The organism is Microbacterium memoriense (assembly GCF_025398275.1).
In the GTDB taxonomy this organism is placed as follows: Bacteria; Actinomycetota; Actinomycetes; order Actinomycetales; family Microbacteriaceae; genus Microbacterium; species Microbacterium memoriense.
In genome coordinates this window covers 170842-226060 of record NZ_JAODOR010000004.1, presented here as the reverse complement: position 1 = coordinate 226060, position 55219 = coordinate 170842, and the positions used below count along the sequence as shown (strand labels likewise).

Here is a 55219-nt window from a genome sequence, read left to right as displayed (position 1 = left end):
TCGAGAGCGGCGACCAGACCGCCCGGCGACCGCCGCCACGGCTCGTTCTCATCGTCGGAACGGTCGACCGGAAGTCGATTGGACACCACCACGAAATCGGCGGCGAGAGTGGCGCTCACGGGGCTCCTTCGGCAGACCTGTGTATCGGCAGACCTGACCCCAGGCTAACAAGGGCGCACAGACGACGAAGCCCGGGTACCGTTGTCCCCATGCGCAAGTACCTCTTCGGCACTGGGATCATCACGGCTCTGTCCACCGGCATGGCGCTGCTGCGCGGGATCCGCGGTGATGCACCGTTCACCTGGCGCCAAGGCCTGGCGTGGCTCAGCTGGGGGATCACACTCGCGCTGTCGATCGGGACGATCGTCGACACCTATCGCGCGGGCCGCGGCAAGCTGATCGCACCCGACTCGCCGGTGTCCGGCAAGGAGCAGAAGCTGCTCAAGCGCCGTCTCGGCGCCTGAGCGTCACCTCAGCGGGCGCAGGTGCACCGGCCCTCGGCCGGAACGCCTTCGAGCGCACTCTCGATGTGGAGACCGCATCCGGTCCACGTCGTCTTGCCACAGGTCGTGCAGGTGATCGGCGAACACATGGGATCCTCCTCGGGTCGAGCGGTCAACGAGTAAGGATAATCGCTTCTCCCTGGCCCCCGCCTCCGCACAGACCCACCGCGGCCGTGCCGCTGCCGCGACGGACGAGCTCGTGGACGGCGTGGACGACGAGCCGACACCCCGACGCACCGATCGGGTGCCCCACCGCAATGCCCCCGCCGTGGACGTTCACGACATCGTCCGAGAGCCCCAGCTCGCGCTGCGACACGGCCACGACGGCCCCGAACGCTTCGTTGATCTCGACGAGATCGAGATCCGTGGTGGCGATCCCCTGCTTCGCGAGCGCGCGCTCGATCGCCCGGGCGGGCTGAGCGTGCAGCGAGTTGTCGGGGCCGGCGACCTGTCCGTTGGCGCCGATGAGTGCGAGCACCGGCCACCCGTTCTCGTCGGCGTGGGCACGCGTGGTCACCACGACCGCCGCGGCACCGTCGGAGATCGGGGATGAGTTGCCCGCCGTGATCGTGCCGTCCTTCGCGAAGGCAGGACGCAGGGCCGCGAGGCTCTCGACGGTCGACTCCGGACGGATCCCCTCATCGGTCGTCACGATCACCGCGGGGCCGCGCCGCTGCGGCACCTCGACGGCGACGATCTCCGCATCGAAGAGTCCTCCGTCGCGGGCCGCCGCGGCACGCTGATGCGATCGCGCAGCCACGGCATCCTGAAGGGTGCGGTCGATGTCATATCCCGGGTTCAGCCGCTCGGTCGACGCGCCCATGCTTTCACGGTCGTAGGCGTCGGTGAGTCCGTCGTGCGCCATGTGGTCCAACACCTCGACCGAGCCGTACGCCCACCCCTCGCGGGATCCCATCAGGAGGTGCGGTGCGCGCGACATGGACTCCATGCCTCCGGCGACGACGACGGTCGCGTCGCCGGACGCGATCATGCGCCCCGCGTCGATGATGGCCGTCAACCCTGACAGACACACCTTGTTGACGGAGGATGCCGGCACGTCCCACCCGATACCGGCGGCGATCGCGGCCTGCCGAGCGGGATTCTGCCCAGACCCCGCGGGGAGGACCTGGCCCATGATCACGGCATCCACCGCGTGCGCCGGGAGGGCACCCTGCGCGAGGGCACCGGCGATCGCGAAGCCGCCGAGCTGGGGCGCGGTGAACGAGGACAACTGACCTTTCAGGCGACCCTGCGGGGTGCGGGCGGCCGCGACGATGACGATGTCGTGGGTGCTCATGCTGTCTCCTTGAGTGCGGTGGCATCGTGTTTCTGGGCGAGGTGCTCGGGCACGTGCAGCGCGGGCTGCGTCGCGGCGACCACCTCGGCCACCGTGACCCCCGGAGCTGTTTCGACGAGGACCAGGCCGTTCGCCGTGACGTCGATCACGGCGAGGTCGGTGATGATCCGATCGACGACACCGCGGCCCGTCAGCGGCAGCGAACACGCGTCGACGATCTTCGGAGAGCCGTCCTTCGCGACGTGCTCCATCAGGACGATGACCTTCGCGGCACCGTGGACCAGATCCATGGCCCCACCCGGTCCCTTGACCATTTTTCCCGGGATCATCCAGTTCGCGAGGTCGCCGCTCTGGGACACCTGCATCGCGCCCAGGATGGCCGCGTCGATCTTGCCGCCGCGGATCATCCCGAAGCTCAGCGCGGAATCGAAGAACGCCGACCCGGCAAGGACCGTCACGGTCTCCTTGCCGGCGTTGATCAGGTCAGGGTCGACGTTCTCTTCCGTCGGATAGGGCCCGACGCCCAGAATGCCGTTCTCGGACTGCAGGACGACCGTGACACCCGCGGGCACGTAATTCGGCACGAGCGTCGGAAGCCCGATGCCGAGATTGACATACGACCCGTCGGTGAGCTCGGCGGCCGCGCGCGCGGCCATCTCGTTGCGGGACAGTGGCATTGTTCAGGCTCCTTCGGGGATGTCGTGGGACAGAGCATCGGCGACCGTCACGGTGCGTCGTTCAATGCGCTTCTCGATGTCGGGCCCGACCTCGACGATGCGGTGGACATACACCCCCGGGAGATGGATGTGATCCGGATCGAGGTCGCCCGGTGCCACCAGCTCTTCGACCTGGGCGATGCAGATCTTCCCGGCCATCGCCGCGAGCGGATTGAAGTTGCGCGCCGACTTCGCGAAGACGAGATTGCCGTGCGTGTCCCCCCGGACGGCGTGTACGAGCGCGAAGTCGGTGACGATCGCTTCCTCGAGCACGTAGTCGTTGTGAACCCCACCGGGAGCGAATCGGCGCACGTCCTTTTCGGGGGATGCCACCGCAATGCCGCCTTGCCCGTCGTACTTGCGCGGCAGCCCGCCCTCCGCCACTTGCGTGCCGACACCGGTCTGGGTGTAGAAGGCGGCGATACCCGCGCCCCCGGCACGCATCTTTTCGGCGAGCGTGCCCTGAGGCGTCAGCTCGAGTTCCAGCTCGCCGGAGAGGAACTGACGCTCGAACTCCTTGTTCTCCCCCACGTAGGAGGAGGTCATCTTGCGGATCCGCTTCGCGTTCAAGAGCACACCGAGGCCCCAGTCATCGACCCCGCAATTGTTCGAGACGATCGACAGATCACGCGTGCCCTGCTCCAGGAGCGCGGTGATGAGAGCGATCGGATTGCCCGAGAGGCCGAAACCCCCGACAGCGAGCGAGGCGCCATCGGGGATGTCTGCCACGGCCGCAGCCGCCGAGGGCGAGGTCTTGTCGATCACGTGGGACTCCTTCGTTCCTGATCCGTCCTTCCATCCTCCGCGCGCCCGACCGGACGCGCACGTCACCGCTTGCGATGTGGATGCACACGCCCGTATCGTCCATATGGTGGACATCCGCACAGCGAAGAGCATCCCCGGCGCACAGTCGATCGCCCGGGCGGCCTCCCTCCTCCGACTCGTGACGAGCGCCGGCGACGCCGGCGTCGGCACGCAGGACCTCGCGCAGCGCGCAGACCTCACCCGCCCGACGACCCACCGGTTGATGACCGCACTCCGGCACGAGGGCCTCGTCGACCACGATGAATCCACCGGGCGGTGGATGCCGGGACCCGAGCTCTATTTGATGGGAACCGTGGCGGCATCCCGGTACGACATCACCGCGATCGCCCGTGACATCGTTCGTTCGCTCGCCGTGCGCACGGAAGAGAGTGCGTTCCTGTCGGTGCGCCGCGGAGACGAGACGGTCTGCCTCCTCCGCGAAGACGGGAGCTTTCCCATCCGGTCATTCGTCCTGTCGGAAGGTGTGCGTTTCCCGCTCGGCGTCGCCTCGGCGGGTCTCGCGATCTTGGCATTCCTCCCCTCCCACGATGTGGACGCGTACTTCGCACGGCACCCGGACCTCACAGCCGAGTGGGGATCCGCCCATGCGGAGTCTCGCTTGCGCGGTCGGCTTCGCGATACCCAGTCGCGGGGCTTCTCGGTCAACGCCGGCCTCATCGTGGAGGGGAGCTACGGGCTGGGAGCAGCGGTGTTCACTCGTTCCGGGCACCCGCAGTGGGCGCTCAGCCTCACGGGGGTGGAGTTCCGGTTCGGTCCGGAGCGGATCGCCGAGCTCGGACGGACTCTGCTCGCGCACGCGCACGAACTCTCCACCCGCATCGCTGCCAGCGCGCGCTGACGATCAGTGCGCCGGCGCCGCGAGATGCCCGGCGATGACGCCCGCGAGTGCGACGGCTCCGGCTTCCGCGAGCACGACGGTGTAGTGGTTGAACTCCTCCCACCGCTGATGCTGCATCTCCGGGTGCTCCGCTAGTAGCGCAGCGAGATGATCGCGGGGGTAGAGGCCCGGTGACTCGTTCTGCAGGCCGCGCGGCACCGTGATCAGCGTCGTCGGCCGATGGATGCCTCGGACGGCATCGAGGATCGTGGTGCCCGTGTGGAGATCGACCGTGTCTTCGACTGTCATCGCGTAACTCGTGGCGGGTCGAAGAGTGTCTCCGTCGGGCACGAGATCGTATGCCAGGTAGCGCTCCAGCGCGGGAGTCCACTCCCCCACGAACGCGGGGTGTCCGCGCCAGAAGTCGAGGTAGGCGTCGGTATCGGCGAACCGCATCGACAGCCGCGCCGCGGTCGGCCCCAAAATGGCCGCCACCAGCTCGTCCGGGCTGAGTCCGGTGGGAGCGGCGAGCGGGAGACCACCGTCGACGAGCAGGAGATGGGTGACGAGCTCGGGATGCAGGTACGTGAAGACGACGCTGACGAATCCGCCCATCGAGTGGCCGACGACGACCGTGGGCGCAAGATCGAGGTCCTCGAACACGGCGGCGAGGTCGGCGGCATGTGCGCGCATGCCGGCCGGCCCCTGCAGAGCGTTGCTGTGCCCGCGGCCGCGGAGGTCCGGCGCGATGATCCGAACGCCGGGAAGCGCCTCGGCGAGAAGCTCCCAGGCGAGGTGGGAGGAGGTGACACCGTGGACGGCGACGACCGTCGGCGCGTCCGGGTCCTCGGTATCCCAGACGCCTACCGCCAGTTCGCCTCCGGGGACCGGCACCGATACGACGCGATGGACGCGGGGGCTCATCGGGCCGACCAACCGCCGTCGAGCGTGTAGCTCGCCCCGGTGACCATGCCGGCGCGGTCCGAGACGAGCCAACCCACGAGTGAGGCCACTTCGTCGGCTTCGACGAGACGCTTGATGACGGTCTCGGTGAGCATGATCTTCTCGACGACGTCGCTTTCGGCGATGCCGTGGACCTTCGCTTGGTCGACGATCTGCTTCTCGACCAGCGGCGTGCGGACATACGCCGGATTGATGCAGTTGCTCGTGACGCCGTGTGGTCCGCCTTCGAGCGCCGTGACCTTCGACAGCCCTTCCAGCGCGTGTTTGGCGGCGACGTACGCCGATTTGAACGCGCTCGCACGCAGTCCGTGCACGCTTGAGACGTTGATGATCCGCCCCCACCCGCGCTCGTACATCGTCGGCAGCGCGGCTCGAATGAGGAGGAACGGGGACTCGACCATCAGCCGATGCATGAACCGCCAGCGCTCCGGATCGAACTCCTGGATCGGAGCCACGGTCTGGATGCCGGCATTGTTCACCAGGATGTCGACGTCGAGCTGCAGATCCTCTTGCGCCGCCGTGTCGGAGAGGTCGACCACCCAGGACTCGCCCCCGATCTCCGCGGCCGCCGCTGCGGCGGCATCGGCGTTGAAGTCTGCGACGACCACGTGCGCACCACGGGCAGCGAACTCGCGCGCACACGCCAACCCGATCCCGCTCGCACCCCCGGTCACGATCGCGCGCTTTCCCATCAGGTCTTGCTCAGTCATCGCTGCTCCCCGGTGTCCGCGCCGCGAGGGCGTTGCGGATGAACCGCATCATGTGGTCGATGATCTCCCCCGGCATGGCCGCGGGCGGGTTGCCCTGGTCATCGCGCTCCCACAACAAGAAGCGCATACCGATCAGTTCGCCGGCCCCCATCAGCGCCCAGGCGGTGACCTCGGGGTCGAGCGCGTCATCGACGTCTCCGGCGTGCTGGGCGGCCTTGAGTCCCGCTTCGTAGCCCTCGACGATGCGGGTGTAGTGCAGACGAAGCGTTTCCGGCGAAACGAATTCGGCTTCGCGGACCACGCGGTACAGCGCGGGATGCGCAGCGGTGAAGCGGAAGAATCCCTCGAACCCCGCACGCTCGGCCGCGATCCGATTCTCCGCCCCGGCCATCGCCTCGGTCATCGAGTGGCGCACGCGCCGGTTGAGGTCGATGACGAGCTCTTCGAAGATCTGCTTCTTGCTGTCGAAGTACAGGTAGAAGGTCCCGAGGCCAATGCCCGCACGCTCGGTGATCTTCACGATGGATGCCTCGTGGTAGCCGAGGGACGCGAAGACTTCTTCGGCCGCCTCCAACAATTTCCGGCGCGTCGTCTCGCCGCGTTTGGTGAGCGGCTTTCCTGTGGCCGACAGCGACGGCTCGTGCGCCGCGTCGCCCTCTGCGTGCTCAGTGATGCTCATGAGCGGTTCCCTTCACCAGGTCGATGGCCCGTTCGTGCAATCGAGAGCGGGCCAGCTTCTCGATCGTGGACCGCGGGAGTTCATCGAGGAACGCGACCCGCGCGGGAACTTTGAATCCGGCGAGTTCGGCGCGCGCGTGCGCGAGCACTTCGTCCTCGCTCAGTCGCGCACCCGGGACAGCCACCACGAAGGCGACCCCGCGCTCACCCCACACGGCATCCGGTACACCGACCACGGCTGCTTCGGCGATCGCGGGGTGCAGGCACAGCGCACGTTCGACTTCGGCGGGCGCGACGTTCTCGCCACCTGAGATGTAGATGTCCTTCAGCCGGTCGACGATGCGGATGACGCCCTCAGCGTCACGGTGGACGATGTCGCCGGTGCGGAGCCAGACACCGTCCGGCGTCTGCACGAGGGCTCGCGCCGTCGCCTCCGGGTCCCCCAGGTATCCCGCGAATACACTGGGTCCGCGTACCCAGAGCTCGCCGCTCGTGACCCCCTCCAGCGGAAGGTGCGCCGCCTCATCGACGATGCAGACGTCCACGTGGGGATAGGGGCGCCCGGCGCACAAGACGTTGGGCGCCGCTTCGGTCAGGCCATAGCCCTGCGTCAGGGGACGACCGGCATCCGCCCAACGTGTGGCGAGATCGTCCGGCATCGTCGCGCCGCCGACCAACGCCACCCGGAGGGTCGATGCGACGAGATCGGCGAAGCCGGGATCGTCCGCCAGCAGCCGGTACTGCGTGGGCACGCCCATCATCGCCGTGACTCCCCGGTCGGCAAGCAACTGCAGAATCCGACGCGGTTGGAACGACCTCTCCAGGACAACGGTCGCGCCCACCCACCATGCCAACAGCGGCTGGCAGTTCCACGCCGCCACATGGAACTGCGGCAGCATCGCCAGCACGACGTCGTCGGAGGTCAGCTGACTCGCGCCCGCCAACGCCAGGTTGTTCCAGAAGCAGTTCGCGTGCGTGAGGACAACCCCCTTCGGCGCTGCTTCGCTGCCCGAGGTATAGATCACCAGGAGCGGGTCGTCGTCGCGGACCCCGCGGTGCTCCCCCGGGCCGCCCGCGCGGAGCGGCACCGTGGCTTCGATCCCGGTCGTCCCGAGCGCGGCGACGACGGGTCGCTGCGCAGCCCGCCGGAACGCGTCGTCGGCGATGCCGATGTACTCGTCTTCGACGAGCACCAACGCCGGCTCCGACCGCTCGATGACCTCGCTGAGTTCGCGTGCGGAGAGCCGCCACGACAGCGGCACGAAAGCGATGCCCGCTTTCGCACACGCGAAGAACGCGACGACGTGATCGATCGAGTTGCCCGAGACCGTTGCGATGCGGTCGCCCGGGCCATACCCGGCACGCCGCAATCGGAGCGACAGCTCCCGGGCTCGGGTCTCGAGGTCGGCGTAACCGATACGCACCCCGCGGTCATCGATCGCGACATGATCGGGCGCGGAGGCAGCACGATCCGTGAGCCAACGGCCCACCGTGTGCGGACCGTCCGCGAACGTGGGCGCGCCCGGAACGATGTCGCTCACCCGCGCACCTCCGACGGTTCGGCGATCGTGTCGTCGACCTCGCTCCACTGCCGCAGCTGCGACCGCGTGCGCTCGCCTCGCCGCCGACGCACCCACGCGTCCAGCGTTCCGGCGATGCCGCCGGGAAGGAACATCACCACGAGGATGAACAGCGTGCCGAGCAGGAACAGCGGCTCCGACAGCGGGATGCGCAGCACATCGGGAAGGGACTGGATCCACTCCGACCGCGCGAGCACGGTCAGCCGCTGATCGAGGATCGTGTAGAGCACACCCCCCACGATGGCACCCCACCGGAACCCGACGCCACCGAGGACGACCATGACGAGCACCGTGATCGTGAGATCGGCGCCCACGGCACCCGGCTGAGTGCCGGACTGGAGCAACATGTAGGCGATGCCGGCGAGTGCCGCGCACAGTGCCGCGACGACGAAGACGATGAGCTTCGCCGTGTAAGGACGCAGCCCCAGCACCTGCACGCGAAGCTCGTTCTCGCGGGTGGCTTCGGCCAGGTGTCCGAGTCGCGAGCGGTCGACCCACAGCACGACGGCATAGACGATCACCAGGACCACGAGTGTGAACCAGTACAGATTGCGGGTGTTGACGACACCGACCAGCCACTCCGGAACGTACTCGGTCGGCAGGCGCAGCCCTTCCTCGCCGCCGGTGACGCTCTGATTCCGGCGCACGAGGACGGAACCGGCCTGTGCGAAGGCGAGAGTGACCATGGCGAACGGGATGCCGGAGACCCGCATCGAGATTGCTCCGGTGAACAGGGCGATCACGAGTCCGCCGAGAAGAGCGATCAGCACACCCGGCCAGAGCGGCACGCCGAAGAAGTTCAGCGCGAGTCCGAGCCCGTAGGCACCCGCACCGAAATACAGCGCGTGACCGAAGGACAGCATCCCCGCTGTGCCGAGCAGCAGGTTGTACGAGAGCGCGAGCGCCGCGAAGACCATACACAGCGACAGCAGCGCCAGGCTGCCGGGCGTGTACGTCGGACCGGGGAGGATGCCGGGGAGGGAGATGTTCACCAGCGGCAGGATCGCCATCACGACGACGAGCGCGGCGCCGACGAGGAACGGTAAGAAGGCGCCCTTCCGCCCGGGGACGAGGGTCGGCACTCCAGTGGTGACGGTCATGCTTTCCTCCCCATGAGGCCCCGTGGTCGCACCAGCAGCACGACCGCGAGCAGCGCGACGACGATGAAGTCCCCCGTGCCGCTCAGGTAGATGTTCGCGAACTGCTGCAGCACCGCGACGATGACCGAGGCGATCGCCGCGCCCGTCAGCGACCCGAGGCCACCGATGACCGTCACGATGAACGCGAAGATCAGCAGAGACGCACCCAGGTGCGCCGAGACGAAGGTCGTGTAGTGCATCGCCAACACACCGCCGATGCCGGCCGCGGCGCCACCGATCGCGAAGACGAGCGTGAAGCTCTTGCGCACGTCGATGCCGAGTGCCGTCACCATCGACCGATTCTCGACGCCCGCGCGGATGATCATGCCATACCGGGTTTTCTGCAAGAAGAGCACGAGTGCGATCAACACGATCGCGGCGGCCACCATCAGCACCCAGTAGGTGTTGGGGATGCGGGCGCCCAAGACCTCCGTCGTGCCCTTGAGCCACGGGGGTCCGGCGATAGTGACGGCATCTGTTCCCCAGATCCCTTCGAACAGCGCGACGGCGGCGAACGAGAGCCCGACCGTCACGAGCACTTGTTCGATGTGCCGCTCGTACAGCGGCCGGATCAAGATCAGTTCGGTCAGGGTCGCGAAGACGGCACCGACGACGGCGCCGACGAGGATCGACACGAGAAAGGATCCCCACGATGCCGTGCCGAGCGCTTGCGCAACCTGCCAGCCGACGAATGCGCTCAGCGTGAGGAAGGCTCCATGCGCGAAGTTCAGCACGTGCATGAGCCCATAGATGAGGCTGAGACCAGACGCCACGAGGAAGTACAGCGCGCCGAGGCCGATGCCGGTCACGAGGATGAGGACGATGCTGCTCACGTGTGCACCTCCGCGCTGACCCCGAGGAGACGTGTGGTGAGGGCCGGGTCGTCGAGGATCCCGCGTGCGGGACCGGTGTGGATGACGCGGCCACCGGCGATCACCACGGCGTCGTCGGCGAGCTGGCGCACGACTTCGAGGTTCTGCTCGACGAGGAGGATGGGGACGATCTTCGCCGCTTCTTGGAGAGCCCTGGCGACTTCGGCCACGATCTTGGGAGCCAATCCCTTCGTCGGCTCATCGACGAGAAGTATCTGGTTCTCGTTCAGCAGCGCGCGGGCCACCGAGACCATCTGCTGCTGACCGCCCGAGAGCGTGCCCGCAAGTTGCGCGCGGCGCGCGACGAGGTCGGGGAAGAGCGCGTCGACGAAGTCGCGCCGAGGGTTCTTCGTCCGGACGGCCAGCGCGAGGTTCTCGGCGACGGTGAGGCCGGCGAAGACCTCGCGGTCCTCCGGCACATAGCCCACGCCGCGCTGGACGATTCGGTAGGTCGGAAGCGTGTCGATCCGTTCGCCTGCGAGCGTCACCGCGCCCTGCCTGCTGATGAGGCCCAGGATGCCGCGGAGGGTCGACGTCTTCCCGACCCCGTTGCGGCCGAGGACGGCGGTGATGCCCGTCGCCGGCACGGAGAAGGTGACGTCCTCGACGACCTGCTGTCCGGCAATGGATGCCTTCAGATGCTCCACGGTGAGGATCGACTCGCTCATGCGGCGGTCTCCGTCGCCGCGATGCCGAGATAGGCGCTTTGCACCAGCGGATTGGCCATGATGTTCTGCGGAGTGTCGAAGGCGATGATCGATCCGGAGTACATGACCGCGACGCGGTCGACCAGCCCCATCAGGACGTCGATGTGATGCTCGACCATGAGCACCGTGCATCCGCTGATGCGCTGCATCTCACGGATGTTGTCGACGAGGCCCGGCACATCGCCCGAGGCGACCCCGGCCATCGGTTCGTCCAGCAGCACGGTCTTCGCGTCGGTCGCGAGCAGCACCGCGATTTCGAGCTTGCGTTTGTCGCCGTGGGAGATGTCGCCGGCCGCCGTGTCGAGCTTGTGGGTGAGGCCCACCTTGATCAACTCCTGCAGCGCGCGTTCCGTCGCCGCATCCGCCCGCCGCGGAAAGCGCAGCAGTGAGTAGTTGCCGCCGAGACCGACCTGCGCGGCCAGGCGCACGTTCTCCCAGACGCTCAGCCTCGGGAAGAGGCTCGAGGTCTGGAATGTGCGGCCCAGTCCCGCCCGCGCCCGTTGGGGCACGGACCGACCGGTGATGTCGTCACCGTCCATCAGGATGCTGCCGGCCGTCGGCCGTGTGACACCGGAGATCACGTTGAACAACGTGGTCTTTCCGGCGCCATTGGGCCCGATCACGCCGACGAGCGTGCCGGGTGCGATCTCGAGGTCGACGTCCTTGAGGATGGTCGCCCCGCCGATCTGCAGGCCGAGACCGCGGATCGACAGCGCGGACGGGACAGGGTCGCTCATCAGGTCTCTGTCTCTTTCGTGCTTACGGGGCTTCGGCGGGCGCGACGTCCTCGGCGGCGACGGTGTCGACCAACTCGGGGACGAAAGAGTCGCCGCCTGCGACGAGCTTGACCTGGTACATCTCCTGGATCAGCGCGTGATCTCCGGCGCGCACCGTGAGGCTGCCCTTGGGCCCGTCGAACGTGAAGCCTTCGAGCGCCGACACCATCGCGTCGACATCGCCTCGACCCTCAGCGATGGCGTGGACGAGCATGATCGCGGCGTTGAAGCCATCCGGCGTGAACAGGTCGGGCGTACCGCCGGCAGCCTCGACGAGCTCGATCATCGCGTCGTTCACGTCGCTCTCCGGGCCGCCGGGGAAGTAATAGTTCAGGAAGCTGATCTTCTCGGACGCTTCGCCGTACGCGCCGAACGTCGCCGCGTCGCCGAGACCCGTGACGACCGGGACGGCATCCAGCACACCCTGCTGGCTCATCGCCTGCCACATGGCGCCGGACGTGGCACCGGCCCAGGCGACGAAAACGAGGTCGGGGCTGCCGGTGAGGATCTGCTGGGCGAACGGAGTGAACTCGGTCACGTCTTCCGCGACCAGCACGCTGTTGACGGTCGCTCCCTTGGCACCGAGGATCGCCTTGACGGCGGCTTCGTTGCCCTGGCCGAAAGCGGTGTTCTGGGCGAAGACCGTGACGGTCTTGCCGCTCAGGTCGCCCAGGAACGTTCCGGCAGTGGCCACGTCCTGCGCGGACTGGCGACCGCTGCGGAACGTGTATTCGTTGATGCCGGTGAGCGCATCGGCGGCGGCGGGACCGGAGACGAACAGCACCCGGTTCTGACCCGCCTGCTCGGCGACAGCCGCGGCGACACCGGATGCTGCACTGCCGGCGAGGATCGTGACGCCCTCACCGATGAGCTCCTTCGCGGCTCCGACGGCGGTGTCGACGTCGCCCGCGTCGTCGCGGTAGTCGACGGTGATCTTCGTGCCATTGACCTCGTTCGAACCGTCGGTGGCATAGTCGAGGCCGGCCTTGAACCCATCGAGGTACTGTTTGCCGTAGCTGGCCAGAGCGCCGGTCTCGCTCGTGATCACTCCGATGGTGATCTCTGCCGGGCCGGCGTCGCCGGTCTCGCTCGTCGCGGTCGTGCCGACGGACGGCGCGCAGGCCGCCAGGGCGAGGGCTACCGTTGTGGCCACGGTCCCCAGGAGCAACTTCTTCGTAACCCGCATGTGCGTGCCTTTCACCATTGGAAGGAACCTGAGAACTGATTCAGGTACTGCAATCATGTTCAGGTTCGCCCGCCGTGTCAAACACCAGCGCGGTCACGATCTCATAACCGCGCGGCCCAGCGCCGCCGATTGCGCTGGTTGCGGACGAGAGCGCCCGCGGCGCGCGGTGCGGATCCGGCGCGCTCGAGACGAACCAGCGCAGTCGGCGGCGTACCCCGCACACGCGAAAGGCCCCGGATTTCTCCGGGGCCTTTCGGTGGTGCACCCCCTCGGACTTGAACCGAGAACCCATTGATTAAGAGTCAATTGCTCTGCCGATTGAGCTAGAGGTGCGCTCTGTTCGCTGCGAGGCGAACGAGGACCAACGTTACCATCCCGATGCCCAGGATCGCCAATCGAGGCACCAGCGGCACCGTATCCTGGAGGAGTGAGCTCCCCCTCCCCCCGGCCCTCGTGGAACGCGCCCTTCGACGGCGACCTGTCCGGCGAACTGGAGCTCGCTCTCCGACTGGCCGACGCTGCTGACGCAGTCTCGATGGCACGCTTCGACGCCCCCGATCTGGACGTACAGACCAAGGCCGACGCCTCGTACGTCACCGAGGCCGACCTGGCGACAGAACGCGCGATCCGCGGCATCCTCGCCGATGAACGAGCGTCCGACGGCATTTTCGGGGAGGAGTTCGGCACAAGCGGCGATGCTGCGCGGCAGTGGATCATCGACCCGATCGACGGCACCGCCAACTACCTCAAGGGCATCCCGATGTGGACCACCCTGATCGCACTGGCGATCGACGGGGTTCCCCGGGTCGGCGTCGCAAGCCAGCCCGCGCTCGGCCGCCGCTGGTGGGCCGCGACCGGACTCGGCGCGTGGACCAACACCCCCGCCGGGCCACCGCGACGACTGTCCGTGTCGACGGTGTCGGATGTCGCGGCGTCGAGTGCCAGCTTCCAGAGCATCGCGCAGTGGGATGAAGCGGGCCACACCGATGCCCTGCTCCGCCTCAGCCGCGCGGTCTGGCGTGATCGCGGTTACGGCGACACGTGGCCGTACATGCTGCTGGCCGAAGGGCGCCTCGAGTTCGTGGCCGAGTTCGGCGTCAAGGAATACGACATCGCCGCCCTCGTCCCGATCATCCGCGAAGCCGGCGGCACGTTCACCGACTTCGCCGGCGCCGAATCGGTGTCGTCTCGTTCCTCGCTGGCGACGAACGGCATCCTGCACGAGTCCTTCCTGTCCCTCCTCCACTCCCCCGCCTGAACGATCCGGACCCCTCCATGGCATCTGCCCGCGTCATCCCCACCGCCGTCCTCGCCAGTCTCGGCGCGCTGTCCCTGCTGTTGACCGGGTGCGCCACATCGGCACAACCGTCGCCGACGGAGACGACCGTGACCACCGCACCGAACCCGGACCCTAGCGACGGCGCAGCAGAGCCGATGCCGACCACGACCGCCACGGCCGGAGCGTCGGAGGCCACGTGCGACAACCTCGTGTCGGAGGAGATCCTCACCGACCTCACGGTGCAGGGATGGACCTACCGACAAGATCCGTTCACGGTCGGAGACCTCACCCTCGAAGAGGGGATGCAGTGCATGTGGGCCGATTTCACGACCGCGAGCGGCAACCTGCTCCTCTTCGGCTGGGCGCCCATCACGGAGGACGAAGCCGTGGTCGCACAAGACCAGCTCGTGGCGCAAGGCTGGACGATCGAGGAGGCTTCCGACGGGGTCTATGTCACGGAGGACGGCATGCAGGCTCCCACCGTGGACGAGAACGGCTACGGCATGACCTACGAGTTCGGCGATGGCTGGGTCACCGTCTCCGACACGAAGCAGAATCTGTTGCTGATCGAGAGGCCGCTGGGCTGACCGCAGACAGACAAAGACCCCGGCCCGCGTGCGCACACGCAGACCGGGGTCTTCCACTGGTGACAGTGACATCGTGGAGCTGGGGGGAATCGAACCCCCGTCCAACGCTGAGATACTGCGTTTTCTCCGGGCGCAGTCTGTGAAAACGTTCTGCTCGGCTCCGACCTTTGTCACAGACACCTAAGTCGACAAGCCCAGTCCCAGAAGAGTCCCGTGTGACGTCGAGACCCCGTCACACAGCAAGATCCCTAGATGACGCCAGGATCCGTAGCGGGATCGCCTACGGTCTGACGGAGTTCAGGCTCGCTTATGCAGCGAGGGCGAACTCAGTGCGCTTGGTTTCGGCACTTATAGTTTTGCAGAGATCGTTAACGAGATAACCCTGCATCCTCGGCCCGCTTCTCGCAGATTCGCAGGCGCTGTCGAAACCGATCAGCCCCGTGAGCCTTTCGACCTTTCGGCCGTGCGGCGAATGAGCCACTGTCACGCTGTGGAGTTGTGCTCGGATGCCGGGGCGCCCGAGCATCCCAGCCTATCACCGCGCGGCGTAGAGTCGCTCGTATGAGCGAGGTCATCATCACGGTCCGGGGTTCCGACGAAGCGCGTGTGGCTCCCGAACGCGCCGTCGCACACATTTCCGCGGCGGTCGACGGTCCGCAGCGCGGCGGTGTGGTGGAACGCATCGCGGCGCTCGCCGCGCCGGTGCGCGAAGACCTCGCAGCACGCAAGGCCGCGGGCACGATCGAAGACTGGTCGGCAGAGCGCGTCTCGATCTGGTCCGACCGCCCCTGGAACAACGAGGGTCATCAGCTCGACCTCGTCCATCACGCATCCGTGGACATCATCGCGACCTTCGCGGACTTCGTCGCCCTGTCTGATTGGCTCAACGGGATCGCCACGCAAGAGGGCCTGCACATCGGCGCGGTCAACTGGCAGCTCACCCCCGACACCCGCGCGCGCACCGAACGCGCGGTCGCCACGGCGGCTGTCGCGGTCGCCGTCGAACGCGCCACCTCGTACGCCGCCGCGATCGACTGCACCACGGTCACGCCGCTCGAGATCGCTGATCTCGGGCTGCTCACGCAAGGTCAGGAGACGGCGCCGAGCCCGCGGATGTTCGCTAGGACGGCGATCTCGATGGATGTCGGCGCCGCACCGGCGATCGACTTCCACCCCGAGGAAATCGTCATCACGGCCGCTGTCGAGGCGCGGTTCGCCGCGAGCTGACCGTCGATCCCGGCGCCTCGCCCGGCATCCGCCCGACTGCGGGTCACGAACTTCGCAGAATGTCGACATCTCCGCACCGGATGCCGCATCCCCCTGCGGAGATCGCGACATTCTGCGGTCATAGCGCCTGCCGGCGCGCGGACCGCGGTCAGTCGCCGAGGCGGTTGCGGGCGCGCATCGCCCGCTCGGCCTCGCGCTTGTCTTCGCGCTCGCGGATCGTCTGACGCTTCTCAAACTCGCGCATGCCCTTGGCGACGGCGATTTCGACTTTGGCCCGGCCATCGGAGAAGTAGAGCTTTAGGGGAATCAGCGTGTAGCCACCGGCCGACACCGCGTGCGACAGCTTGATGATCTCTTCCTTGTGCAGCAAGAGCTTGCGCGTGCGCTTGGACGCGTGGTTCGTCCAGTGCCCCTGCGCATACTCCGGGATGTGCACGGCATCGAGGTACGCCTGGCCACCGTCGATGTACGCGTACCCGTCGCTCAGGTTGGCGCGTCCCTCACGGAGCGACTTCACTTCGGTACCGGTGAGGACGAGCCCCGCCTCGTACGTCTTCTCGATCGCGTACTCGTGGCGCGCGCGACGATTGGTCGCGACGACCTTCTCTCCGCGTTCCTTGGGCATGTCCTCCCCCTCTCGATCCGGATGGCAGCCTGTCAGTCTACCCGGACCGCTGCCTCAGGTGCGCAACCATCGGCGGATCGCGAATCCGGCCGACAGTGCTGCGAGCAGGAGTCCGATCAGGATGATGATCGGGATGACGACAGCCGCATCCGATATGTCGACCCATTTGGTGATGAAGTCGATCCGGTCCTTCAGATAGCCGTTGACCCCGAAGTGGATGCCGGCGACGATCGCGCCGCCGGCCAACAGCGATCCGATGAAGGCGGCGAAGACACCTTCGAGGATGAACGGCGTCTGGATGAACCGGTTCGAGGCTCCCACCAATCGCATGATCCCGAGCTCTTTTCGCCGCGCAAAAGCGGACAGGCGGATCGTCGTCGAGATGAGCAGGACGGCAGCGATCAGCATGAGCCCCGCGATGCCGACCGCGATATAGGTCGCCACGGTCAGCGCCGAGAACAACGGCTCCAGGTATTGCAGTTGATTGCGGACGTTGTCGACACCCGGAGTGCCGTTGAAGGCCTCCGTGATGACGTCGGATTGGGCCGGGTCCACGAGATTGACCCAGTAGGTTTCCCCCAGTTGTTCGGGCGTGACGTAGTCGGCGTATTCCTGCCCGTAGAGGTCGAGGAGGTTCTGGTACGCCTCGTCCGATGACTCGAACCGAACATCGCGCACGACAGCGCCGAGCGCGGGGCTGTCGAGCTGGGCGGCGACGGCGTCGAGTTGCTCCTGCGTCGCGGCTCCGTCGACACAGGTCGTGACGGTCGAATCGGCGCGGCACATGAAGACGGCGACCTGGGCCCGATCGGCCCAATAGTCCTGCATCTTGCCGATCTGGATCTGCATGAGCATCGCCGCGCCGACGAAAGTCAGCGAGACGAACGTCACGAGCACGACGGAGATCACCATCGACGCGTTTCGGCGGAGTCCGGTGAGCGCCTCACCGAGGATCAGCTGCATCCTCATGTCGTGGGCCCCACTTCGTCCTCTTCCTGGCCGAGGCCCAATCGGTCGGCGACGCCGCGTCCGTCGGCATCGAGGCCGCCGATCCCCAGGCCGTCCAGGTCCACCGCCGGTGCGGCGATCTTGATGGGCCGGGTCCCGGGCGCGGGATCGACTTCCGGTTCTGTCGTCGTGGCGGGTGCGGGATCGGATGCCGGGACGACCGCGGCATCCGGAGCCGCCGGAGCCGGCTGTGCGGCGATCTCCCGCTGAAGCTGCAGGACGGCGGTCAAGGCTGCCGTGGCGGCCGCGCCCTTCTCCGCCTGCGGAGTCAGGCTCGGGATCGCGGAGGTGTCGCCGTATCCCCCGTGGCGATCGTCGCGCACCATGACTCCGCCGCGGAGCTCGATCACACGGCGCTTCATCTGGTCGACGAAGCCGGCCTCGTGGGTCGCCATCACGACGGTGGTCCCTCCGGCGTTGATCCGCGCGAGCAGCTGCATGATGTCGACCGATGTGGCCGGGTCGAGGTTGCCCGTGGGCTCATCGGCGAGGAGGATCTGCGGCCGGTTCACGAGAGCGCGCGCGATCGCGACGCGCTGCTGCTCACCGCCGGACAACTCGTGCGGCAATCGCTTGTCTTTGCCTTCGAGTCCGACGAGGGCGAGCACCTCGGGCACCGCTTGCTGGATGAACGCGCGCGAGGACCCGATCACCTGGAGCGTGAAGGCGACGTTTTGGAACACCGTCTTGTTCGGCAAAAGCCGGAAGTCCTGGAACACCGACCCGATGTGCCGACGGAAGTACGGAACCTTGCGGCTCGACAGGGAGTGCAGATCACGGCCGAGGACGACGACGCGACCCTCGCTCGGCTGGTCTTCGCGCAGGATCAGCCGCAGACACGAGGACTTGCCCGAGCCGGAAGCCCCGACGAGGAAGACGAACTCACCGCGCTGGACCTCGAAGTCGACGTCGTTCAACGCCGGCTTGCTGGTCCCACGGAATCTCTTGGTGACGTGCTCGAACCGGATCATGACCTGACGAGCCTAAGCGGGTCACGGAAGGATGCCGGATGCGACACCCCGCGGGTCACGACCTGGTGAGCTGACCCCGCACGATCGAATCGCCCGAGTGCTCGGCACCGCCGTCGGTCGGTTCCTGCGAGACATCGACGACCGAAAACCGACTCGTGTCGACGTCGCCCGGCACGGTGAAGGATCCGGCGCTGCCGTCGAGGACCCCGAGACTGACCAACGCCGAACCGTCCTCGGCGAGAAGCCACACTTCTCGGAATCCGTCGTCCGGCACGTCCGCATCGAGTTCGACGCGCACGTGCTCGGTGCCATCCGGCTCCCGCTCGAGCTCGGCGGTACCCCGCGCACCGGGATGGTCGGGGAATGCGTCGAGTGTCGCGGTGGCGATGCCGACGGGGCGTGGGATCAGGATCACGAGGGCGATCGCGACTGCGGCCGCGGCGGCCGTCAGCGCGCTCACAACCAGCGCGAGCCGAGGACCTCGACGGCGACGGGGCGCGTGGTGTCGCCGCGAGGATGTCTCGGCCGGCGGGATCACGGAAGCCACGGCCGGGCTGTCGGCCGCCACCTCCACCGCGATCGCCTCCCAGACGTGTTCGCCGGGCGTGGACAGCCCATCGGGCGCGCTCGAACGCCCGGCGCGGACGGCGCGGCGGAGGGCGCGAAGGTCATCCTGGCACTGGTCGCACTGCGCGAGGTGCCCACTGTCGTCATGAGCGAGGGCGTCACCTTCGAGGGCCTCGATCGCGAGATGGTCGGGATCAATATGCGACACGGTTGCCCTCCAATCTGGTCCGCATCCGCTGCAAACTCCGCCGCAGATGACTCTTCACCGTGCCGAGCGGCATGCCCAGCCGTTCCGAGATCTGCGCGTGTGTCAGGTCATCGTAGAACGCCAGACGCACGACGCTGCGGGCATCCGGTTCGAGAAGCTCGAGTTCCTGTGCCACCAGGATCGCGTCGGCGACATCGGGCTCTTGCTGCACCGCGGGCTCCGCCTGCTGTTGCAGGGCGCCCAGCACCCGGGCGCTGTGCGCGCGCACACGGTGGGCATCGGCGATCCGTCTGCGCGCGATGGTGATGAGCCAGGTGGACAGCGACGCGCGCGCCTCGTCGTAGCTCTCGCGCGCTTTCCACGCCGAGACGAAGGTCCCCTGGGTGACGTCCTCGGCTTCGCTCTGATCGCCCAGCGATCGCAGGGCCAGCGTGTAGACCAGGCGGGACCACCGATCGTAGATCTGCTTGAGGGCCGCAGCGTCGCCGTCGGCGAATGCCCGCGCGATCTGGCGGTCTTCATCGTCGTCGATGACGTCTCCCTCCGGGCCGCCGCACACGGCCGCCATAGCCATCATGCATCCAGAGGACGGGCGACGGCCACCACATTGTCGCTATAGGACCGGGTGGCCTCGTCGAAAGAGCCGCCACAGGTGATGATCACCAGCATCCGCTCGCCTGTACGGGCGAAATACTGTGCGACGGGAAGTTCCGCCCGAGGAATGTAGGTCACCGACGTGACCTCGAAGGCGTGCACGACGCCGGCGGCATCGGTCACGTCGATCACGGACCCGACCGGCAGGTCGCGGAGCCGCCCCAGCGGACCGACCCCGTACACGCGCGAGTCGACGTGCGCCGCCACCACCGCTGAGCCTTCGGGAGCCCCCGGGGTCGGTCCGAAGCGATACCATCCGGCTTCGGAAGGCCGCGTCGGGATGTCCATCGAGCCGTCGTCCTTCGCGCCGACCGGCGTGATCGGCAGGACTGCCTCGATCGCGTCGATGCGCATCTCCGTGGGCGGGATCTGCGCAACGACGGGCGGGGCAGTGGCCGGAGCGACCGGCACGTCGAGGACGGCCGTCGGCCGCGGTGCAGGGGTCACCGCGGCCGACGTCTCCTCCCCGCTGGGGACGGAGGGAGAGCAACCCGTAAGGAGCGACACGGCCACGACCACGGCAGGGAGGGAGACTCCGCCGAGAACGGAAAGACCGCGATCGCCCATGATCACGAGTGCGCGTGCGCCGTGCGGCGACGAACGATCACCGCGGCTCCCGCGACCAACAGCAGGCCGCCGGCGAGGAGCAGCGCCGGGGTCGAACCAGCGCCACGGTTCTCTGCGACGAGACCGGCCGAACCGGTGTTCACGCCGTTGGGGTCGGAGTGCAGGCCGTCGATCGTCTGCACGGCCAGGGCGAGGTTGCTGTCAGCAGCACTCCCCCACGCGTAGACGATCGTCAGCGATCCTTCCGCCACGGTGACGTCTGTCGGGCCGAGCACCGGGTCGGTCGTGCCGGCCAGGGCGACGGCGGCAGAGACCGTTCCGGCGGGAAGGTTGAGCGTCGCCTCATTCGGGTTGGTCAACCCTTCCGCGACGGCGGCACCCCCAGCCAGGATGTCGACGGCGGGAGCCGCTGCGACGTGCCGGACAGTCAGTCGCCCTTCGCCTGCCGCGGTCGTGGCCGTCTCGTTCGTGAACAGCTTCGCGCTGGGCTCGCCGGCCTCGGTGAGGTGGGCGACGGCTGTGTACGACGTGTTGGCGGCCAGTGTGAGAGTAACCGGGCCCAGCACGGGTGCGGAGGCGTCGGGGGCGTCCGTTGCCGTCAACGCGACTTCGTAGTCGCCGGCAGCGAGCATCAGCGGCCCGGCGAGGTCGCCGGGCTGGAAGTCGTCGATCGTCAACGCACCATTGACGTAGACATCGACGGGTGTGTCGGGAATGCCGTGCAGGACGGACAGTGACGCTTCATCGGCCGCCGAGGCGGGGGCCGCGAAGCCGAGCGTGGCGAGCGCTGCGGCAGCAATGCCGACAGCGATCCTGGATCGCATCATGATGTTCTCCTTCCGCGCGGCGCGCTGTTCGCGCCGTCACAGATGTATTCGCCCGAATCGAGAGATTCGGATGCACCTGCGGAAGAATTTCTTCGCGGAAGTTTCCCGGTCGCGCGCGGACACGGGGTCCGCGGGGCGTCAGTCGTCGTCTTTGCGCTTGCGCCAGCGGATGCCGGCCGCAATCAGACCGTCCAGATCACCGTCGAAGACGGAGGCTGGGTTTCCGACCTCGTAGCCGGTGCGGAGGTCCTTGACGAGTTGCTGGCCGTACAGGAAGTACGAACGCATCTGATCGCCCCAACTCGCCGTGATCGTGCCGGCGAGTTCCTTCTTCGTGGCCGCCTCCTGCTCCTTCTGCAGGAGCATGAGTCGGGTCTGCAGCACGCGCATCGCGGCCGCACGGTTCTGGATCTGCGACTTCTCGTTCTGCATCGACACGACGATGCCGGTCGGAAGGTGCGTGATGCGCACCGCAGAGTCGGTCGTGTTGACGGACTGGCCTCCCGGACCCGACGAGCGGAACACGTCGACACGAATGTCGCCTTCCGGCACCTCGACTTCCTTGGCCTCTTCCATCACCGGGATGACCTCGACGGCCGCGAAGCTCGTCTGGCGTTTGTCGGCACCGCCGAACGGGCTGATGCGGGCGAGACGGTGGGTGCCCGCTTCGACCGACAACGTGCCGTAGGCGTAGGGCGCATCCACTTCGAACGTCGTTGATTTGATGCCGGCGCCCTCCGCGTAGGACGTGTCCATCACCTTGACGGCGTACTTGTGTCGTTCGGCCCACCGCAAGTACATACGCAGGAGCATCTCGGCGAAGTCCGTGGCATCGTCGCCGCCGGCACCCGAGCGGATCGTGACAACAGCCGCGCGATCGTCGTATTCGCCGTCGAGGAGAGTCTGCACCTCGAGTTGACCGATGACCGTCTGGAGATCTGAGATTTCCTTGCGCGCCTCGGCGGCGGTGTCCTCGTCATCCATCTCGAGGGCCATCTCGACCAGGACGTCGAGGTCGTCCAGTCGCTGCTCGACGTCCGTGACGCGCTTGAGCTCGGATTGGCGGTGACTGAGGGCGCTCGTGACCTTCTGCGCCTTCTCGACGTCGTCCCAGAGGTCGGGCGCGCCGGCCTCTTCGGAGAGTCGGGCGATCTCGGCGCGCAGAGCGTCGACATCGACGACCGCTGCGATGTCGGAGAACGTGGACCGCAGGGCCTGGATTTCGGGGGCAGGATCGAATTCAAGCATGACAGTCCAGACTAACGTGAAGAGCGTGACCGCAGCCCACCCCACCTCGTCGATGGGCGGGGTGCTGTGGCGGTTGGCGCCGATGATCTACGGCCCGACGGTCTTGTTCGCCCTCGGCGAGGGAGCCGTGATCCCCCTGCTGCCGGTGATCGCTGCAGAGCTCGGCGCCGATGTCCCGACCGCGGCGCTGGTGGTCTCTGCGCTCGTGGTCGGTCAACTCGTCGGCAACATTCCGGCGGGGTGGGCGGTCGCCCGCGTCGGCGAGCGCGTCACGATGGCCTTCGGCGGTGTTCTCGCACTCGGCGGCGTCGCCGGGCTTCTGGTCGCGCCGAGCTTGCCGGGGCTCGCCGCGGCGGTCTTCCTGATCGGTTTCTGTGCGGCGACCTTCGGGCTCGCCCGGCATTCGTTCATGACGACCCGAGTGCCGTTGGCGTACCGTGCTCGGTCGCTGTCTCTCCTGGGAGGAACGTTCCGCCTCGGCATGTTCGTCGGTCCCTTCGTCGCGGCGCTGCTGCTCGCGATGCTCCAGGATGAGCGTGCGACGGTGTGGTTCTTCGGCGCCTGCCTGATCGCGACGGTGCTCCTCGTTCTCCTGGGTCCCGACCCCGAAGTGGTCGCATCGCCGTCCGCGTCGACGGCATCCACAGGTGACGACGTCGACACCGGCGAAGCCGTCACCGGGTCGATTCCGCTCCAGCGTCGTGCAGGTGTGTTCCGAACGATGTGGCAGTACCGCGGCGTGCTCTCGCGGCTCGGCGTCGCGGCGGCGTCGCTGTCGGCGGTGCGCTCGGCACGGCAGATCGTGTTGCCACTCTGGGGCGTGTCCATCGGGCTCGACGCCCAGACGATCGCCCTCGTCGTCGGCGTGTCGGGGGCGATCGACTTTGTCCTGTTCTACGCGAGCGGCCAGGTCATGGACCGCTTCGGGCGACTCTGGGCGGCGCTCCCGGCCATGGTCCTGATGGGTGCGGGCTTCGTCGCGCTGTCCTTCACGCATGACCTCACCCAGTCGGCCCTGTGGTTCGCCCTGTTCGCGGCGGTCCTCGGAGTCGGAAACGGCCTCTCCAGCGGCATCCTCCTCACGCTCGGCGCCGATGTCGCCCCGCAGGCCGACCCGGCGCCGTTCCTCGGCTCGTGGCGAACATTGACGGATGCCGGCGGCGCGATCGCGCCGCTCACGGTGTCGGCTCTCGCCGCCGCGTTCTCCCTGTCGATCGCCACGGCGACGATGGGCGTGATCGGCCTGCTCGGCGCGCTGGCGTTCCTGCGCTGGGTGCCGCGGTTCGTGCCGCGCGAGAGCTGAGCGCGCGTCAGCGCAGCGCCGTTCGGCTCGTGGCGGTCGCCTCGAGCGCAACCCCCTCGGGAACGAAGATGCTGAGCACAGGAGGTCGCCAGCGCGTCGACACTGTCACCCGCGCCGAGACACCGTCGTCCGTGCCGGCGGCCACGAGTACCGTGTCGTCGTAGACCGCGAGGATGTCCTCTGCTTGCGCACGGATGCCGGCGTTCGTCAGTGCGGCCAGCGGCTCCCCGTCCGTGATCGTCAGCGTGAATCCATCGGCGCCGGCCAGGGCAGCCGCATCGGCCGCGGCATCCACGCGCTTCTGCGCCAGGTAAAGGCTGGTCGCGTCGACGCACACGAGAACGAGCGCGATCGCGAGCAGCGCATAGCCGAGGGTGAGGAGCAGGACACTGCCCTCATCATCCACATGCGCGGGGCGGGGCATCACGGCGCTCCCTCCCAATACCGCGAGACTTTCTGCGCACCCGTGGCCTCGACCGGCACGCGGGCCAGACTTTCGAGCCCGAGCACAGCGGGGACGAGCGGCAACGCGACGCTCGCGGACAGGGTGACGAGGAGGGTGGCGCCCGCCTCGGGACACATCGATGCGCCGCGTGCGCAGGTGATGTCGATCCTGACGGTGTCGCGATCGATGCCGTACTCCTGAGCGATGGCGGCGATCACACGCTCCGCCCGGGCGTCCGCTGTCGCGGCGTCGTCGGACGTCGCAATCGTCCGCGCGAGCTGGCGAGCACCGGCCTCGACGCCGAGAGCGTGCCCCTGGATCGCGCCGAGCGCGACGATGAGGTAGACGATCGGCACCAACAGGATCAGGCCGACGAGGATGAACTCCAGTGCGGCAGATCCGTCCTGTCCGGAGTCGTCAATCGAAGGATTCTCGCGGTGCATGTGCGCTGACCTCCATCCCCGCGGGCAGCCCGAGCAGCCCGATGAGCGGCAGAGTCGCGACGACGGTGACCTCGATGGCGGGCACGCCGAGAGCGGTCGTATCGCGCGCCGATACGCTCGCGTCCAATCCGTTCACCGCGGCGTGGATCAGGCGCTCGGTGCGTGCCGCACCATCGGCGAGCGAGGTGTCAGCGAGAGCGCCATGATAGGCGCCTTCCACGGCAGCATCGTGAACGACATTGCGGACGTAGACCGCGAGCCCCAGCTGCACGACTGCCAGCGTCAGGACCGTGAGGAGAGTCCCCACGAGGACGAACTCCACCGGGCTGGAGCCCCGATCGTCCTCGCGCAGCGAGAGCATGACGCGTCAGAACCCGGACACGCGACTGATCGCATCGGTGAAGAGGTTGGCCAGTGCCGGCCCCGCGAGCGCCCAGATCGCCACGACGAGTCCTGCGGTCATCAACGTGACCAAGACCCAGCCGGGCACGTCACCCCGTTCGTCGGTCGTCGTGTCCTTCCATGCAGAGCGCACGGCGCCCCATCCTGTGCGGATCATGTCCGCCTCCTTTCGACCGTCGACGGTCATCCGATTCCGAGTTTCAGCAGGACGATCCCGGGGAAGACGGCGAAGAGAACCGACAACGGCAGGATCAAGAAGACCAGCGGCAGAAGCATCAGGATTTCCTTACGCCCCGCGGCTTCGATGAGCCCGCGCTTCGCGTCTTCGCGGGCATCGACGGCCTGATCCTGCAGGACCTGGGCGAGCGGCGCACCGCGGTCGATCGCGGAGACGATGTGCTCGATGGCCCGCGAGAGCGCGGGGACGTCGACGCTCCGCGCCAGATCGAGGAGCGCATCAGACAGGCTCGAGCCGGTGCCGCTGGCAAGGACCGCACGGCGCAACTCGGCGGTCAGTTCGCCCGTGCCGATGTCGCCCACGCGGCGCAAGGCGTCCCGCAGGCCTTCGCCGGCCGACAAGCACAGCGCGAGGAACTCCAGGACGGTCGGCAACTCGTCCTCGATCCGCGCGGTGCGCGTGCGCGCGGCGAGCGTCAACCGGTAGTCACAGAAGACGATCGCCGCGACGGCCACGAGCGGCGGGAGGAGAACCGCGATCGGTCCACCGCGTCCGGCCAGCGACACCGCGACGGCGAGAACAGCACCGAGAGCCAACCCGGCGAGCGCCCACGCGAGCTGGGTGGCGCGGAAGGACAACACCGTCTGCGAGCGATCCGCCTGGCGCAGCCGCATGGCCAGTGCGTCTCCGCCGCCCCACGCGGCGATGACCCGATCGCGCACCGACCGCCAACCGGTATCCCATGCCGGCGCTGCGAGCGGCGTCAAACCCCGCGGATCTGCCACGTCGCGGACGTAAGGCGCGATCCGCCGCTCGAGGCTCGGTGCGGACCACTGGGGCACCCGCACGGCAGCCAGCAGAATTCCTGCGGCCAGCCCCGCGCCAAGGACGAGGGCAAACGCCAGCTCCGTCATGATGCTCATGCGAACCACCTCTGCGGCTCGGGCAGCCGGCCGAGCCGCAGCGTCAGCCGATAGGCGAACACCGAGACAGCCGCTCCGACCAAGACCACCACGACGCCGGCGGGACTGCCGTACGCAGCGGCTCCCTCCGGGCGCAGCGCCAGGAGTCCGAGCACGATCCACGGCGCCACCACGCCGACGACCGCCGCGCCGCGCACCCACGACTGACGCGCCTCGACTTCGGACCGGAGCGTGGCATCGGCGCGGACGGACGCGGACAGCGCCCGGAGGACCGCGGTGAGCTCGGTGCCGCCCACCTGGCGTGCCATTCGAAGCGTCTCGACGATCCGATCGGCCGCCGGGTCGGCGAGCGATGCCTTCAGCCGCAACGCACTGGAGTCGAAGTGCCCCGATGCCGCCATGTCCCCCGCAAACCGGGCGAACGCGGGACGTAACGACGGCGGTCCGCTGTCGGCGAGGGCTGACACGGCATCCGGCAGCGACATGCCCGCTCGGGCCGAGGCGATGAGGAGTTCACACACGTCCGACCACAGCGCACGACGCGAGGTCCGCAAGCGCCGCGCCCGCTGACGCAGCCACCCGAACGGTGCTGCACACCCCGCGATCGCCGCGACGAGCGCGACGGCGACGAGCCCGGTCGCCAAGAAGCTCACGGATGCCGCCACCACGCCACCGGTCACACCGATCACGACGGGGCGCGCAACGGGAGCGTGGGCGTAGCCGGCTTCCTGCAGCATCCGCGCGATCCTCCCATCGACGATGGGCGCCCTCTCTGCCGAAGTCCGAACGGGCCAGAGCCACGGGGACGCAACCAGCAGGACGCCGGCTGCAAGCAGAGCACCCCAGAGGATCGTCATCGCCGCTCTCCTCGAGCGACGACCTCTGTCTCGACACGGCCGTCGGACACAGTGCCGGTGCACCGCACGATCTCCTCCACGAAGCGATGCCCGTCGGCACCGCGGCGACAGTGCACGACGAGATCCACCGAGGCGGCGATCGCGGGGACCACGAAGCCGGAGTCGATGTTCTGACCGGCCAGAAGTGGCAGCGCGGCCAGCTTGCGGAGCGCGTCGTCGGCCGAGTTGGCGTGGATAGTCGCGGCACCCGGCACACCGGTGTTGAGTGCCAAGAGGAGATCGAGCGCCTCGGCGTCGCGCACCTCGCCGATGATCAACCGATCGGGTCGCATGCGCAGTGCTTCTTTCACGAGTCGGCGGAGACTCACCGATCCCGTGCCTTCGAGACTGGGTTGACGTCCTTGCAGAGCGACGATGTCCGGCGCCTGAGCGGCGAGCTCGAACGTCTCCTCAACCGTGACGATGCGGTGATCGGGTGGGCACGCGCCGATGAGCGCAGCCAACACGGTCGTCTTGCCGGCGTGCGTGGCTCCCGAGACCAGGATGCTGCTCCCGGACGCGAGTGCATCGGTCAGCAGGTCTGCGGCCGCGGGCGTGAGCGAGCGTGCGGCCACGAGATCATCCAGGGTGCGGTGGGATGTCAGGAACTTCCGGATATTGACCGCCCAGTGCGATCTCGTGATGTCTGGGATGACGCAGTGGAGTCGAGATCCGTCCGGGAGCGACGCATCGACGAACGGTTGACTGAGGTCGACACGGCGACCGGTGGAATGCAGCATCCGCTCGACGAGGTCGCGCACGGCCTCGTCGGTCAACACGAGCGGCGCGCGATGGCTGCGTCCCGCCCGCGCGAAGTAGACCCGGTCCGGTGAGTTGATCCAGATTTCTTCGACCGTCGGATCATCCAGGAGCGCCTGCAGCGGACCGAAGCCCGTCACCGACGCGAGCACCGCGCGCACGCACGCGGTCTCGTCCTCGATCAGGTCCAGTCCGCGCGCGAGTGCGAAGTCGTTGTGGGCGCGCACTTCTGCGGTGGCCAGCTGCTCGGCCCGGTCGGGGTGGCGCGCCGGGTCGGCCTGCTCGGCGCGCAGGCGATCACGTACCCGCTCGGCGACGGCCCGCACGGCGGACGCGTGCGTGTCCGTCGTGGCGGAAGAGACAGGGGCGAGACTCACCCCGGCATCCTGACAATTCCCCGGCGAGGTCACCGAGATTATCCACAAGCCGTTCCCTTGTCATGTGGTCGGACCACAGGTAGACTGACTCATCGTGCTGAGCATTCCCGACACCCTCTCCGTCCAGGCCGATGCCGCCGTCCACAAGGCCGGGGGCCTTCGCACCCTCGGACGGTTCGCGGTGTCGGGCATGCTCGCCGGCGCATACATCGGCATCGGCGTCGTGCTCATGGTGTCCACCGCCGGGCCACTTTTGGCCGCCGGTGACGGTCTCGCCAAGCTCGTCAGCGGACTCGTGTTCGGCGTTGCCCTCACACTGGTCGTCTTCGCCGGTGCGGACCTCGTGACCTCAGCGATGATGACCCTCCCCCAGGGCGCCCTCATGCGCGCCGTCTCCCCCGGACGGGCCGCTGCCACGATCGCCGTGACGTTCGTCATGAATCTCGCCGGCTCGCTCCTCTTCGCCGGCCTGATCGTCATCTCGGGAGTGCTCCACTCGAACGCGCCTGCCGGTCAGATGGTGTCCGGGATGCTGGAGAGCAAGGCGCATGAGAGTCCGATCGAGCTCGTCGTCCGCGGCATCCTCTGCAACGTTCTCGTGTGCCTCGCGATCTGGATGTGCGCCCGCGTCCACTCGGATGTCACCAAGCTCCTGCTGATTTTCGCCGCGATTCTCGCGTTCATCAGCTCGGGTTTCGAGCACGTTGTCGCGAACATGACGACGTACGGGATCGGGCTCTTCTCGGGCGATCCGAACGCGACACTGGGCTTGTTCGCCGGCAACCTCTTGTGGGTCGGACTCGGCAACCTCATCGGGGGTGCGGTGATCGTCGGGCTGGGCTACTGGATCATCGGCGGTTCGCCGCGACGCGACCGGATCGCGGCGAGCGCGGAGATCGCGCCGACGGAATCTGTCAGTCCTCGTCGATAGACTGCATTCACCGCGGGAGTGGTGAAATTGGCAGACACGCAGGATTTAGGTTCCTGTGCTTTCGAGCGTGTGGGTTCAAGTCCCACCTTCCGCACGGTAAGGGCCAGGAGGCTCACGCCAGTTCTACCGCCGACCGAACGCACGACCGACGGGACCCCCAGTGCACCAGATCGCCCTCATTCCCTGGCTCGACCCTGAGCTGATCATCAATTCAGCGGGCCCTTGGGCGCTGCTGGTGGTCTGCTTCATCGTTTTCGCCGAGACGGGCCTGCTCGTCGGCTTCCTCCTGCCCGGCGACACCTTGCTGGTCATCTCCGGCCTTCTCACGCACACGAGCGACATCTTCGGCGTCAACATCTGGATCGTGTCGCTGCTGATCGCCCTGGCTGCGTTCCTCGGTGGTGAAGTCGGCTACTACATCGGCCACAAGGGCGGTCCCGCCGTCTTCGAGAAGAAGGAATCCGGCCTCTTCAGCCGGAAGAACGTCGAACGCACGAACGCGTTCTTCGAACGCTACGGCGGACTCACCGTCATCCTCGCGCGATTCGTCCCGATCGTCCGCACCTTCGCTCCGGTCGCCGCGGGCGTCGGTCACATGCCGTGGCGCCGCTACTCGCTCTACAACCTGATCGGCGCGGTGCTGTGGGGTTTCGGCCTCACGATGCTCGGCTACGTCATCGCCTACATCCCCTGGGTTGCGAACCTGGTGACCGAGTACATCGACATCATCCTGTTGACGGCCGTCGGCGGCACGGCGATCATCACGCTGTGGCACTACTTCTCCGAGCGCCGGAAGGTCCGCAAGGAACTCGCCGAGGGTGCCGCTCCCGTCACGGATGCCGCCGAAGCGCAGGAGCTGACGCTCACCCCCGAGACGTTCGAGGTGGCCCCGGAGGTGCACCGCTCGGCACCGGAGGTGTTCGACGCCGGCGACGATGACCCACCGCGAAGCGGCAGCACACCTGCCGTCTGAGCGAGCGGTCTCAGGACGCTTTCTTCGCCCTCGACGTCTTCTTCTTCGGCGCCGGTGACGACGGGGCAGCGTCCTCTTGACGCGCCGCACGGCTCCGTTCGACGCTCGCCTTCAGCGCGGCCATGAGGTCGATCACCTCGCCTCCGGAATCCTTCTCGGACCGCTCACCGAAGGTCTCGGCCGTGTCGAGCGCGTCGCCCTTGTCGAGCTTCGCATCGATGAGGGTGCGCAGCTCCTGCTGGTACTCGTCGACGAACTGCGTCGGGTCGAAGTCGCTCGAAAAGCTCTCCACGAGCGATGCCGACAGCTCCAGCTCCTTGGCGGAGATCTTGACCGGCTCGTCGAGGGCGGCGAACCTCGCGGCGCGTACCTCATCGGCCCAGAGCAGGGTCTGCAGGACCAGCACGTCGTCACGGACCCGGAGCGCCGCGAGCCGTGTCTTCTGTCGCAGGGAGAACCGCACGATCGCCGTACGGTCGGTCTGTTCGAGTGTCTTACGCAAGAGCACGTATGCCTTCGGTGAGGCCGAATCCGGCTCGAGGTAATAGGCCTTGTCGAGCGTCAGCAGGTCGATCTGGTCGCTCGGCACGAACTCCACGACTTCGATTTCGCGACTGCGCTCGGCGGGGAGCGCGGCGATGTCCTCCGCGGTGAGCACGACCGTGCGTTCGCCGTCGTCGTAGGCCTTGTCGATGTCGGCGTAGGGCACGATCTCACCGTCGATCTCGCAGATGCGCTGGTAGCGGATGCGTCCGCCGTCGGCAGCGTGCACCTGGTGCAGCGGCACGTCGTGATCCTCCGTCGCCGAGTACACCTTGACGGGCACGTTGACGAGCCCGAAGGACAGAGCGCCTTTCCAGATCGTTCTCATCACCCCAGTGAACACCGGTCACAACTGTCGCCGCCACTCCCTCTCCTGTTGTTCGCGATCGTCGCGCTAGCCTGGCGGCATGGCAGGCAGCGGACAGCTCGTCGACGTGGAGGGCCACCGCCTGCGCCTGACCAATCTCGACAAGGTCCTCTACCCGCGCACCGGCACGTCCAAAGGTGAAGTGATCGACTACCTCACCCGAATCGCTCCGCTGCTGCTCCCGCACCTTGCTGGACGTCCCGTGACGCGGCTCCGCTGGCCGGAGGGCGTCGATCACGCGCCGTTCTTCGCGAAAGACCTCGAACCCGGTGCCCCCGACTGGATTCCTCGGCGCGCGATCGATCACTCGACCGGAGCGAAGGACTATCCGCTCGTGGAGAATCTGGCGGCCCTCGTGTACCTCGCTCAGGTCGCGAGCCTCGAGCTCCATACTCCGCAATGGCGTTTCGACGCACAGGGCACACGTCAACACCCGGATCGACTGGTCCTCGACCTCGATCCCGGCCCGGGCGTCGGGCTCGCTGAATGCGCAGAGGTCGCGCGCCTGCTGCGAACGATCCTCGACGACATGGGGATGCCGTGCGTCCCGGTGACGAGTGGAAGCAAAGGCATCCATCTGTACGCCCGGCTCGACGGCACGCGAACGAGCGACGAGATCTCGGCCTTCGCAAAGGAGCTCGCGCGGCTGCTCGAGGCCGACCACCCCGACCTCGTGGTCAGCCAGATGTCGAAGAGCCTCCGGGCGGGCCGGGTGTTCCTCGATTGGAGCCAGAACAATGCTGCGAAGACCACGATCGCGCCCTACTCGCTCCGCGGGCGGGACGAACCGACCGTCGCCGCTCCCCGCACCTGGTCGGAGTTGGATGAACCGAACCTCCGACAGCTCCGCTTCGACGAGGTGATCGACCGGGCCGACCATCTCGGCGATCCGCTCACCGACCTCGCCCCGCGCTCGGCGCTTCCCCTCGCGACCTACCTCGCAAAGCGCTCGGCCGATCGCACTCCCGAACCGATGCCCGACACGGCGCCAGTGGGCGCCCCGTCCGGCACGCGGTTCGTCGTGCACGAACACCACGCGTCACGCCTGCACTTCGACCTCCGGCTGGAGCACGATGGCGTGCTCGTGAGTTGGGCGGTGCCCCGCGGCATTCCGGAGTCTCCCGAGCGCAATCATCTCGCGGTGATGACGGAGCCCCATCCGCTCGAGTACCTCGCCTTTGCGGGAGACATTCCACGGGGAGAATATGGCGCGGGCACGATGACGATCTGGGACACCGGGAGCTACGTCACCGAGAAATGGCGCGACGACGAAGTGATCGTGACCGTCTCCGGGCGGCCTGGTGGACCACTGGGCTCCGCGAGGCTGGCATTGATCCGCACGGAAGGAGCGGGCGAGAAGTCGCAATGGCTCCTCCATCGGATGCCCCATCGACACGCCGAGGGTCCGGAGCAACAGGCTCAGGCACGGGCATGTCGGCCTCAACGCGCGAGCGCGCACCCCCACGCGAGCGCGGTTTCGGTCGCGACCGCCGGCCCCATGCTCGCAACGACCGCCACGGAGCCCGAGGCCACGCGCGCGGCGGCGCGGTGGGGAACACCGTGGGTCGAGTTCAAATGGGACGGCATTCGCGCCGTCGGCATGTGGGACGGGGAGCGCCTGACGCTGAAGGCGCGCAGCGGCACCGACATCACGGCCCGGTACCCGGAGCTCACGGGTGGCGATCCGGGCTTCGGCCCGGGGCCGCTCACCGTGGACGGCGAGATCGTCGCCTTCGACAGCCGCGGCATACCGAGCTTCAGCCGCCTGCAGAACCGCATGCACCTGACGAAGCCGCGTGAGATCGACCGGGAAGCGGCGCGAACTCCCGTGACATTCCTTCTGTTCGACGCGCTCGGATCCGGTGAGACGGATGCGACCGCGATCCCGTTGGCTGACCGTCGCGCCCTGCTGGAGAAGCGCACACGTGCCGTAATCTCGTCGATCGTCGTGCCGCCGGTGGCCGACGATGTCGTGGGCGCCCTCGCGACCGCGCGCGAACTCGGCCTGGAGGGCGTCGTGGTGAAGGATCCCCGATCGCCGTATCGCCCCGGCGCGCGGTCGGAGGCCTGGCTCAAGGTCAAGATCACCCACACGCACGATGTCGTCATCGGCGGCATCCGGCCCGGACGGGGTGGCCGCACCGGCGACATCGGGTCGCTTCTTGTCGGCATCCCGGGTCCGGACGGACTGGTGTACGTCGGACGAGTCGGCTCGGGGTTCACTGAGCGGGAACGTGCGCGACTGGACGAGATGCTGGTGCGGACCGTCGAGAATCCCTTCTTCGCGGTTCCGGCGGCCGACGAGTCCGACGCGGTCTGGGTCGAGCCCCGGCTGGTCGGTGAAGTCGAGTTCGCCGAGTTCACGCCGAACGGTACGTTGCGGCACGCGCGTTGGCGCGGGCTGCGTCCGGACATCACGCCGACGGACGTGCGTCGGGCGCCGTGACCCGCGTCAGCCCTCGGATGCGGAGATACCGCTCCCGGCGTCCGCGAAGACGACGACCTCCTCGCCCACCAGCACGAACTGCACAGCGGTCCCGATCGGGTACAACGCGCGCAGTTCGGCCGGCGCCACCCCTAGCACCGTGAACTCCGCTGTTGCCGGAAAGGCCCCCACGGCGCATCCCGAATACACCTGCCCGCTGAACGTGCGGTCTCGGAAGCTGACGCTGTCGGTGGGGACGACCGCGATACACGTCTGTGGCGGATCATCCCCTGACTCGTCGATCGTGAGGACCGTCAACCCGAGGAACTCGTAGGAACGCGCCCCCTCCGCCCCGAACCACGCGTTGGCCGCGTCGTCGTCGATGCGCTCTCCATCGCCGATCGTCGCCACCTGACGCGCGCCGCTCGGCGCCGAGATCGGCCGGAGGCTCTCCACGCCCGCGACGAGCGCTGCGGTCAGGACCGCCACCACAACGAGCGACGCCGCCCACGCCATCGCGACCGGACGGGTCGGGCGGATGCGCGCGAAGAACCCGCCGAGGCCGGAACGCCTCGGTGCAACGGGCGGCTCCTCCGCGCGGTCCCCAGCAGAGGACGCATCAGCGTGCGGCGCCGCGAACAGACCCTCGATGATCGACACGGATGCCGGCGACGCCGGCGTGTGCGGCTCATCTGTGCTCGTCCCCGACTCCCCCGGCGCGACGTTCACGCGCGCCCTCTCCGCGGCACGGACCTGCTCTTCCAGATGGGCGAGACGCGCGTGAGCATCGGCGTCGCCGGCGAGATCGGCATCCGGTCCGTAGGCACGCGCGCGCAGCTCGCGCAGTTCTCTGAGAGCGTCGTCGTTCATCTCTAGGATCGTCGCACATCGAGGTGGACGCGCGACGATCTCGATACACCGCGGCGTCGCAGCGGCGCTCGACCAGCGAGAGCGCGCACCCGCCCGCTGTCGCCGACCCGGGCGTGATCAGCCGTGGCGATCGTGTTCGCGGTGGCCTGCCGGTTCGAACTGGAACGTGGAATGCTCGACATCGAAATGCGAGGACAGACATCCCTGCAGGCGCGAGAGCAACTGTCCCGATCCCCCGCTGAGCACCGCCTCGTCCACGACGACGTGGGCGGTGAACACCGGGGCGCCCCGGGTGAGTTGCCACACGTGCACGTCGTGGACATCGACGACACCCGGTTCACCGAGGATGTGGTCCCGGATCGCGGCGACCTCGGTGCCCTGCGGAGCACGTTCCCCCAAAACCGAGAGGACCTCCCGGAGAAGCCCCGCGGCGCGCGGCACGATCATCGCCGCGATGACGAGCGACGCGAGCGCGTCGACCGGCATCCACCCGGTGACGGCGATCACGACGGCCGCGACGATCACGACGGCGGAACCGATCAGATCGCCGAGAACTTCGAGGTAGGCACCACGGACGTTGATGCTCCGCTTCTGCGCGGCGCTGAGCAGATACATCGAGACGGCGTTGGCGATGAGGCCGACCACGGCGACGACGAGCATGAGGCCGGCGGCGACCTCCACCTCGCTCGGGCGTAGGAGTCGGCCCACGGCTTCGACGGCGATCCACACCATCAGCATGATCAGGATGACGGCGTTGACCAAAGCACCGAAGACCTCGGCCCGCTGATATCCGTACGTGTTGCGGTCGTCGGCCGGGCGCGCGGCGACCCGCGAGGCGATCAGGGCGATCACGAGGGCTGAGGCGTCCGTGAACATGTGTGCCGCGTCAGCGAGGAGCGCGAGCGATCCGGTCATGACAGCGCCGACGATCTGGACGATCATGACGCTCGCCGTCAACGACAGCGAGATTGCGAGGAGCCGCTGGTTGCTCGCGCCCCGGAGACCGCCAGCGGGTGCATGATCGTGCATGATCCGAGGCTATGCCCCGCCCCGGGCGCGCACCCGCTCCACGCCCCAGTCGGGAACGGTTATCGCTCCAGATTCTGAAGCAGCGGGGCGAGGGCGACGAAGGCGCGCGCGCGGTGGGATGCCGCATTCTTCTCCGGCGCGGTGAGGTCGGCGGCGCTCCGACCGTCGTGACCGTCGGGGAGGAAGATCGGGTCGTACCCGAACCCGCCGCCACCGGACGGTCGCAACGCAAGTCGTCCGGGCCAGACGCCCTCGACGACGTGCTCACGGCCATCCGGCGTGACGAGCGCGATCGTCGAGACGAACCGCGCCGCGCGGTGCGGATCGGCGATATCGGACAGCTGATCGAGCAGGAGTTCGAGGTTGGCAACGGCGTCCTTCTTGTGCCCCGCCCAATAGGCGGAGAAGACGCCGGGCGCGCCCCCCAGGACATCGACACAGATCCCCGAATCATCCGCCAAGGCCGGCAGTCCGGTGTGCGCAGCCGCGGCGCGCGCCTTGATCAGCGCGTTGTCGGCGAACATCACGCCGTCCTCGACCGGCTCGGGACCGTCGTATCCGACGACCTCGAGATCGGGGCGCGTCGCGGCGACGATCGCGCCGAACTCCTCGACTTTGTGCGGGTTGTGGGTCGCGAGGACGATTCTGCTCATGCGTGTTCCGGGTGCGGGACGCTTCAGGCCTGGAGCGCCGCAGCCTGCTGCTCACGCAGGTCAGCGCATCCGGCGACGCCGAGGTCGAGGAGGGCATCGAGCTCGCGCTTGTCGAACGGAGCGCCCTCAGCGGTGCCCTGGACTTCGACGAACAGGCCGCGTCCGGTGACGACGACGTTCATGTCCGTCTCAGCGCGGACGTCCTCGACGTACGCGAGGTCGAGCATGGGCTCACCATCGATGATCCCGACCGAAATCGCCGCGACGGAATCGATCAGGACCTTCGCATTCTTGCCGACGAGCCCCTTCGCGCGGCCCCACTCGATCGCGTCGACCAGCGCGACGTAGGCGCCGGTGATCGCGGCGGTGCGGGTGCCGCCGTCTGCCTGCAGGACGTCGCAGTCGATCACGATCGTGTTCTCGCCCAGCGCCTTCGTGTCGACGACGGCGCGAAGCGCGCGCCCGATGAGCCGCGAGATCTCGTGGGTGCGCCCACCGACCTTGCCCCTGATCGACTCACGGTCGTTGCGCGAATTGGTGGCGCGCGGCAGCATCGCGTACTCCGCCGTCACCCACCCCTTGCCCTTGCCGGTGAGCCAGCGGGGCACGCCGCCGGTGAAGGAGGCCGTGCAGAGCACCTTCGTCCCACCGAAGGAGATGAGTGCCGATCCTTCGGCGTGCGCGCTCCAGCCTCGTTCGATCACCACGGGGCGCAGCTGGTCGACGGTACGGCCGTCTTTGCGGATGGTCTCGGTCATGGGGTTCCCTTCGGAATGTCGATCGCGCCGGTCTGCACGAGGCGCACGGAAGACACGCCGCGGCCCATCAGCCGATCGGCGAGACGGAGGAAGTCATCGGCTGACGCGCCGGTGGCTTCGTAGACGTGGGTCGGGACGGCATCGGGCCCGGCCAGAAGGTCACGCGACACGAGCCTGCGGTAGACATCTTTCGCCGTCTCGGTGTCGCTGCTGACGAGCGACACTTCCGGACCCATCACATAGCTGATCGCACCCTCGAGGAACGGGTAGTGCGTACAGCCCAGGACCAGCGTGTCGACACCCGCGTGCCGCAGCGGCGCCAGGTACTCCTCGGCGACAGCGAGGACCTCCGGGGATCCGGTGACACCGGCCTCCACGAAATCGACGAACCGCGGGCATGCCACCGCAGAGACCGTGAGCTCAGGATGAACACCGAGCATGTCCTGGTAGACGCCCGAGCTGATCGTGCCATCGGTCCCGATCACGCCGACGCGACCATTGCGGGTCGCGGAGATGGCCGTGCGAACGGCGGGACCGATCACTTCGACGACGGGAACGTCGTAGCGTTCGCGCGCGTCGCGCAGAAGTGCGGCGGATGCCGTGTTGCAGGCGATGACGAGCATCTTCACGCCCTCGGCCACCAGCGTGTCGAGGACTTCGAGACCGAAGCGGCGCACATCGGCGATCGGCTTCGGTCCGTAGGGAGAATGCGCGGTGTCACCGATGTAGAGAATCGATTCTCGCGGCAGAAGCTGCGAGACAGCGCGGGCCACGGTGAGGCCGCCGACGCCGGAGTCGAAGATTCCGATCGGTGCGTCATTCACGATTGTCCAGCCTACCCGCCGAGTGCAGGCCGTCACGTCGATAGAGTGACCGCATGCCGGAGTCGACCGCCCTGCTCACCGACCGCTACGAGCTCACCATGCTCGATGCCGCCCTCCGAGACGGGACCGCACAGCGCCCCTGCGTGTTCGAGCTGTTCGGACGCCGCCTTCCCGGTGCCCGCCGCTTCGGGGTCGTCGCCGGAACGGGTCGGCTCCTGCGGGAGTTGCGGGAGTTCCGATTCGGCGAGGACGAACTGCGCTACCTCCGTGACGAGCGAATCGTCAGCGCCGAGACCCTCACGTTCCTCGAGGGGTACCGGTTTTCCGGATCGATCACCGGCTACCGCGAGGGTGAGCTGTACTTCCCCGGTTCGCCGATCCTCACCGTGGAGGGCACGTTCGCGGAAGCGGTCGTCTTGGAGACCCTCGCGCTCAGCATCATGAACCACGACTCCGCCGTCGCGAGCGCCGCCGCCCGGATGAGTATCGCCGCCGGCGATCGACCACTCGCCGAGATGGGTTCGCGGCGCGCCGCCGAACGCTCGGCGGTCGCGGCGGCCCGCGCCGCGTACATCTCCGGCTTCGGCGCGACGAGCAACCTCGAGGCGGGACGCACGTGGGGTATCCCCACGATGGGCACCGCAGCACACGCCTGGACCCTTCTGCACGACACCGAGGAAGCCGCGTTCCGCAGCCAGATCGACGCTTTGGGTATCGACACGACACTGCTGATCGACACGTACGACATCAGCGAGGGCGTCGCCCTGGCGGTCCACGTCGCCGGTACCGGCCTGGGCGGCGTGCGGATCGACTCCGGCGACCTCCCCACCGTCGCCGCGCATGTGCGTGCGCAGCTCGACGAGCTCGGCGCGACCGGGACGAAGATCACCGTCACAAGCGACTTGGACGAGTTCGCGATCGCCGCGTTGGCGGCATCCCCTGTCGATGCGTACGGGGTCGGCACCTCCGTCGTCACCGGCTCCGGGGCGCCGACAGCCGGAATGGTCTACAAGCTGGTCGCCCGCCAGGACTCGTCCGGCGCGTGGGTCTCGGTGGCCAAGGCCTCTGCCGACAAGGCCTCCACGGGTGGGCGGAAGGCGGCCTTCCGCACGCTCGAACGGGGAAAAGCGACGAGTGAGCTGATCATCGTGTCGGATGGATTCGAGCAGGTGGCGACCGCGGCTGAATACCCGGATGCGCGGCCGCTGCACGTCACCCTCGTCGAGCAAGGCGAAACGGGTGCTGCCTTCGAGGGCGCGGCCGGTGTGGTCGCCGCCCGGGAACACCATCTGCGCGTCCGCGAGGAGCTGCCCGTGCGGGCACTCGCCCTCAGTCGATCCGACCCCGCTCTTCCGACTGTCTACGTCGATGCGAACTGAGGCTCAGCCGATCATCGATTCGTAGATTTCCTTGCACGTCGGGCAGATCGGGAACTTCTCCGGGTCGCGTCCCGGGGTCCACTTCTTGCCGCAGAGCGCGCGAACAGGCTTGCCGGTGATGGCCGATTCAAGGATCTTGTCCTTCTTCACGTAGTGCGAGAAGCGCTCGTGGTCGCCCGGCTCAACGTGTTCTTCGCGGAGGAGCTCTTCGAGCTCACGGTCCAGCGTCGCCAGCCCACCCTGATCGGGGCTGTCGACCGGGCTGGGTCCGCCTGTGGGAATGCTCATGGTCCCCGAGTCTAGCGGCGGCCCGATCGGGGCGGGCGGGTCAGGTGGACTCCGCGAACTCCATCAACCGACTGCCGCGACGGTCGAAGACCGCTCCCCCGCCGAAGACCCCGATCAGCAGGACCGCGAGGCCGATCGCGAGGCCACCCCACATCGCAGTCCATGCGTATTCGACGTCGGCGGTGAGCGTCAGCCACCCCCACCACAGCGCGGGCAGCGACAAGATGATCGCCCCGATCAGGACGACGCCCTGGGAGAGCCCGCCACCGGTGCGCTGCGGCTGTTGGAACGGACTGTCGCCGGGGCGCGAAACGGGATAAGGCGCGAGTGCGGAGGAGATCGACGACAAGCCGAGACCGCAGAGGAAGAGGCTGGCGCACACGCCCACCATCGCCGGCAGAACCGCCCACCGGCCGTGCAGCATGATCGCGATCGGAAGCGCTACGGCGAGCACCGGAATGGCGACGAGCAAGACCGGAGCGAGTCGCCCGGCCCGGTCTGCGTACCCGCGGACAGCTGCCGCCAGGTGCATCCACAGTGCCGTCGAATCATAGGCAAGATCGTTGTGCGCCAGCCATCCGAAGAAGAGCGCCATCAGCGGAACCGGCACGAGCGCGGCTATCTCGACCGGAACACCCACGAGCATCAGCGGGAGCACCGTGACGACCGCCGCGATCGGCACGATAGCGAGATTGACCAGATGCCGCGGATCGCGGAGCCAGTAGATGAGGCTGCGAGCCGCGATCCCACCGGTGGGAGTCCCGGCCGTGACGGCGAACCATCCGAGGCCTCGGCGCTCCCGACCTGAACTCGGTCGCTCGATCGTCGTCAGGACGTGCTCGACGAGCCACACCCACAGGATTCCCAGTACGAGAACCGTCAGTGATGCCACGACGAGCGGGCCCACCAGATCACCGTCGATCGCTCGCGCGGGCAACGCGGCGGCCGCGCCGAGCGGGGTGAGCGCCAGGACGTCGACGGCCTCGCCGAGCGCGGCCGGCACGTCGCCATCCCACTCGAGCGAGACGAGGAACACACCGACCGGCACGACGATGACCAGGATCGCGATGAGAAAGATCCCGGTGAGCTCGCGCGAGCGACGTTCATGAAGGACGAGGCCGCCGAGAGCGAGTGCGACCTTGGCCAGCAACAGGCACGTGAGGATGCCGAGAATCACGGCGAGCACGCACAACCCGAGCGGGGCGCCGTGCGCCGTCCACAGCATCACGACGCAGACGCCGACGGCGACAAGGGCGAGAATCGGGGCGCTGAAGACGCTCGCGAGCAACAAGATGAACGCGAGCGGCCGCGGTGCCGGGCCGAAGACAGCGAATCGTCGCGGATCGAGTTGATCGTCGAACCCGCCGACGAGCGCGGCGACGAAGAAACCCGCCGTGGCGGCGGCTCCCGCGATGACCGAGACCGTCAGCGCAACCTCGACCGGAGCGGTGCGCAGGCGCAGGACCGCCCAGCACACGGCGCCGACGGCGAGAAGCAGGACGAGCAGCCCGAGGAGCGTGCGGATGACGTGACGGCGGTCGCCGCGGAGTGCACCGAAAAGGAGGTGCAGCCTCAGCCGGAGAACGTGTGCAGCCACTCGAGGCCCTCCACGTCGTTCGAGCCGCCCGCGAGTTCGATGAAGCGCTGCTCGAGCGTGAGCTCGCCGCGGACCTCCGCGACCGTCCCCGCCGCAAGCACCTGCCCGGCGACGATGACCGCGACGCCGGAACAGACGCGTTCGACGAGCTCCATCCCGTGGCTGGACAGGATGACCGTGCCGCCGTGGGAGGTGTATGCGGAGAGGATGTCGAGGATCACGCTGCTGGAGACCGGATCGACCGCTTCGAACGGCTCGTCGAGGACCAGGACCCGCGGCGAGTGGATCATGGCACCGGCGAGCATGACCTTCTTGGTCATGCCTGCGGAGTAATCCGCTACCGGGCGTCCGAGTGCCTCGGTGAGGTCGAAGGCCCGGGCGAGGTCGGCCGTCCTGCTTTCGACGACGGCCGACTTCACTCCGCGCAGCGTGCCGTAATAGTGCAGGAGCTGACGCCCGGTGAGCCGGTCGAAGGTCCGCAGCCGATCGGGCAGGATCCCCATCTGGCGTTTGGCGCGCGCCGGAGAGGTGCGCAGATCGATGCCCGCGACCTCGATCGTCCCGCGGTCCGGGCGAAGGAGCCCCGCGATCATCGACAGTGTCGTGGTTTTGCCGGCGCCGTTCGGACCGACGATCCCGTAGAACGTTCCCGCGGGGATCGTGAGGTCGACGTTGTCGACCGCTCGCGTCTGTCCGAAGGATTTCGATATGCCGCGCACCCGAAGTGCCGTGACCGCGGTGTCGATGTCCATATCGGGCAACGCGTCGACGTCCGCGTGCGAGACCGGTGCGACGGACAGGTTGCCGTCGACCTCCGGCTCGGACGCGACCTCGGGTTGCGGCTCAGGCTCCGGTTCCAGCTGAGGCTCAGGCTCCGGGACGGGGTCCAGCTCAGGCTCAGGCTCAGGCTCAGGCTCAGGCACAGGCTCAGGCTCCGGGACTGTCTCGGGTTCGGGCTCGACGTCCGGCTCGGCGGGCAGCTCGAGCACATCGGAATCGTCGACGACGGGCGCCTCATGCTCCGCGAACTGTGCCGCCGCGATGTCTGCGGGCACGTCGGGCTTGGGCGGCACGGCGCGTGCGGGCGCGACCTTCTTCTTGCGCGGCGTGCGAGGTGCGCTCGCTCGCGGCGTCGGGGCCCGGGGTGTCGGCCGTTTCGCCGGTGGCGCAGGCATCGGGGGCCGCGGAGGCGTCGCCTCGGCACGGTCGGATGCGGCCTGTGCTGCCGGAACGGTCGGCTTCGGCGGGAGGGACGATTCGCGAGAGGTGACGGCCTTCTCCGGTTCTTTCTCGGGGCGTGGCAAAGCGGCGGTCACTCGTCCAACCTAGCAAGCCGGGCACGATTACGTCGGGGCGTGTCACGGGATGACGTCGGGGCCAATGTCACGAAACGACAACGTCGCACGCGCATTCCGGGTGTTCCCAGGTGGCTTCGTTACCATGACAATCGGCACGAAGGAGTGTCCTTTTGTCAAACCGACAATGAACACCTTCCTCAGGAGCACCCCTTGACTCTTCAGACTGTCATCCTCGCGGCCGGAATGGGCTCGCGCCTCGGGCGAAGCCTGCCCAAACCGCTCACGGAACTCAGCGACGGGCGCACCATCATGCGTCAGCAGCACGACAACATCCGTGCGGCCTTCGGTGACAATGCGCGCATCACCACGGTGGTCGGCTACCGCGCCGAGACGGTCGTGGAGGCGTTCCCCGATGTCGACTACGTCTACAACGAGCGCTACGACCAGACCAACACGTCGAAGAGCTTGTTGCGCGCGCTCCAGGCGACGGGCAGGGGCGGCGTGCTGTGGATGAACGGCGATGTCGTGTTCGACCCCCGCATCCTCGGCCGCGCCATCGAATTGATCGAGCGCAAGCAGTCGTTCGTCACCGTCAACACCGCCAAAGTCAGCGACGAAGAAGTCAAGTACACCGTGACGGCGGAGGGCTTCATCAACGCCCTCTCCAAGACCGTGCGTGGCGGTATCGGCGAAGCCGTCGGCATCAACTACATCTCCGCGGCGGACAAGCGTGCCTTCATGGCTCAGCTCGGCCGCGTCGACGATCAGGACTACTTCGAGCGCGGACTGGAACTCGCCATCGCCGAGAACGGGCTGCTCCTCGAGCCGCTCGACATCTCGGACCTGTACGCGGTCGAGGTCGACTTCGCCGAAGACCTCGAGCGGGCGAACCTGTACGTGTGATCGCTCAGCGCTCCTTCAGCGGACGCTTCTAGGATCGATGCGTCATGGCCAAGGTCCCCCGCATCCACTCGTTACCCGCTGATTCCCCCTGGGACGGCGGATTGCCGCCGCAGGGATCGGCGGAGCACCCGCGCGCGATCCGCGCACTCGATCGCGTGTTGCAGGTGCAGCGCCCTGCCGTGGTGGCGCACCTGCGGAGCATTCGCCTGCGACACCCCACAGCGAGCACCGTCGAGATCGCGCGCATGCTGGAGCGGCGCTATCTGGCTGCGGTCACGACCGGGGGTGCAGCGGTAGGCGCGACGGCCGTCGTCCCCGGGATCGGAACGGGCGTGACGCTCGCGCTCAGCGGAGTCGAGACGGTGGGATTTCTGGAGGCGACGGCCCTGTACGCGCAGTCGCTGGCAGAACTGCACGGTATCCCGATCGAGAATCCTGACCGCGCGCGCGCTCTGGTCCTCACGCTCATGCTCGGCCAGGAGGGCGTCGACCTCGTCGCGCAGCTCAGCAAGCAGATCGCCGGTAAAGGCGTCACCCGCGACAAGTATTGGGGCGAACTGGTCACGAAGTCACTCCCCCGCGCTGCCGTGGGCCCCCTCGTCGACCGGTTGAAGTCGACGTTCGTCCGCCAGTTCGCCGCGAAGGGCAGCGCATCCGTCCTCGGCAAGGCGCTCCCGTTCGGAATCGGCGCCGCCGTCGGCGGCACCGGCAACCACATCCTCGGCCGCCGCGTCATCGTCGGCTCCCGGCGGGCGTTCGGTGTCCCGCCGGAGCAGTACCCGGCAGAGCTCGAGCCACGCGAGGGCGCGCACACGGTCGAGCGGGTCGCCGTCGGCGGCGTGCTGCGCGCTGGCGGCGCCGTCATCGCCGGTGGAAAGCGGATGACCGGCGCCGTGACTCATGCTGTCGGCACCGCTGTGAGCACCGTGACGCGCCGCACACCCACGACCACCGAGGTCGCACCGACCGTGACGGCAGAATAGTCGCATGGGCATCTTCCAGAGTCGCCCCGAAGAGCCGACGGAGTGGGGCGGGCTTCCCTCCGAGCCGTGGGAGCCGCGCGAGCCCGTCGAGATCCTGCCGCCGCCGGTGGACGACCTGGGGATCCTCGGTGCAGCCGGAGTCGCCTTCTCGGTCCCGGTCGAGGTCTACCTCGAGGCAGCTCAGGCCGAGGACCCACCTAAGCTCGAGGAATGACGCTCGATCGCACGCTGGCGTGTCTCACGGAGTGGTTGCCGCGCCAACGGTGGTTCACGGCAGGTGCGACGCCCCCGCGCGTGCGCGTCTTGGCCGACCATCTTCTCCCCACGGACGACACGACCGCCACCGTCCGTGTCCTCGTCCTGGTCGACGAGGCTCCGGCACGCCCCATCGTGTATCAGGTCCCGCTCGTCGAACGCGCGTCCACGGATGCCGCGGACCCGGCATCCGTCATCGGGCGCGGTGACGGCGACAGCGTCCTGATCGACGGCCCACATGACCGCGCCTATACGCGCGCGCTTTTCGCTGACCTGGGGTTGGGCACCGGCGACGTCACTGCCGAGGTCCTCTCCGGCGAGCAGTCGAACACGTCGATCATCTATCGCTCGCCGTCGGCGCCGCCGGTGATCTGCAAGGTCTTCCGCCCGCTGAACCCCGGGCTCAATCCCGACATCGAGCTGCAGACGGCGCTGGCGGACGCCGGGTCCGTGCATGTTCCGCGCGCAATCGGCCGGGTGGACGGCTTCTGGCGGTCGCCGTCGGATGCGAACACCTCGGTCGAGGGATCGTTCGCGTTCGCGCAGGAGTTCTTGTCGGATGTCGAGGACGCGTGGCGGGTCGCGTTGCGTGCGGCATTCACACGCACCGACTTCACGACCGCCGCCGCCGCGCTCGGTCGCGCCACCGCCGACGTGCATCGCGATCTTGCCCGGCTGTTGCCGACCGCTCCCGCCGATGCCGCCGCCCGCACGGCTCTGGCCGGAGCCTGGGCGTGCCGACTGTCGATCGCGATCGACGAGGTCCCGGCGCTCTCCGAAAAGCGCCCCGCGATCGAAGCCGTCTATGCGGCGGCCGCCGAGCAGATCTGGCCTGCGCTGCAACGCGTGCACGGCGATTACCACCTCGGCCAGGTGCTGTTGGTGCCCGGACGAGGGTGGGTCGTCCTCGATTTCGAAGGTGAGCCGATGCGGCCGATCGCCGAGAGGCGCGCGCCGGACCTCGCACTCCGCGACATCGCGGGCATGTTGCGCTCGTTCGACTACGTCGCCGGATCCCTCCGACTCGATCGGCGGGGCGATGCGGCTGTTTCCGATGCGTGGGCACGCGCCGCGCGCGAAGCTTTCCTCACGGGATACCGCGATGCGGTCGGCGACGAGCCGACCGGAGCGCTGTTGGACGCGCTCGAGCTGGACAAAGCTGTGTACGAGGCGATCTACGAAGCCCGACACCGGCCCGCCTGGCTGCAGATCCCGCTCAGCGCGATCGAGCGACTCGTCGCACGCTGACCGGCGTTCACTCCTCGTCGAGGTCGGCTTCGTCCTGCTCCGGTTCGTCGGCATCGTCGAGGGTGCGCAGGTGCCACGTCTCCCACCGATCCAAGAGCTCCGCGATCGCCGCGTGGAACCGCGCCGTCGCCGCACCCGGCGCGGTGTCGCCGAAGTAGTGACGAACCCACCCCTCGAGCCGCGCAACGGACGAGGGGTCTTCCTGCAACCGCTGCACCGCCGCGACGATATCGCCGGAGGCCGCCGCGTCGAGCCATTCCGCATCCGCCAGGTAGCCGTGGGTGTCGACGACGGCTTCTGGATCGAGCGGCCGCGTGACGAGGAGCGGCTTGTCGGCGGCGAGGCGGTCGTAGACCATCGCCGAAATGTCGACGACGGCCACCTCGGCCGCCGCGAGCTGCCACCCCAGATCGGGACGATCGTCGAAGACGTGCTGCGCCGACGGATCGGCACGGTTGGCCGCGCGGATCGCCTCGATGATGCGCTGGTTCGCCGCCCCGTACTCGGGATCGACGACGCCCGATCGCGGATGCGGGCGATAGATCAGCCGGTGGGTGGGCGAGGCGAGAATGCTGGCGGTCAACGCCTCGCCGTGCGTGCGGATCGACCCGTAATGCGCGGACGGCCGGTCGCCCTCCCAGGTCGGTGCGTACAGGACGACCGTGCGCTGGTCGGGCGTGTACGGCAGCACACCGGAGTAGTGGTCGGCTTGCGGTCGACCGATCGCGATCGTGCGTGCCGCGAAATCGTAATCCCACAACACACGGGCGAGGCGCTCTTGCGCGGCATCACCGGCGATCAGGGCGTAGTCATACGCCTTGAACTGGTTCGTGGTCATGTACATCTTGTCGGATTCGCCGTGGTTGATGAACACGTGCCAGCGGTGCCCATACCGGAACATCTGGAAATTGCGGGTGTTCTGGTTGACGTAGAGCACGATGCGGATGTCTTGGTCGGCGAGGTACTTCTCCAGCGACCGAACGGTCGGGGTGAACGCGACCGGCAGCGCGGCGTCGGAGAGCAGGGCGCGCGCGCCCGTCGGGTTGCGGCTCAGGACCACGACCGGCCACGTCTTCGCGAGCTCCGCGAGGGGCTTGTACCACTGGCGGATCTGGTACATGTTGACCGCGCCGTCCGCGAAGTACACGGCGATGCGAAAATGCTGCGAAGGCGGCAGGGGCGCGGAGACGAGCTGGCCACGAACGTCACGCGCAGCCAAGCGGTTTTTGACCGCCTTTCGTACGAGTGCGAGTGCCTTCCGGCCGTCCGAGATGATGCCCACGCCTCCAGCCTAGCCAGCCCGGCCGTTGCCTCGGGAGGACTGTGGGGCGTGCGATGATCGACGGATGCACGAAGACGAGCCTCGGGCGCGGGACGCCGCCTCTGCCCCTCCGGGGTCGGGCGTCACTTTCGTCATGCCCGTCCTCAACGAGGAGGACTACCTCGCGCGTTCCGTCGCGAGTGTGCTCGCGCAGGACATCGACGGTCCCCTCGAGTTGATTCTCGCGCTGGGGCCGTCCACCGATGCGACCGACGACATCGCCAGAACCCTCGCCGCCGCGGATCCTCGGGTGCGCCTCGTCGCGAACCCGGAAGCCGATATCCCGGTCGGGGTCAATCGCGCGATTCGCGCCGGCATCCACCCCACGATCGTGCGGGTCGACGCCCACTCGGCCCTCGAACCCGGCTATGCCCGTCGCGCGCTCGACACGCTCGATCGCACCCACGCCGCCAACGTCGGCGGCGTCATGCGCGCCGAGGGACAGACACCGTTCCAACGTGCCGTGGCCGGCGCGTACAACTCCCCGATCGGACTCGGCGGCGGGGCTTACCACTCGGGGGGCGAAGCGGGCCCCGCAGAATCCGCCTACCTCGGCGTCATGCGCCGCGACGTGCTGGAGGAAGTCGGACTCTTCGACGAGTCATTGCGGCGCGGCGAGGACTGGGAACTCAACCTCCGCATCCGCCGTGCGGGATATCGGGTCTGGTTCGATCCTGCGCTGTCGGTGACGTACTGGCCGCGGGACAACTGGGTGCGACTGGCGCGACAGTTCCGATCGACCGGGACGTGGCGCGGAGAGTTGGTGCGCCGCTACGGGCGCCGTAATTCCGTGCGCTTCTTCGCACCACCGGCGCTCGTGCTCGTCGTCGCGGTCGCGGTCATCGTGGCGCTTCTGCAGGTCGCCGGCGTGCTGAGCGGGGTCTGGGCACTCGCGGCATCCGTCGTTTATCTTCCGCTGATCGCCTACGTCGCGCTGATGACCGGATACGTGTGCTCCCCGGCAGCCGTCCACGGTGTGCGAGAACGCTTGTGGACTCTCCTCGTCATTCCGACGATGCATCTGGCCTGGGGCATCGGTTTCGTCATCGGAGCGCTGCGCGGCGCCCGCGAGAATATCGACACCTCACGCCTGAAACGCAACACGCCGTTGCCGTAAGAGGGCACGGCGGTCACCCGCGCTCGACGAACCCCTGGTCCAGGATGCGCGCGACCACACGCTCGGCGGCGTGGCCATCGTCGCGGCTGTTGAAGCGTTCGCGCCACCGGCGATAGCGTTCGCGGTAGCGGCCCGGAGCCTCGACATCCGCGAGCGCGTCCTCCAGCTCGTCCTGCGTGCGGGCCTGCGGTCCGGGGGCATGCGCGGCGAGATCGAAGTAGAAGCCGCGCAGTTCGCCGCGATAGTGCTCGACATCCGGCGTGAAGAAGTAGATCGGCTTGCCGGTCGCCGTGAAATCGAACATGACCGATGAGTAGTCGGTGATGAGCGCGTCCGCGACGAGGAGGAGTTCCGAAATATCGGGGTATGCCGTGACGTCGATGACGCGCTCGCCGTGCGTGTCGGAACCCGGAAGCAGCGTCCGCGAATGGCCGCGGACGAGGAGGGTCGCCCCGGCCGCACGAGCCAACTGCGACAGATCCAGGAAGTCGACCATCTGCTCGCGGTCATCGCGCCAGGTCGGCGCATACAGGATGACCCGTTCGTCGGCTCCGATGCCGAGTGCCGTGCGGGCGGCTGCGGCGTCCCCGGTGATGAGGACGTCGTTGCGCGGGTACCCCTCGACCCAGACCGGGCGTCGGAAGAAGGCATATGCCTTCCGGAGGATGCGGGCACCGTACGGGTTCTGCGCGAGCAACACGTTCCACCGTCGCCCTTCACGGATGACCGCCGCCATCCGCCGCGGGTCGAAACCGGGACGGTGCAACGCGAGCTTCTTCAACGGCGTGCCGTGCCAGGTCTGCAACACGACCTGGCCCTTGCGGTTCGCATATCGCCGGCGCAGCCAGTCGTTGACGACGAGGAGCCGGGCGGAACCCCGCGCCCGCCACCAGTCGGGGCTGCCCTCGATGACCGCGATCGCACCGTCCGGCACGTCGACGGACAGATCGATGACGCTCCAATACCGGACAACGCTCGGGGCCACGCGGGCGAGCTCGCGATCGATCGCCCGCGGATTGCACGACGCGTTGCGGCCGTAGAAGCTCTCGAAGAACACCGCGTTCTCCAGCTCCGCCGGACGCGTCGCGTAGCGGCGTTCGAGCGCATCCTGCCCTTCGCCCGAATCGTAGGCAGGATCGATCGGCGGACCGAGCACGAGGGCGCCGTCCGCGAGGGCCGCACGTAACGTCGGTGTCATGGTGAGTGGGACCGCGGCAGCCTCGACACCCGTAGCCCCCTCGACCCGCAACCGGTACTCCCCCGACGGCAACGGGCGAGGCAGCCCGCCCCAGCGCGCCGCCTGGAGTGGGAGCGATGCGCGCCAGCCAGAGCCCTGATCGGTGATGTCGGCCTGCACGGCGGCGCGGCGCCCGGTGATCCGGACAGCGCTCGGGACAGGACCATCGCCCTCCAGCGTGAGCGTCGGCACGGGATCGACATCGATCCGAGCAGTGATCGTCATGACTCTCTTTCCATCGCTGCGCGGATCCGCGCGTAGACCCGGTCGGTGTTGCGGCCGTCCGCAAAGGCATGCACACGGGAGCTCAGACGCGCGGCGCGCTGGCTCTCCTCGGTGCGGTGCTGTTCATCGGTGAGGATTCTGCGCAGGTGCGCGATCACACTCTCCCAGTCCCGCGCCGGATCCGTACCCGCGACATCCTCGTACGTGCCGTAGAACCCACGCCGCGCCGCGTACTCGGCGAGATCGGGCGCAAAGAACACGGTCGGCAATGGGACGAGGGACGCATCGAAAGCGAGCGACGAGTAGTCCGTGACGAGGACATCCATCCCCGCCAGGAGCGGCGTGATGTCCGGAACGATGTCGCTGCCGAGCGCATGCACACGATCCGACCCGCCGGGGCTCTCGTAGTCGCCGGCACCGAGCGGGTGTGACCGCACCAGGAGAATCGTGTCGGTGTCGTGGAGGAGCTCGACGAGCTTCCTCCACTGATCGGCCGTCGGAATGGCGGGGTCCGGCGCGCCGTCCCGCCAGGTCGGCGCGTACAGGACTCGGCGGACACCGGGGTCGGCCGGTCCGACCAGAGTCGCCAGCGTCAGCCGGGCCGCGTCGCGACGCTCCGCTCCGCTCCCCCGAGAGAGAACGTCGACTCGCGGCTCTCCCGTGACCGGCACTCGGTCATCGGGAAGACCGAAAGCTGATTCGAGTCTGCCCCGGACGAGCTCGGACGCGGCCGGCAGGAGGCGGATGCGCGCTTGGGTGCGGCGATAGAAGCCACGCAACACACCGCCCAGGATGGGCACGGGGCTCTCCGTCGTGACGGGCGAATCGAGTCCGATGCGCTTCAGCGGGATACCGTGCCACAACTGCACGATGATGCCGCCCGTCGCGGCGTAGCGATTGACATCGCCGAACCCGTGCGTCACGACGATCACGCGCGCCCGCGTCGTCAGCCAGAAGCCACGCAACGACATCTTGGGTGCGTGCGGGATGCCGTGGCGGAGCGCCTCCTGCGCGTCCGCCGCCGTGCCGGTGAGCCAGACCGCCCGCTCCCCTGCGGCCGCGGCATGATGCCAGAGCGCCCACGCGCCGTCGGTGAGGCCGACGGCACAGCCGAAGACCCACAGGTCGCGGCTGCGCGGGACAACGGCGGTCACGATCCGCCCGACGGCGTACAGCGGGATGCGCAGAAGCTTCCCGGCGTTGCCGGCGCCGAAAGAGAAGGACGCCACCCCGCGAGCCTATCGCGCGGGGTGGCGTCCTTCCTTGTCAAAACCGTGGGTTACGGGGTGAGCGTGCCCAACGTCACGTCCGCCGACAGAGTCTTGCCGTCGCGGAGGTAGACGACCGTCGCCGAGCTGCCACCGGCGAGTGCCCGAACTTGCGCGGTCAGATCGGTCGCATCCGTGACCGGGTATCCGTTGAAGGAGGTCACGACATCGCCGGCCAGGAGCCCCGCATCCGCGGCGGCGCCACCGGCCGTCACCTCGCTGATGTAGGCACCGGAGGTCGTCGCACCCTCTCGCGCGGCCGCGTCGCCGACCATCGCGCCGAGCAGACCGTGGGTGGCGACACCGTCGGCGATCAGTTCGTCGGTCACGCGCTGGACGATGTTGGAGGGGATCGAGAACCCGACGCCGATCGAGCCGGACTCGCTCGAGCTCGAGCCGCTCGCGGTCGCGATCGCGACGTTGATGCCGATGAGCTTGCCCTCGCCGTCGACGAGCGCACCGCCGGAGTTGCCCGGGTTGATGGCGGCGTCCGTCTGGATCACCGAGATCGAAATCGAGCCCGATCCCGCGGACGGAGCTCGGCCCTGGCCGTAATCGAACTGGAAGGGTGACTCACCCTCGACGCCGTTGTCCTCCTCCTGCACATCCCCCTCGGGGGCAGCCGACGATGCGATCTGGATCGATCGGTTCAGGGCGCTGACGATGCCGGTGGTGACGGTGTTCGACAGGCCGAGCGGCGCGCCCACCGCGACCGTCTGGTCGCCGACGTTGAGGTTGGACGAATCGCCGTACTCGATCGGGGTGAGGCCGGTGGCGTCGTTCAGCTTGATGACGGCGAGGTCATAGGTCGGGTCGGTGCCGACGAGCTCCGCCTGGAACACCTTTCCGTCGGAGGTCGTGACACTGAGGGTCGCGTCCGAGGTTGCACCGTCGAGGGTGACGACGTGCGTGTTGGTGACGATGTAGCCGTCGCTCGTGAGGATGACGCCGGACCCGGTGCCGCCCGAGGAGCCGGATGCGGCAGAGATGGTCACGACGCTCGGGAGAACCTTCGCGGCGATCGCGGTCGTCTGGTTGACCGAGTCGGTGTTGTTGACGGTGACCGCCCCCGCACCGGTCGTGACGACGGTCTGCGACGACGGGAAGAACGATGCGCCCGCGGCGGCGCCACCGAGACCGGCCGCACCGCCGACGAGGGCAGCGGCCACCATGATCCCGACGATCTTGCCGGCGCCGACCTTGCCCGCCGATGCCGCGACCGGCGCTTCAGGTGTCGGTTGCGGTGCGGAGGTGTACGGCGACGTGGGCGTGGCCCCATAGGGCGTGGTGGGCGCAGCTCCGAAGCCGGGCTGCGGGTAGCCGCCGGTAGTCGGCGCGGTGTAGGGCGCCTGCGTCGCATACGACGCGGGCGCGGACGCCGGCGCCGCAGCGGCCGCCTGAGCGGGCAGCGGAGGAACCGGCGGGACGACGACCGCGGGGTGTGTCTCCGCGGCGGCCGCGGGAACGGCGTGTTCCGTCGGCGGGTGGTCGTCGTGCGGCTGATCGGTGGAGGGCGTGTGTTCGCTCATCGGTGTTCCTTCTTCCCAAGACACCTTCAGGATGCCGCGGGATTCTGTGCGTTCCTTATGGCCGCGCCCGGACCAGCCTATGCATGTAACGTGAGCCGGATGCGAAAGATCCCGGGAGCATGGCGGCGCACGGCGTCCGGTGCCGGACTGCTCGACGCGCAGGGCACGGTGGCCCCGACGATTTTCGCCGAGATGTCGGCGCTCGCCGCCGCCACCGGCGCGATCAACCTGGGTCAGGGCTTCCCCGATGAGGATGGGCCGACCGACGTCCTGGATGCCGCCCGCGCGGCGATCTCAGCGGGGGTCAATCAGTACCCGCCAGGCCTGGGCATGCCGGTGCTGCGGAATGCGATCGCGGCGCATCAGCAGCGGTTCTACGGGCTCCCGGTCGACCCCGAGCGAGAGGTTCTCGTGACCGCGGGCGCGACGGAGGCGCTGGCGGCGACGATCCTTGCGCTGGTCGAGGGGCCGGAGGACGAAATCGTCGTGTTCGAGCCGTACTACGACGCGTACGCGGCGCTCGTCGCCCTCGCCGGTGCGCGGCTCGTCCCGGTCGCCCTCCCCTGGCCGCACTTTCAGCCGGATCTCGAGGCACTCGCGCGTGCGATCACCGATCGCACGCGCCTGATCCTGATCAACGATCCGCACAACCCGACCGGCGCCGTCTTCTCGGCCGAGGTGCGGACCGAGATCGTCCGGCTCGCCGAGCGCCACGACGCGATCATCGTCACCGACGACGTGTATGAACATCTCGTTTTCGAGGAGCGCCACGTGCCGATCGCAACCCTGCCGGGAGCAGCTGAGCGGACCGTGTCGATCTCGTCGGCCGGAAAGACGTTCTCCACGACCGGGTGGAAGATCGGGTGGATCACGGCACCAGCCGACCTGGTGACCGCGATCGTCGCCGTCAAGCAGTTCCTCACCTACGTCAACGGCGCGCCGTTCCAACCGGCGATCGCGGTGGGTCTTGCCCTCCCCGACGCATTCTTCACCGGCACTGCCGAGACGCTGCGGAGAAAGAGCGAGCTGTTGGGTGCGGGACTTCACGCTGCCGGCTTCGCCGTCTCGCGTCCGGCCGGGTCGTATTTCACGGTCGCGGACGCCGCTGCCTTCCTCGGACCCGACGAAGACGCTGCCGACTTCTGTCGCGCACTCCCGGCCCGCGTCGGTGTGGTCGCAATTCCCCTGACGGCGTTCGTCGGCGCCGAGCGGTCGGCGTCCTACCGCACCCTCGTGCGCTTCGCGGCGTGCAAGAAGCCGTCCGTGATCGCGGAGGCCTCCGAGCGGCTGGCTGCCCTCAGGCGTTGAGTCCGTCGAGCGGCTGCACGCCGAAGCGACGGAGCGCGAGAGCAGGATTGACCAGACGGATGCGCTCGACCGTATCCACATCGAGCCACCCCACCGCGATGTCGGTACCGGTGCCGACACCCGCGATCTCCACCCCCTGAGGATCGACGATCATCGACGCGCCGACACCGAGCGGCGGCGGGTGATCGGCCCCCGCGACGTAGAGCGTGTTCTCGATCGCCCGGGCGTGCAGCAGCGTGCGCCAGTGCTGCTCTTTCAGAGGTCCGCGCACCCATTCTGCCGCGACGAGGACGACATGTGCCCCCGCATCGGCAAGCCTTCGTGCCACCTCCGGGAATCGCAGGTCGTAGCAGGTCATGAGAGCGAACCGCAGGCCGTCGACCTCGAATGTCTCGGGCTCGGCGATTTCGCCCGCCTCCACCCAGTCGGACTCCCGTTGACCGAAGGCATCGTAGAGATGCAGCTTTCGATAGGTCGCTCGTACGCCGTCCGCGTTGACCGCGATGACGGTATTGCGCACGTGCCCGGCTGCCGGCGATCGTTCGAGCAACCCTGCGACGATCACGACCTTCTGCGCCGCCGCGATCCGTCCGATGCCCTGCGTGAAGGGACCGCCGATGTCCTCCGCGTGTGCCGTGAGCGTGTCGTCGAACGGGTGGACGAAGTAGCTGGAGTACTCCGGGAACAGCACGACCCGCGCGCCGCGCGCCGCCGACCGCTCCACGAGCTCTTCGATCGCCCTCAAGTTCGCGGCCGTATCCGCCGTGGGGGCGAACTGCGCAACGGCGACGGCGGTCATGACCGGCCTCGGATCCGCAGGACCGTCGGGATGACGAGCCAGAGCACCGTCACGAGAAGCCCCAGGACGATCCCGGCTGCCCACGAGGCGCTGTCACCCAGGACCACGTCGAAGACGAAGGCCACGACGCCCACAAGGAGGAGGGACACCGTGAACAGCGCCGTCACGAGCGCCGCGTGCCCGTACGCGACGACGACCTGCTTTTCCCGGCGCTGGAAGAGGATCCGGTGCAATGCCACCGGCGCGAGAGCGACGATCGCGCTGATCGCGGCGAGGACGACGAGCACGAGGTAGAAGATTCGCTGACCGGGGCCAAGATCGACAAAAGCCGGCTGGAAAGCCAGGGCGAGGAGAAACCCGGTGAGGATCTGCGTGCCCGTCTGCAGGACACGCAACTCCTGCAACACCTCGCTCCATTGGCGATCCGACCGCTCGTTCGGGCTTTCGTCGCGGCCGTCGACGCGATCGTCTCCCAACGCCCGGTCACGCGAGGGAAGGGGGGATGCCATGCCCTCATCCTCGCGTGCACGACCGCGCATCGGCAACCACGGTTCAGCGTCACACGAAACCCGTGCTAAAGTAATTTCTTGTGACGCGGGGTGGAGCAGCTCGGTAGCTCGCTGGGCTCATAACCCAGAGGTCGCAGGTTCAAATCCTGTCCCCGCAACAAAAGAAAGGCCCTCCGATCGGGAAATATCCTGATCAGAGGGCCTTTCGCTTGCGCCCGTGCACTACTGCTCGATCAGCGCGTGGGACATATCCGCGAGGAAGCGCACAATCGCTCGCAGCTCGACGTCGGTGTAGCCAGCCATCCCTTGCCGCATCCGC

At 68.1% G+C, this 55219-nt stretch carries 60 protein-coding genes, 3 tRNA genes and 1 other RNA gene (2 of these 64 running past the window's edge); 18 read left to right on the top strand and 46 right to left on the bottom strand.

Annotated elements, in window-relative coordinates:
* A protein-coding gene (locus N4R40_RS03815; protein WP_261606031.1) for an alpha,alpha-trehalose-phosphate synthase (UDP-forming) crosses the window boundary here: on the bottom strand, positions 1-119 show its 5' end (the start). Its footprint begins 1306 nt before the window's first position; 119 of the gene's 1425 nt are visible here — the first part of the coding sequence; the start codon lies at positions 117-119; its stop codon lies beyond the left edge, outside the window.
* A 90-nt stretch (positions 120-209) separates the two neighbouring features.
* Here N4R40_RS03815 and N4R40_RS03810 point away from each other — a divergent pair, with 90 nt between their 5' ends.
* Entirely contained in the window at positions 210-464 is a 255-nt protein-coding gene (locus tag N4R40_RS03810; protein ID WP_261606030.1) for a hypothetical protein, read from the top strand.
* A gap of 151 nt (positions 465-615) precedes the next feature.
* Here N4R40_RS03810 and N4R40_RS03805 read toward each other — a convergent pair whose 3' ends face one another.
* The 3 genes from N4R40_RS03805 to N4R40_RS03795 are packed head-to-tail and all read right to left on the bottom strand — an operon-like array spanning position 616 to position 3281.
* Positions 616-1800, bottom strand: coding sequence for an acetyl-CoA C-acetyltransferase (locus N4R40_RS03805; protein ID WP_261606029.1), 1185 nt, complete (start codon positions 1798-1800; stop codon positions 616-618).
* Positions 1797-2477, bottom strand: coding sequence for a 3-oxoacid CoA-transferase subunit B (locus N4R40_RS03800; RefSeq protein ID WP_261606028.1), 681 nt, complete (start codon positions 2475-2477; stop codon positions 1797-1799). The genes N4R40_RS03805 and N4R40_RS03800 overlap by 4 nt, the downstream gene beginning before the upstream one ends.
* A gap of 3 nt (positions 2478-2480) precedes the next feature.
* A complete protein-coding gene (locus N4R40_RS03795; RefSeq protein ID WP_261606027.1) occupies positions 2481-3281 on the bottom strand; it encodes a CoA transferase subunit A in 801 nt (266 codons plus the stop codon).
* Between the two features lie 103 nt (positions 3282-3384).
* Between N4R40_RS03795 and N4R40_RS03790 the strand changes: the two genes are divergently transcribed.
* Positions 3385-4179 carry an IclR family transcriptional regulator gene (locus N4R40_RS03790; RefSeq protein WP_261606026.1) on the top strand — a complete coding sequence of 265 codons (795 nt, stop codon included), beginning with the start codon at positions 3385-3387 and terminating at the stop codon, positions 4177-4179.
* A 3-nt stretch (positions 4180-4182) separates the two neighbouring features.
* Here N4R40_RS03790 and N4R40_RS03785 read toward each other — a convergent pair whose 3' ends face one another.
* The 10 genes from N4R40_RS03785 to N4R40_RS03740 all read right to left on the bottom strand — a co-directional run bounded on the left by N4R40_RS03785 (position 4183) and on the right by N4R40_RS03740 (position 13102).
* Positions 4183-5052, bottom strand: coding sequence for an alpha/beta hydrolase (locus N4R40_RS03785; protein WP_261606025.1), 870 nt, complete (start codon positions 5050-5052; stop codon positions 4183-4185).
* A gap of 26 nt (positions 5053-5078) precedes the next feature.
* Positions 5079-5831: a 3-hydroxybutyrate dehydrogenase gene (locus tag N4R40_RS03780; RefSeq protein ID WP_261606024.1), complete on the bottom strand. Its 753-nt coding sequence runs from the start codon at positions 5829-5831 to the stop codon at positions 5079-5081.
* On the bottom strand, positions 5824-6510 hold the full coding sequence (locus N4R40_RS03775) for a TetR/AcrR family transcriptional regulator (protein ID WP_261606023.1): 687 nt from the start codon (positions 6508-6510) through the stop codon (positions 5824-5826). Before N4R40_RS03775 ends, N4R40_RS03780 begins: the two co-directional genes overlap by 8 nt.
* On the bottom strand, positions 6497-8050 hold the full coding sequence (locus tag N4R40_RS03770) for a class I adenylate-forming enzyme family protein (protein ID WP_261606022.1): 1554 nt from the start codon (positions 8048-8050) through the stop codon (positions 6497-6499). The genes N4R40_RS03775 and N4R40_RS03770 overlap by 14 nt, the downstream gene beginning before the upstream one ends.
* Positions 8047-9189: a branched-chain amino acid ABC transporter permease gene (locus N4R40_RS03765; RefSeq protein ID WP_261606021.1), complete on the bottom strand. Its 1143-nt coding sequence runs from the start codon at positions 9187-9189 to the stop codon at positions 8047-8049. The genes N4R40_RS03770 and N4R40_RS03765 overlap by 4 nt, the downstream gene beginning before the upstream one ends.
* Positions 9186-10061, bottom strand: coding sequence for a branched-chain amino acid ABC transporter permease (locus N4R40_RS03760; protein WP_261606020.1), 876 nt, complete (start codon positions 10059-10061; stop codon positions 9186-9188). Before N4R40_RS03760 ends, N4R40_RS03765 begins: the two co-directional genes overlap by 4 nt.
* On the bottom strand, positions 10058-10768 hold the full coding sequence (locus N4R40_RS03755; RefSeq protein WP_261606019.1) for an ABC transporter ATP-binding protein: 711 nt from the start codon (positions 10766-10768) through the stop codon (positions 10058-10060). Before N4R40_RS03755 ends, N4R40_RS03760 begins: the two co-directional genes overlap by 4 nt.
* Entirely contained in the window at positions 10765-11544 is a 780-nt protein-coding gene (locus N4R40_RS03750) for an ABC transporter ATP-binding protein (RefSeq protein ID WP_261606018.1), read from the bottom strand. The genes N4R40_RS03755 and N4R40_RS03750 overlap by 4 nt, the downstream gene beginning before the upstream one ends.
* A 22-nt stretch (positions 11545-11566) precedes the next feature.
* The gene (locus tag N4R40_RS03745) at positions 11567-12769 is read right to left on the bottom strand and encodes a substrate-binding domain-containing protein (RefSeq protein WP_261606216.1); all 1203 of its coding nucleotides are present in this window, start codon (positions 12767-12769) and stop codon (positions 11567-11569) included.
* A 257-nt stretch (positions 12770-13026) separates the two neighbouring features.
* A tRNA-Lys gene (locus N4R40_RS03740) sits at positions 13027-13102 on the bottom strand.
* 94 nt (positions 13103-13196) lie between these two features.
* On the opposite strand from N4R40_RS03740, the gene N4R40_RS03735 reads away from it, so the two are divergent.
* On the top strand, positions 13197-14027 hold the full coding sequence (locus tag N4R40_RS03735; RefSeq protein WP_261606017.1) for an inositol monophosphatase family protein: 831 nt from the start codon (positions 13197-13199) through the stop codon (positions 14025-14027).
* Between the two features lie 17 nt (positions 14028-14044).
* The gene (locus N4R40_RS03730; RefSeq protein ID WP_261606016.1) at positions 14045-14635 is read left to right on the top strand and encodes a nitrate ABC transporter substrate-binding protein; all 591 of its coding nucleotides are present in this window, start codon (positions 14045-14047) and stop codon (positions 14633-14635) included.
* A gap of 71 nt (positions 14636-14706) precedes the next feature.
* On the opposite strand, the gene ssrA is transcribed toward N4R40_RS03730, so the two are convergent.
* Positions 14707-15075, bottom strand: a transfer-messenger RNA (tmRNA) gene (gene ssrA, locus N4R40_RS03725).
* A 121-nt stretch (positions 15076-15196) separates the two neighbouring features.
* Between ssrA and N4R40_RS03720 the strand changes: the two genes are divergently transcribed.
* The gene (locus tag N4R40_RS03720) at positions 15197-15862 is read left to right on the top strand and encodes an SIMPL domain-containing protein (protein WP_261606015.1); all 666 of its coding nucleotides are present in this window, start codon (positions 15197-15199) and stop codon (positions 15860-15862) included.
* Positions 15863-16010: 148 nt separating this feature from the next.
* Here N4R40_RS03720 and smpB read toward each other — a convergent pair whose 3' ends face one another.
* From smpB to prfB, 8 genes are all read right to left on the bottom strand, one after another.
* Entirely contained in the window at positions 16011-16487 is a 477-nt protein-coding gene (gene smpB / locus N4R40_RS03715) for an SsrA-binding protein SmpB (RefSeq protein WP_261606014.1), read from the bottom strand.
* A 54-nt stretch (positions 16488-16541) separates the two neighbouring features.
* Positions 16542-17456: a permease-like cell division protein FtsX gene (gene ftsX, locus N4R40_RS03710; RefSeq protein WP_261606013.1), complete on the bottom strand. Its 915-nt coding sequence runs from the start codon at positions 17454-17456 to the stop codon at positions 16542-16544.
* On the bottom strand, positions 17453-18466 hold the full coding sequence (ftsE, locus tag N4R40_RS03705) for a cell division ATP-binding protein FtsE (protein ID WP_261606012.1): 1014 nt from the start codon (positions 18464-18466) through the stop codon (positions 17453-17455). Before ftsE ends, ftsX begins: the two co-directional genes overlap by 4 nt.
* A 55-nt stretch (positions 18467-18521) precedes the next feature.
* Positions 18522-19241 carry an anti-sigma factor gene (locus tag N4R40_RS03700; RefSeq protein WP_261606011.1) on the bottom strand — a complete coding sequence of 240 codons (720 nt, stop codon included), beginning with the start codon at positions 19239-19241 and terminating at the stop codon, positions 18522-18524.
* Positions 19228-19818, bottom strand: coding sequence for an RNA polymerase sigma factor (locus tag N4R40_RS03695; protein WP_261606010.1), 591 nt, complete (start codon positions 19816-19818; stop codon positions 19228-19230). Before N4R40_RS03695 ends, N4R40_RS03700 begins: the two co-directional genes overlap by 14 nt.
* A complete protein-coding gene (locus tag N4R40_RS03690) occupies positions 19815-20342 on the bottom strand; it encodes a class F sortase (protein ID WP_261606009.1) in 528 nt (175 codons plus the stop codon). The genes N4R40_RS03695 and N4R40_RS03690 overlap by 4 nt, the downstream gene beginning before the upstream one ends.
* A 122-nt stretch (positions 20343-20464) precedes the next feature.
* Positions 20465-21286 carry a DUF4397 domain-containing protein gene (locus N4R40_RS03685; protein WP_261606215.1) on the bottom strand — a complete coding sequence of 274 codons (822 nt, stop codon included), beginning with the start codon at positions 21284-21286 and terminating at the stop codon, positions 20465-20467.
* Between the two features lie 141 nt (positions 21287-21427).
* The gene (gene prfB / locus N4R40_RS03680; RefSeq protein WP_261606008.1) at positions 21428-22537 is read right to left on the bottom strand and encodes a peptide chain release factor 2; all 1110 of its coding nucleotides are present in this window, start codon (positions 22535-22537) and stop codon (positions 21428-21430) included.
* Between the two features lie 52 nt (positions 22538-22589).
* Here prfB and N4R40_RS03675 point away from each other — a divergent pair, with 52 nt between their 5' ends.
* Entirely contained in the window at positions 22590-23840 is a 1251-nt protein-coding gene (locus tag N4R40_RS03675) for an MFS transporter (RefSeq protein WP_261606214.1), read from the top strand.
* A gap of 7 nt (positions 23841-23847) precedes the next feature.
* Here the strand turns inward: N4R40_RS03675 and N4R40_RS03670 are convergent, their stop codons facing one another.
* The 7 genes from N4R40_RS03670 to N4R40_RS03640 are packed head-to-tail and all read right to left on the bottom strand — an operon-like array spanning position 23848 to position 28263.
* Positions 23848-24264 carry a pilus assembly protein TadG-related protein gene (locus N4R40_RS03670; protein WP_261606007.1) on the bottom strand — a complete coding sequence of 139 codons (417 nt, stop codon included), beginning with the start codon at positions 24262-24264 and terminating at the stop codon, positions 23848-23850.
* A complete protein-coding gene (locus tag N4R40_RS03665) occupies positions 24264-24728 on the bottom strand; it encodes a TadE family protein (protein ID WP_261606006.1) in 465 nt (154 codons plus the stop codon). The genes N4R40_RS03670 and N4R40_RS03665 overlap by 1 nt, the downstream gene beginning before the upstream one ends.
* Positions 24703-25089, bottom strand: coding sequence for a TadE family protein (locus N4R40_RS03660; protein WP_261606005.1), 387 nt, complete (start codon positions 25087-25089; stop codon positions 24703-24705). Before N4R40_RS03660 ends, N4R40_RS03665 begins: the two co-directional genes overlap by 26 nt.
* A gap of 6 nt (positions 25090-25095) precedes the next feature.
* Positions 25096-25287: a hypothetical protein gene (locus tag N4R40_RS03655; protein ID WP_261606004.1), complete on the bottom strand. Its 192-nt coding sequence runs from the start codon at positions 25285-25287 to the stop codon at positions 25096-25098.
* 26 nt (positions 25288-25313) lie between these two features.
* Complete coding sequence (locus tag N4R40_RS03650; protein WP_261606003.1) at positions 25314-26231, bottom strand: type II secretion system F family protein; 918 nt, start codon at positions 26229-26231, stop codon at positions 25314-25316.
* Positions 26228-27088 carry a type II secretion system F family protein gene (locus N4R40_RS03645; protein WP_261606002.1) on the bottom strand — a complete coding sequence of 287 codons (861 nt, stop codon included), beginning with the start codon at positions 27086-27088 and terminating at the stop codon, positions 26228-26230. Before N4R40_RS03645 ends, N4R40_RS03650 begins: the two co-directional genes overlap by 4 nt.
* Positions 27085-28263 carry a CpaF family protein gene (locus tag N4R40_RS03640; RefSeq protein WP_261606001.1) on the bottom strand — a complete coding sequence of 393 codons (1179 nt, stop codon included), beginning with the start codon at positions 28261-28263 and terminating at the stop codon, positions 27085-27087. The genes N4R40_RS03645 and N4R40_RS03640 overlap by 4 nt, the downstream gene beginning before the upstream one ends.
* Before the next feature lie 94 nt (positions 28264-28357).
* Between N4R40_RS03640 and N4R40_RS03635 the strand changes: the two genes are divergently transcribed.
* From N4R40_RS03635 to N4R40_RS03625, 3 genes are all read left to right on the top strand, one after another.
* Positions 28358-29194: a formate/nitrite transporter family protein gene (locus N4R40_RS03635; protein WP_261606000.1), complete on the top strand. Its 837-nt coding sequence runs from the start codon at positions 28358-28360 to the stop codon at positions 29192-29194.
* Positions 29195-29206: 12 nt separating this feature from the next.
* Positions 29207-29288: transfer RNA gene (locus N4R40_RS03630), tRNA-Leu, on the top strand.
* Between the two features lie 66 nt (positions 29289-29354).
* Positions 29355-30167 (top strand): DedA family protein, encoded by an 813-nt coding sequence (locus N4R40_RS03625; RefSeq protein WP_261605999.1) that lies wholly within the window; start codon positions 29355-29357, stop codon positions 30165-30167.
* A gap of 10 nt (positions 30168-30177) precedes the next feature.
* Here the strand turns inward: N4R40_RS03625 and ku are convergent, their stop codons facing one another.
* Entirely contained in the window at positions 30178-31038 is an 861-nt protein-coding gene (gene ku / locus N4R40_RS03620; protein WP_261605998.1) for a non-homologous end joining protein Ku, read from the bottom strand.
* A gap of 79 nt (positions 31039-31117) precedes the next feature.
* Here ku and N4R40_RS03615 point away from each other — a divergent pair, with 79 nt between their 5' ends.
* Positions 31118-33523, top strand: coding sequence for an ATP-dependent DNA ligase (locus N4R40_RS03615; RefSeq protein ID WP_261605997.1), 2406 nt, complete (start codon positions 31118-31120; stop codon positions 33521-33523).
* A gap of 6 nt (positions 33524-33529) precedes the next feature.
* Here N4R40_RS03615 and N4R40_RS03610 read toward each other — a convergent pair whose 3' ends face one another.
* The 5 genes from N4R40_RS03610 to murI form a co-directional block, all read right to left on the bottom strand.
* Entirely contained in the window at positions 33530-34372 is an 843-nt protein-coding gene (locus N4R40_RS03610; RefSeq protein ID WP_261605996.1) for a hypothetical protein, read from the bottom strand.
* A 117-nt stretch (positions 34373-34489) separates the two neighbouring features.
* Positions 34490-35401, bottom strand: a complete 912-nt coding sequence (locus N4R40_RS03605; RefSeq protein WP_261605995.1) for a cation diffusion facilitator family transporter — start codon at positions 35399-35401, stop codon at positions 34490-34492.
* A gap of 59 nt (positions 35402-35460) precedes the next feature.
* Entirely contained in the window at positions 35461-36054 is a 594-nt protein-coding gene (rdgB, locus tag N4R40_RS03600; RefSeq protein ID WP_261605994.1) for an RdgB/HAM1 family non-canonical purine NTP pyrophosphatase, read from the bottom strand.
* A 23-nt stretch (positions 36055-36077) separates the two neighbouring features.
* The gene (gene rph / locus N4R40_RS03595) at positions 36078-36812 is read right to left on the bottom strand and encodes a ribonuclease PH (RefSeq protein ID WP_261605993.1); all 735 of its coding nucleotides are present in this window, start codon (positions 36810-36812) and stop codon (positions 36078-36080) included.
* Positions 36809-37636 carry a glutamate racemase gene (gene murI / locus N4R40_RS03590; protein WP_261605992.1) on the bottom strand — a complete coding sequence of 276 codons (828 nt, stop codon included), beginning with the start codon at positions 37634-37636 and terminating at the stop codon, positions 36809-36811. The genes rph and murI overlap by 4 nt, the downstream gene beginning before the upstream one ends.
* 53 nt (positions 37637-37689) lie before the next feature.
* On the opposite strand from murI, the gene N4R40_RS03585 reads away from it, so the two are divergent.
* Positions 37690-39015, top strand: a complete 1326-nt coding sequence (locus tag N4R40_RS03585; RefSeq protein ID WP_261605991.1) for a nicotinate phosphoribosyltransferase — start codon at positions 37690-37692, stop codon at positions 39013-39015.
* A gap of 3 nt (positions 39016-39018) precedes the next feature.
* Here the strand turns inward: N4R40_RS03585 and N4R40_RS03580 are convergent, their stop codons facing one another.
* Genes N4R40_RS03580 through N4R40_RS03570 form a run of 3 tightly spaced genes read right to left on the bottom strand, consistent with a single transcriptional unit; the run spans position 39019 to position 42216 of the window.
* Positions 39019-39303, bottom strand: a complete 285-nt coding sequence (locus N4R40_RS03580) for a DUF3039 domain-containing protein (RefSeq protein WP_261605990.1) — start codon at positions 39301-39303, stop codon at positions 39019-39021.
* Positions 39304-39343: 40 nt separating this feature from the next.
* Entirely contained in the window at positions 39344-40900 is a 1557-nt protein-coding gene (locus N4R40_RS03575; protein ID WP_261605989.1) for a hypothetical protein, read from the bottom strand.
* On the bottom strand, positions 40876-42216 hold the full coding sequence (locus N4R40_RS03570) for an ABC transporter ATP-binding protein (RefSeq protein ID WP_261605988.1): 1341 nt from the start codon (positions 42214-42216) through the stop codon (positions 40876-40878). Before N4R40_RS03570 ends, N4R40_RS03575 begins: the two co-directional genes overlap by 25 nt.
* Before the next feature lie 192 nt (positions 42217-42408).
* Between N4R40_RS03570 and N4R40_RS03565 the strand changes: the two genes are divergently transcribed.
* Genes N4R40_RS03565 through N4R40_RS03550 form a run of 4 tightly spaced genes read left to right on the top strand, consistent with a single transcriptional unit; the run spans position 42409 to position 45587 of the window.
* Positions 42409-43101, top strand: a complete 693-nt coding sequence (locus N4R40_RS03565; RefSeq protein WP_261605987.1) for a phosphocholine cytidylyltransferase family protein — start codon at positions 42409-42411, stop codon at positions 43099-43101.
* Between the two features lie 44 nt (positions 43102-43145).
* Positions 43146-44084 carry a hypothetical protein gene (locus N4R40_RS03560; RefSeq protein ID WP_261605986.1) on the top strand — a complete coding sequence of 313 codons (939 nt, stop codon included), beginning with the start codon at positions 43146-43148 and terminating at the stop codon, positions 44082-44084.
* A gap of 4 nt (positions 44085-44088) precedes the next feature.
* On the top strand, positions 44089-44298 hold the full coding sequence (locus N4R40_RS03555) for a hypothetical protein (RefSeq protein ID WP_261605985.1): 210 nt from the start codon (positions 44089-44091) through the stop codon (positions 44296-44298).
* Positions 44295-45587, top strand: a complete 1293-nt coding sequence (locus N4R40_RS03550; RefSeq protein WP_261605984.1) for a maltokinase N-terminal cap-like domain-containing protein — start codon at positions 44295-44297, stop codon at positions 45585-45587. The genes N4R40_RS03555 and N4R40_RS03550 overlap by 4 nt, the downstream gene beginning before the upstream one ends.
* Before the next feature lie 7 nt (positions 45588-45594).
* Here N4R40_RS03550 and N4R40_RS03545 read toward each other — a convergent pair whose 3' ends face one another.
* The gene (locus N4R40_RS03545) at positions 45595-46869 is read right to left on the bottom strand and encodes a CDP-glycerol glycerophosphotransferase family protein (protein ID WP_261605983.1); all 1275 of its coding nucleotides are present in this window, start codon (positions 46867-46869) and stop codon (positions 45595-45597) included.
* Between the two features lie 64 nt (positions 46870-46933).
* Between N4R40_RS03545 and N4R40_RS03540 the strand changes: the two genes are divergently transcribed.
* Positions 46934-48025 carry a glycosyltransferase family 2 protein gene (locus tag N4R40_RS03540; RefSeq protein WP_261605982.1) on the top strand — a complete coding sequence of 364 codons (1092 nt, stop codon included), beginning with the start codon at positions 46934-46936 and terminating at the stop codon, positions 48023-48025.
* Positions 48026-48038: 13 nt separating this feature from the next.
* Here N4R40_RS03540 and N4R40_RS03535 read toward each other — a convergent pair whose 3' ends face one another.
* From N4R40_RS03535 to N4R40_RS03525, 3 genes are read right to left on the bottom strand one after another with little or no spacing between them, the layout of a single operon-like run.
* Entirely contained in the window at positions 48039-49487 is a 1449-nt protein-coding gene (locus N4R40_RS03535; protein WP_261605981.1) for a CDP-glycerol glycerophosphotransferase family protein, read from the bottom strand.
* Complete coding sequence (locus N4R40_RS03530; RefSeq protein WP_261605980.1) at positions 49484-50716, bottom strand: CDP-glycerol glycerophosphotransferase family protein; 1233 nt, start codon at positions 50714-50716, stop codon at positions 49484-49486. The genes N4R40_RS03535 and N4R40_RS03530 overlap by 4 nt, the downstream gene beginning before the upstream one ends.
* 50 nt (positions 50717-50766) lie before the next feature.
* Positions 50767-52284, bottom strand: a complete 1518-nt coding sequence (locus tag N4R40_RS03525) for a S1C family serine protease (protein WP_261605979.1) — start codon at positions 52282-52284, stop codon at positions 50767-50769.
* 99 nt (positions 52285-52383) lie between these two features.
* On the opposite strand from N4R40_RS03525, the gene N4R40_RS03520 reads away from it, so the two are divergent.
* Entirely contained in the window at positions 52384-53592 is a 1209-nt protein-coding gene (locus N4R40_RS03520; RefSeq protein ID WP_261605978.1) for an aminotransferase class I/II-fold pyridoxal phosphate-dependent enzyme, read from the top strand.
* Here N4R40_RS03520 and N4R40_RS03515 read toward each other — a convergent pair.
* Complete coding sequence (locus N4R40_RS03515) at positions 53582-54391, bottom strand: carbon-nitrogen hydrolase family protein (RefSeq protein WP_261605977.1); 810 nt, start codon at positions 54389-54391, stop codon at positions 53582-53584. The two genes, N4R40_RS03520 and N4R40_RS03515, sit on opposite strands and share 11 nt — an antisense overlap.
* Entirely contained in the window at positions 54388-54900 is a 513-nt protein-coding gene (locus N4R40_RS03510; protein WP_261605976.1) for a DUF6328 family protein, read from the bottom strand. Before N4R40_RS03510 ends, N4R40_RS03515 begins: the two co-directional genes overlap by 4 nt.
* A gap of 84 nt (positions 54901-54984) precedes the next feature.
* On the opposite strand from N4R40_RS03510, the gene N4R40_RS03505 reads away from it, so the two are divergent.
* Positions 54985-55058: transfer RNA gene (locus tag N4R40_RS03505), tRNA-Met, on the top strand.
* A 64-nt stretch (positions 55059-55122) separates the two neighbouring features.
* On the opposite strand, the gene N4R40_RS03500 is transcribed toward N4R40_RS03505, so the two are convergent.
* Positions 55123-55219, bottom strand: the 3' end of a protein-coding gene (locus tag N4R40_RS03500) for a MarR family winged helix-turn-helix transcriptional regulator (protein ID WP_261605975.1). It continues 359 nt past the right edge of the window; the window shows 97 of its 456 coding nt (coding positions 360-456); its start codon lies off the right edge, out of view — the gene reads right to left on this strand; its stop codon occupies positions 55123-55125.

Bases quoted from the DNA above. Each gene is read 5' to 3' on its own strand.
- N4R40_RS03810 (WP_261606030.1), top strand. From the start codon at position 210: ATGCGCAAGTACCTCTTCGGCACTGGGATCATCACGGCTCTGTCCACC.
- N4R40_RS03805 (WP_261606029.1), bottom strand. From the start codon at position 1,800: ATGAGCACCCACGACATCGTCATCGTCGCGGCCGCCCGCACCCCGCAG.
- N4R40_RS03800 (WP_261606028.1), bottom strand. From the start codon at position 2,477: ATGCCACTGTCCCGCAACGAGATGGCCGCGCGCGCGGCCGCCGAGCTC.
- N4R40_RS03790 (WP_261606026.1), top strand. From the start codon at position 3,385: ATGGTGGACATCCGCACAGCGAAGAGCATCCCCGGCGCACAGTCGATC.
- N4R40_RS03780 (WP_261606024.1), bottom strand. From the start codon at position 5,831: ATGACTGAGCAAGACCTGATGGGAAAGCGCGCGATCGTGACCGGGGGT.
- N4R40_RS03775 (WP_261606023.1), bottom strand. From the start codon at position 6,510: ATGAGCATCACTGAGCACGCAGAGGGCGACGCGGCGCACGAGCCGTCG.
- N4R40_RS03765 (WP_261606021.1), bottom strand. From the start codon at position 9,189: ATGACCGTCACCACTGGAGTGCCGACCCTCGTCCCCGGGCGGAAGGGC.
- N4R40_RS03755 (WP_261606019.1), bottom strand. From the start codon at position 10,768: ATGAGCGAGTCGATCCTCACCGTGGAGCATCTGAAGGCATCCATTGCC.
- N4R40_RS03750 (WP_261606018.1), bottom strand. From the start codon at position 11,544: ATGAGCGACCCTGTCCCGTCCGCGCTGTCGATCCGCGGTCTCGGCCTG.
- N4R40_RS03745 (WP_261606216.1), bottom strand. From the start codon at position 12,769: ATGCGGGTTACGAAGAAGTTGCTCCTGGGGACCGTGGCCACAACGGTA.
- N4R40_RS03730 (WP_261606016.1), top strand. From the start codon at position 14,045: ATGGCATCTGCCCGCGTCATCCCCACCGCCGTCCTCGCCAGTCTCGGC.
- N4R40_RS03720 (WP_261606015.1), top strand. From the start codon at position 15,197: ATGAGCGAGGTCATCATCACGGTCCGGGGTTCCGACGAAGCGCGTGTG.
- smpB (WP_261606014.1), bottom strand. From the start codon at position 16,487: ATGCCCAAGGAACGCGGAGAGAAGGTCGTCGCGACCAATCGTCGCGCG.
- ftsX (WP_261606013.1), bottom strand. From the start codon at position 17,456: ATGAGGATGCAGCTGATCCTCGGTGAGGCGCTCACCGGACTCCGCCGA.
- ftsE (WP_261606012.1), bottom strand. From the start codon at position 18,466: ATGATCCGGTTCGAGCACGTCACCAAGAGATTCCGTGGGACCAGCAAG.
- N4R40_RS03695 (WP_261606010.1), bottom strand. From the start codon at position 19,818: ATGATGGCTATGGCGGCCGTGTGCGGCGGCCCGGAGGGAGACGTCATC.
- N4R40_RS03685 (WP_261606215.1), bottom strand. From the start codon at position 21,286: ATGCGATCCAGGATCGCTGTCGGCATTGCTGCCGCAGCGCTCGCCACG.
- prfB (WP_261606008.1), bottom strand. From the start codon at position 22,537: ATGCTTGAATTCGATCCTGCCCCCGAAATCCAGGCCCTGCGGTCCACG.
- N4R40_RS03675 (WP_261606214.1), top strand. From the start codon at position 22,590: ATGGGCGGGGTGCTGTGGCGGTTGGCGCCGATGATCTACGGCCCGACG.
- N4R40_RS03670 (WP_261606007.1), bottom strand. From the start codon at position 24,264: ATGCCCCGCCCCGCGCATGTGGATGATGAGGGCAGTGTCCTGCTCCTC.
- N4R40_RS03665 (WP_261606006.1), bottom strand. From the start codon at position 24,728: ATGCACCGCGAGAATCCTTCGATTGACGACTCCGGACAGGACGGATCT.
- N4R40_RS03660 (WP_261606005.1), bottom strand. From the start codon at position 25,089: ATGCTCTCGCTGCGCGAGGACGATCGGGGCTCCAGCCCGGTGGAGTTC.
- N4R40_RS03655 (WP_261606004.1), bottom strand. From the start codon at position 25,287: ATGATCCGCACAGGATGGGGCGCCGTGCGCTCTGCATGGAAGGACACG.
- N4R40_RS03650 (WP_261606003.1), bottom strand. From the start codon at position 26,231: ATGAGCATCATGACGGAGCTGGCGTTTGCCCTCGTCCTTGGCGCGGGG.
- N4R40_RS03645 (WP_261606002.1), bottom strand. From the start codon at position 27,088: ATGACGATCCTCTGGGGTGCTCTGCTTGCAGCCGGCGTCCTGCTGGTT.
- ku (WP_261605998.1), bottom strand. From the start codon at position 31,038: ATGAGAACGATCTGGAAAGGCGCTCTGTCCTTCGGGCTCGTCAACGTG.
- N4R40_RS03615 (WP_261605997.1), top strand. From the start codon at position 31,118: ATGGCAGGCAGCGGACAGCTCGTCGACGTGGAGGGCCACCGCCTGCGC.
- N4R40_RS03610 (WP_261605996.1), bottom strand. From the start codon at position 34,372: ATGAACGACGACGCTCTCAGAGAACTGCGCGAGCTGCGCGCGCGTGCC.
- N4R40_RS03605 (WP_261605995.1), bottom strand. From the start codon at position 35,401: ATGCACGATCATGCACCCGCTGGCGGTCTCCGGGGCGCGAGCAACCAG.
- rdgB (WP_261605994.1), bottom strand. From the start codon at position 36,054: ATGAGCAGAATCGTCCTCGCGACCCACAACCCGCACAAAGTCGAGGAG.
- rph (WP_261605993.1), bottom strand. From the start codon at position 36,812: ATGACCGAGACCATCCGCAAAGACGGCCGTACCGTCGACCAGCTGCGC.
- N4R40_RS03585 (WP_261605991.1), top strand. From the start codon at position 37,690: ATGCCGGAGTCGACCGCCCTGCTCACCGACCGCTACGAGCTCACCATG.
- N4R40_RS03580 (WP_261605990.1), bottom strand. From the start codon at position 39,303: ATGAGCATTCCCACAGGCGGACCCAGCCCGGTCGACAGCCCCGATCAG.
- N4R40_RS03560 (WP_261605986.1), top strand. From the start codon at position 43,146: ATGGCCAAGGTCCCCCGCATCCACTCGTTACCCGCTGATTCCCCCTGG.
- N4R40_RS03555 (WP_261605985.1), top strand. From the start codon at position 44,089: ATGGGCATCTTCCAGAGTCGCCCCGAAGAGCCGACGGAGTGGGGCGGG.
- N4R40_RS03550 (WP_261605984.1), top strand. From the start codon at position 44,295: ATGACGCTCGATCGCACGCTGGCGTGTCTCACGGAGTGGTTGCCGCGC.
- N4R40_RS03540 (WP_261605982.1), top strand. From the start codon at position 46,934: ATGCACGAAGACGAGCCTCGGGCGCGGGACGCCGCCTCTGCCCCTCCG.
- N4R40_RS03535 (WP_261605981.1), bottom strand. From the start codon at position 49,487: ATGACGATCACTGCTCGGATCGATGTCGATCCCGTGCCGACGCTCACG.
- N4R40_RS03525 (WP_261605979.1), bottom strand. From the start codon at position 52,284: ATGAGCGAACACACGCCCTCCACCGATCAGCCGCACGACGACCACCCG.
- N4R40_RS03520 (WP_261605978.1), top strand. From the start codon at position 52,384: ATGCGAAAGATCCCGGGAGCATGGCGGCGCACGGCGTCCGGTGCCGGA.
- N4R40_RS03515 (WP_261605977.1), bottom strand. From the start codon at position 54,391: ATGACCGCCGTCGCCGTTGCGCAGTTCGCCCCCACGGCGGATACGGCC.
- N4R40_RS03510 (WP_261605976.1), bottom strand. From the start codon at position 54,900: ATGGCATCCCCCCTTCCCTCGCGTGACCGGGCGTTGGGAGACGATCGC.